The following is a 54,886-nucleotide window of genomic DNA, read 5'->3' as shown; positions in this document are numbered from 1 at the left end:
TGGCGCGGGACACGATCCAGAGGCATCTGTACGGCTGGAACGAGGACGTCGCCAGCAACGCGGTTGACGTGCACGTGCACCAGTTGCGCCGCAAGCTGGAGCCGGCGGCGATCCGCACGGTGCGCGGGATCGGCTATGCGCTCGGCGACCTGACCGGGAGCGTGTCTTGAACTCGATCCGCGGCAACCTGCTGCGTTTCCTGCTCGTTCCGCTGGGGCTGCTGATCGCGGTCGCCGGCTGGTTCAGCTACAAGGCCGGCCTGCAGGAGGCAGGCGAGATATTCGACGCTCGCCTGGTGCAGTCCACGCGGGTGCTGGTGAGCCTGGTCGACGAACCGTTGAGCGAACTCAACGCCTACCCGGGGGAGCCGCTGGTGCTGCGCGGCTGGCACGGGGAGGCGCATGGCGTGGGCGAGGCGCTGGCCTTCGATGATGGGCACGCCTACGAGAACAAGCTCGCCTTCCAGGTGTGGGACGCCGACGGCCGCCTGTTGCTGCGTTCCGACAGCGCCCCCACGACCCCATTGGCCGGCCGCGCGCCGGGCTACGCCGATGTCGCGGTCGATGGTGCGCACTGGCGCGTGTTCACGCTGCGCTCGCCGCAGGGGCGGTGGTTCCAGTCGGCGGAACTGTCCGACATACGGGAGGAACTGGCCGCGGATATCGCCGGGGGCACGCTGCTGCCGCTGCTGCTGTCGGTGCCGCTGATGATCCTGGCCATCTGGTGGAGCGTGGCGGCGGCGACGCGCTCGCTGCGGCGAATGTCGCACGAGATCGGACAGCGCGAGCCCGAACGCCTGGTGCCGCTGGACCCGGCCCAGGTGCCCCGCGAGGCGCGGGGCCTGATCGTGGCGATCAACGGCCTGCTGCAGCGGCTGGATGCGGCGCTCGCGCGCGAACGCCGGTTCGTGGCCGATGCGGCGCACGAGCTGCGCACGCCCATCAGCGCATTGAAGGTGCACGCGGACAACGCGCGCCAGGCGCATGGCGACGGCGAGCGGCTCCAGTCCGAACGGCTGCTGGCCGAAAGCATCGAGCGCGTGGAGCGGCTCGCCGCGCAGCTGCTCTCGCTGAGCCGCGCCGAGAATCCCGGCGGCATGGAGGAGCGCACCAGGCTGGACCTGGATGCCCTGGTCAGGGCGGAAGTGGAGGAGCTGCGGCTGCTGGCGGACCGGAAGGGACAAGTGCTGGCCATAACCCTGGAAGGCGCTCAGGTCAGGGGAGACGAGTTCACGTTGGGATTGCTTGTGAGGAATCTGGTCGAGAATGCGGTGCGCTACACGCCGGCGGGCGGCTCGATCGAAGTGAGCACGTCCAGGGCCGGCGCCCACGCGATGCTGTCGGTCGAGGACAGCGGTCCCGGGATTCCCGAGGAGGACCGGGAGCGGGTGTTCGACCGCTTCTACCGCCGGCTGGAGAGCGGCCACGACGGTAGCGGGCTGGGCCTGGCGATCGCCCGGGAAGCGACGGCCTCGCACGGGGGGAGCATACGCCTCGACCGGTCCGACCGCCTCGGCGGCCTGGCGGTGCACGTTCTGCTACCCGCCATGAGCTGATCCGACCCGGCTGCGCGCCGGCGCCGGGCGCGCTCCGATTCACGGCACTAGCTGCGCTTTCCGCAGTAGATCTCGTGCAGCGTCGCCACCACCCGCCGTGCCGGGCCGTCGGCCAGGGAATACAGCACCGCCTGGCCGCTGCGGCGGGTGGTGACCAGACCGTCGCGGCGCAGCACCGCCAGGTGCTGGGACAGCGCCGACTGGCTGAGTTCCAGGCCTTCGTTGAGCTCGCCCACCGAGCGCTCGCCCTCGGCCAGCATGCAGAGCACCAGCAGCCTGCTGTCGTTGGCCAGCGCGCGCAACAGCTGCGCTGCCTCGCCGGCATGGCTACGCATCGCCGCGGCGTCGATGCCCGGGGCGGGAAGTGCGGTAGGGGCGGCGGTGGCGGGGCGGCGGGGCATGGCGGTCAGCGATTGTGGACCGGCAGCCCGGCCTCGGTCCACGCGACGATCCCGCCGGCGATCGAGCGCACGTCGCTGAAGCCCATGCGCTGCAGCGCATCGGCGGCCAGGGCGGCGCGGCCGCCGGTGCGGCAGTAGACCAGCAGGGGGCGGTCCTTCCGCGCCAGCGCCGGGTCGGCGACGTTGGCGACCGCCGGGTGCGCTTCCACCTCGAACTCGAGCACCCCGCGCGGAATGTTGATCGCGCCCGGCAGGTGCCCGGTCTGGAATTCCGCCGGCTCGCGCACGTCGACCAGCACGCAGCCCTCCGCGGCGGCGGCCTGCTGCGGGGCGATCTCGCGGATCCGGCTGCGGGCTTCCTGGACCAGGTCGCTGGCGGACAGGGTCATGGCGGGTCTCCAAAATATTAGTTGACGCTAATATTAGAGCTATCTAAACTCTTGCGCAAGCGGCCGACACCCCCCGGGTTGACCGGGATCAACACCCGGTCCGCCCCGCGGCCCGAGCATGGGCGGCAACCACAGGAGCACACGCCATGGCCAACATCGTCGTCGTCGGAGCCGGACTGGGCGGCATGAGCGCCGCCTACGAACTGCGCGAGACCCTGGGCAAGGACCACGCCATCACCGTGGTCGGGCTGGGCGACCGCTTCAGCTTCACGCCGTCCAATCCCTGGCTGGCCGTGGGCTGGCGCAAGCCCGGCGACATCACCCTGCCGGCCGGCGAATGCCTGGCCCGGCGCGACATCCGCTTCCTGCCCGAGCCGGTCGCCAGCATCGCGCCGGCGGACAACGCCGTGGTCACCGCCGCCGGCGAGCGCCTCGTCTACGACTACCTGCTGATCTGTACCGGCCCGAAACTGGCCTTCGACGAAGTGCCCGGCCTCGGCCCGGATCAGGGGGGCCATACCCATTCGGTGTGCACCACCCCGCACGCCGAGCAGGCCTGGCAGGCCTACCAGGCGTTCCTGGACGATCCGGGCCCGGTGGTGGTCGGTGCGGCGCAGGGCGCCAGCTGCTTCGGCCCCGCCTACGAGTTCGCGATGATCCTCGATGCCGACCTGCGCAAGCGCAAGCTGCGCGACCGGGTGCCGATCACCTTCGTCAGCAGCGAGCCCTACGTCGGCCACATGGGCCTGGGCGGCGTGGGCGACTCCAAGGGGCTGATGGAATCGGAAATGCGCCAGCGCCACATCCGCTGGATCGTCAACGCGAAGATCTCCGCGGTCGAGCCAGGCGCGATGACGGTGGTCGAACATGACCAGGCCGGTCAGCCCGGCCAGCAGCACGAACTGGCGTTCAAGTACGCGATGGTGCTGCCGGCGTTCCGCGGCGTCGACGCGGTGGCCGCGGTGGAGGGGCTATGCAACCCGCGCGGCTTCGTGATCGTCGACAAGCACCAGCGCAGCCCGGCGTACCCCAACATCTTCGCCGCCGGCGTATGCGTGGCGATCCCGCCGGTCGAGGCCACGCCGGTGCCCACCGGCGCGCCGAAGACCGGCTTCATGATCGAGTCGATGGTGACCACCATCGTGCGCAATATCGCCGCCGAGATGAAGGGCGAGGCCGCCGACTACGAGGGCACCTGGAACGCGGTGTGCCTGGCCGACATGGGAGACACCGGCGCGGCCTTCGTGGCGCTGCCGCAGATCCCGCCGCGCAACGTCACCTGGACCCGCATCGGCCGCTGGGTGCACGCGGCCAAGGTCGGCTTCGAGAAGTACTTCCTCTACAAGATGCGCCACGGCACCTCGGAGCCGATCTACGAGAAATACATCCTCGGCGCGCTCGGCATCGAGCGGCTGAAGGAGACCCGGCGCAAGCCGGGCTGACCTTCCGACGATTTCCCCTTCTTCCCGCACAGGAGCAAACCCATGAACATCGATCGCGCCGTGATGGCCTTCGCCGGGCTGGTGATCCTCGCCAGCGCCGTGCTCGCCTGGCTGGTCTCGCCGCTGTGGCTGCTGCTCACCGGCTTCGTCGGCCTCAACCTGCTGCAGGCCAGCTTCACCGGGTTCTGCCCGGTGGCGATGCTGTTCCGCAGGCTGGGCATGACCGCCGGCAGCGCGTTCCACTGAGCCGGAGCCGCCAGGACATGACCAGGATGCGTACCGCCGCGATCGTCGCCGTGGCCTTCGGGCTGCTGGCCGGCTGCGGCGCCGATCCGCAGCGCGATTCGCTGCCGCCGCTGCCGGAGCTGCAGGCCCACGTGGTCGCCGCCGCCGATGCGGGCGGCGGCCGCGCCTGGGACGGCGTGGTCGAAGCGGTGCAGCAGGCCAGCCTGTCCGCGCAGACATCGGGCCGGGTCAGCGAGGTCGCGGTCGACATCGACGACCGGGTGGCGCGCGACCAGGTGCTGCTGCGGATCACCGCGATCGAGCAGCAGGCCGGCGCCGATACCGCGCGCGCGCAGCTGCGCGCCGCCGAGGCCGCCGCCGCCGAGGCCGAGCAGAACCACCGCCGCTACGCCGCGCTCGCGCCGAGCCAGTACGTGTCGAAGGCGCAGGTCGACCAGGCGCGGGCGGTGCGCGACTCGGCGCTGGCCGCGCGCGACGCCGCGCGTGCGCAACTGGCCCAGGCCGCCCAGCAGACCGGCTACACCGTGGTGCGCGCACCGTTCGCCGGCATCGTCAGCCGCCGCGAGGTCGAGCCCGGCGAGACCGTGGCGCCCGGGCAGCCGCTGATGACCGTGCACGCGCCCGGCGCGCTGCGCATCGAGGTCCAGGTGCCGCAGTCCGAGGCCGCGGCGCTCCGGGCCGCGGGCGCGGCACGCGTGGTGCTGGACGACGGCCGCACGGTCGAGGCCGAGGCGGTCACGGTGTACCCGTCCGCCGACCCGGCCAGCCACAGCACCACGGTGCGGATCGCGCTGCCCGCGCTGGACGATCCGCCGGTACCGGGCACCACCGCGAAGATCGTGTTCCCCGGCGTCGCCGCGCCCGGCGCGGCGGTCCCGGTGCAGGTGCCAGCGGCAGCGCTGGTGCAGCGCGGCGAGGTGAGCGCGGTCTACGTACTGCACGAGGGCCGCGCAATGCTGCGCCAGGTGCGGGTCGGCCGACGCCTGGGCGAGCGGGTGGAGATCGTCGCCGGCCTGCGCGCCGGCGAGACCATCGCCGTCGATCCGGTGGCCGCGGCGCAGGCGCTGGCCGCGCAGCGGCGGGCGGCGGCGGACGCATGAGCAGCCACGGCGACGCCGCGCGGGGGAGCCGCCTGGGGCTGTCGGGCTGGCTCGCTGCCACCTTCCAGGACAACCCGCTTACGCCGGTGCTGGCGCTGGCCGGGCTGCTGCTGGGGCTGCTGGCGGTGCTCACGACTCCGCGCGAGGAGGAGCCGCAGATCGACGTGACCATGGCGAACGTGTTCGTGCCGTTCGCCGGCGCCAGCGCGCGCGACGTCGAGCAGCTGGTCAGCACGCCGCTGGAGCAGAAGCTCGCCGAGATCGAGGGCGTCAAACACGTGTACTCGATCAGCCGCCCGGGCATGGCGGTGCTGACCGTCGAGTACACCGTCGGCGTCGAGCGCCAGCCCGCGATCGTACGCCTGTACAACCAGGTGTTCTCCAACCAGGACTGGATGCCCGAAGGGGTCGGCGTGGGCCAGCCGCTAATCAAGCCCAAGGGGATCGACGACGTGCCGGTGATGGCGCTGACGCTGTGGACCGACGATCCGGATCGCGGCGCGGCCGAGCTGGCCGAGGTCGCGCACGCGCTGGAGACCGAGCTCAAGCGCATCCGCGGCACCCGCGACATCTACACCATCGGCGCGCCGGACCGGGTGGTCTCGGTGACCCTGGATCCGGCGCGGCTGGCATCCTACGGGCTGGTCGCGGCCGACCTGGTGCAGGCGCTGCAGGCCGCCAACGCCGTGCACCAGGCCGGCGAGCGCGTCGGCCCCGAGGGCGCGGTGCCGGTCACCGCCGGGCGCTTCCTGGCCTCGCGCGACGAGGTGGCCGAGCTGGTGATCGGCGTCGATGGCGGCCGCCCGCTGCGCCTGTCCGACGTGGCCATGGTCGGGGAAGGCGGCGACCTCCCCGTGCGCTACGCCTGGCACGGCGCTCCCCCGGGCCGCCCCGGGCCGGCCGCCGGGGTGGCGCCGGCGGTGACCATCGCCATCGCCAAGCAGCCGGGCAGCAACGCCGCCGACATCACCGGCGCGGTGGCGCGTCGCATCGCCGCGCTCGAGGGCACCTTGATTCCGGAAGGGGTGGAGGTGACGATCACCCGCGACTACGGCCTCACCGCCACCGACAAGGCGCAGAAGCTGATCCAGAAGCTCGCGCTCGCCACCGGCTCGGTGGTGCTGCTGGTCCTGTTCGCGCTGGGCTGGCGCGAAGCGATCGTCGTCGGCGCCGCGGTGGTGCTGACCCTGGCGCTGACCCTGTTCGCCTCGAAGATGCTCGGCTTCACCCTCAATCGGGTCTCGCTGTTCGCGCTGATCTTCTCGATCGGCATCCTGGTCGACGATGCCATCGTGGTGGTCGAGAACATCCATCGCCACATGGCGCGCGGCGGCAGGACCCTGCGCGAGGCGATCCCGCCGGCGGTGGCCGAGGTCGGCGGCCCCACCATCCTCGCCACCTTCACCGTGATCGCGGCGCTGATGCCGATGGCGTTCGTGACCGGGCTGATGGGACCGTACATGCGGCCGATCCCGATCAACGCCTCGGTGGGCATGCTGCTGTCGCTGGCGATCGCGCTGATGGTGACCCCGTGGCTGTCGCTGAAGCTGCTGGCGCGGCACGCCCCGGCGGCGGGCGGGCACGCCGACGGCGAAGCGCGCCAGGACTGGCTGCACCGTCTATTCGCGCGGCTGCTGCGGCCGTTCCTGCACGGCGGCCGCGCGCCGCGCCGGCGTCTGCTGCTGTTCGGCGGCATGGTGGCGCTGGTCGGCCTGGCCGCCTCGCTGGCGGTGTTCCAGCTGGTGGTGCTGAAGATGCTGCCGTTCGACAACAAGTCCGAGCTGCAGGTGGTGGTGGACTTGCCGGAGGGCCGCACCCTGGAGGACACCAACGCCCTGCTCGCCGAGCTGGCCGCGGCGGTGGACGAAGTGCCGGAGGTGCTCGACTACCAGGGTTATGCCGGCACCTCGGCGCCGATGAACTTCAACGGCCTGGTCCGGCAGTACTTCCTGCGCAGCGGCAGCAACGTCGGCGACCTGCAGGTGAACCTGGTCGACAAGCACGACCGCGAGCGCCAGAGCCACGCCGTGGCGCGCGCGCTGCGGCCGCGGCTGGCGGAGATCGGCGAGCGCCACGGTGCCTCGGTCAAGGTGGTCGAGGTGCCGCCCGGCCCACCGGTGCTGGCGCCGCTGGTGGCCGAGGTGTACGGCCCGGATTACACGCGCAGCCGCGCGCTGGCGCTGGCGCTGGAGCGGCGTTTTCGAGACACCGCCGGCATCGTCGACGTCGACACCAGCGTGGAGGCCGACGCGCCGCGCGAGACCCTGGTGGTCGACCGGGTGCGCGCCGCGCGGCTGGGGGTGCCGCAGGCGGCGATCGCCGAGGCGCTCGCGCTGGCGGTGTCCGGCCACGACGCCGCGTGGATCCACGACGGCGCGTCCAAGTATCCGCGCGCGGTGCGCCTGCGCCTGTCCGCGTCGGACCAGGCCAGCACGGCCGGGCTGCTGGCGCTGCGGGTCCGCGGCGGCGCCGGCCAGCTGGTGCCGCTGTCGGAGCTGATCCGGGTCGAGCGCGAAAGCTGGGACGGCGCCATCCACCACAAGGACCTGCTGCCGGTGGTCTACGTGACCGGCGACGAGGCCGGGGCGCTGGACAGTCCGCTGTACGGCATGTTCGACCTGGTCGGGCAGCTGCGCCGCGAGCCGGTGGGCGGTGAGTGGCTGGAGCAGACCTTCATCGCCCAGCCCGCGGACACCAGCAGCGGATTCGCGGTGAAGTGGGACGGCGAGTGGCAGATCACCTACGAGACCTTCCGCGACATGGGCATCGCCTACGCCGCCGGCATGGTGCTGATCTACCTGCTGGTGGTGGCGCAGTTCCGCAGCTACCTGGTGCCGCTGGTGATCATGGCGCCGATCCCGCTCACGGTGATCGGGGTGATGCCGGGTCATGCGCTGCTCGGCGCCCAGTTCACCGCCACCAGCATGATCGGCATGATCGCGCTGGCCGGCATCATCGTGCGCAACTCGATCCTGCTGGTCGACTTCATCAACCACGAGCTCGCCCGCGGCCGCGCCCTGGCGGACGCCGTGGTCGACGCCTGTGCGGTGCGCGCCAGGCCGATCGCGCTGACCGCGGTGGCGGCGATGCTGGGCGCGATGTTCATCCTCGACGACCCGATCTTCAACGGGCTTGCGGTGTCGCTGATCTTCGGCATCCTGGTGAGCACGGTGCTCACGCTGGTGGTGATCCCGCTGCTGTATTACGTACTGCTGGCGGCGCAGGCGCGCCGCGCCGGCACCCCACCCCCCGTCGAAGGAGCACGCGCATGAGCGAAGACCAGCCGATCAAGGTGATCCTGGAACAGGAGGACGGCTACGCCTTCCGGATCCGCTTCGAGGGCGACGCGCTCGAGCCGCTGCTCGGCGACGAGCCGCCGCCGCTGGGCGAGGGCCGCGGACCCAACCCGGCGCGGCTGCTGCTGGCGGCGATCGCCAACTGCCTGTCGGCGAGCCTGGTGTTCGCCCTGCGCAAATACAAGAACCAACCGGGCGCGGTGCGCGCCGAGATCACCGCCGCGCCGGTGCGCAACGCGGAAGGGCGCTGGCGCATCCCGCAGGCCGAGGTCGAGATCCGGCTGGCCGAGGGCGAGGAAGCGCATGAACACCTGGAGCGCATCCTCGAGCAGTTCGAGCAGTTCTGCATCGTCACCCAGAGCGTGCGCGAGGGCATCGACGTCGGGGTGACCGTGCGCGATGCGCATGGCAACGTGCTGCTCGGCGACAGGAGCTTCGAAGCCGGGGCGTGAGCCCCGCCCCGGCGCTCACCGGGAGCCGGATGCGTCGGCGCGCGGTCCCGGCGGGTCGCTGCCGCTACTCCGGCGGCGACGTGTCCAGCAGATCCACGCTGTCGCGGTACTCCGGCACCCGTGCATCCCAGCCGAGCTCGCGCTCGATGCGCTTGCGCAGGGCGTCGGCCGCGTCGGGTTCGCCATGGGTCAGGAACACCGCGCGTGGCGGCCGCGGCGCGGCGCGCAGCCAGGTCACCAGCTCGGCGGCATCGGCATGAGCGGAGCCAGCCGCGAGCTGCGCCACCTCCGCCTTGACCTCGACGTCGCGGCCGTAGATGCGCACCGTCTCCGCGCCCGCGGCCAGGGCCGCGCCGCGGGTGCCACCGGCCTGGTAACCGCACAGGGCGATCGCGTTGCGCGGATCCCCGGCGAAGGCGAGCAGATGGTGCAGGACCCGGCCGCCGGTGACCATGCCCGCCGCCGAGACGATCACCATCGGCCCCTTGCGGCGGTTGAGCGCCTTGGACTCCTCGACCGAGGACACGATCCGGGTCAGCCGCTGCATGGTGTCCAGGGCGGCGTCGTCCAGCCGGTGCTGGTCGGAGAACTGGTGGTAGAGCGCGGTGACCTTCGAGGCCATCGGGCTGTTGAGGTAGAGGGGCACCTCGGGGATGTCGCCATCCGCGATCAGCTGGGCGATGGTGTGCAACAGCAGCTGCGCCCGGCCCACGGCGAAGGCCGGGATCACCACCACGCCCTGCCGCGCCAGCACCCGCCGCAGCAGTGCAAGCAGTTCCTCCCGCAGGGTCTCGTCGGGGTGCAGGCGGTCGCCATAGGTCGATTCGCAGACGATCCAGTCGCTCTCGGCCGGCGGCTGCGGCGCCGCCATCACCGCGTCGTCGCTGCGGCCGATGTCGCCGCTGAAGGTGACCCGCGTCTCCGCGTGCGCCAGGGTGACCGCCGAGGCGCCTAGGATGTGGCCCTGGCCGCGGAACATGGCCTGCACGCCGGGAACCGCTTCGAACGCGTGGTCGGCCGGCATCGCCCGCAGCTGGCGGAGGCTGCGGTTGGCGTCCTCCTCGGTGTAGAGCGGCATCGCCGGATGGTGTTTGGACGAGCCGCGGCGATTGGCGTAGCCGGCTTCTTCCTCCAGCAGCCGGCCCGAGTCCGGCAGCAGGATGCCGCACAGCGCGCGGGTGGCCTCGGTGCACCAGACCGGCCCGCGGAAGCCGGCGTAGACCAGCCGCGGCAGGTAGCCGGAATGATCCAGGTGCGCGTGCGTCAGCAGCACCGCGTCGATCGACGCCGGGTCGACCGGGAACGGCGCCCAGTTGCGCAGCCGCAGCGGCTTGTAGCCCTGGAACAGGCCGCAGTCCACCAGGATTCGCGCATCGCCGGTCTCGACCAGGTAGCGCGAACCCGTCACGGTGGCGTTGGCGCCCAGGAAGGTGAGCCGGAAGTGGGCCGGCGCGGCCGCGTCCGCGACGCTCAAGGTGTCCACCAAACAGCGGCGTGTAGTGGTGGCCGCTTCGCAGCCGGGCCGTGAGTTGCGTTTCGTGTCTCGCCCATGTTGTCCCCATCCGATGGCTCTGCGATCCATTATGCCGCCGCAGCGGTCCCGAAGCCGACCGCGCGGCCGCTGCGGTGCACGGTTTATTGATCCAGGTCAAACCCCGTCCCGGCGGCATCGGGCAGCCTCGGATGCGTCCCCCTGCCCTGGAGTCGTCATGACCGTCGCGCTGCCGTTCCACGACCGCGAAGACGCCGCCTGTCGGCTCGCTGCGGCGCTTTCGCGCTATCGCGGTGCCCGGCCGCTGGTACTGGGGATCCCGCGTGGCGGGGTGGCGATCGGGCGCATCGTCGCGGCTGCGCTGGAGGGCGAACTCGACGTCGTCCTCGTGCGCAAGCTCCGCGCGCCGGACAACTCGGAGTTTGCGATCGGCTCCGTGGACGAGAACGGCCGGGTGTTGCTGGATGAAGTCGCCGCGCGCTGGAGCGGCACCGGCCACGCCTACGTGCAGTTGGAGGCGGCGCGCCAGCTGCGGCTGATCGGCGAGCGGCGGCTGGCCTGGCGCGGCGGGCGTGCCCGCATCCCCCTCGCCGGTCGCACGGTGATCGTGATCGACGACGGGCTGACCAACGGTTCGATCATGGCCGCAGCGCTGCGCCTGGTGCGCGCGGCAGCGCCGGCGCGGCTTGTCTGCGCGGTGCCGGTGGCGGCCCACGAGAGCCTGCAGCAGGTGCGGCGCCTGGCCGACGAGGTCGTGTGCCTGGCGGCGCCGTGGCCGTGCGGCGCGTTGGGCCTTTACTACGAGGACGTCGACCAGGTCGAGGATGCCGACGTCGCCGTCGCCCTGGCTGCAGGCAGGGCGGAACCGGGCCGCTCCGCCGCCCGGAGGCTCGATCCTGGTCAATATCGCGCGCGCCAGGGCTAGATGCGCATTTTCGCGGCCGGCTCCGGCGGGCCGCTTCCCCCGAGACGCAACAGGAGCATCGCCATGAGTACGCTGACCCGCTGGAATCCCTTCCGCACCCTGTCCCGGTTCGACCCGGCGCCCGGAGGCCTCGACGATCTTTTCCGCGGCATGTCGCTGCGCCCGCTGCTGCGCGAGTTCGAGAACGCTGCCGTGGACATGCGCATGGACGTGCAGGAGGCCGACAAGGCCTACCAGGTCTCCGTCGAAGTTCCCGGAGCGAAGAAGGAGGACATCGAGATCTCGGTCGAAGGCAGCCAGGTGTCGATCCAGGCCGAGGTGCGCGGCGAGGAAATCCGCGAGGACCATCGCCAGGTCCACACCGAGCGTTACGCCGGCCGTTCGACCCGTTCCTTCACCCTCCCGCAGGAGATAGACGTGGAGGGCTGCACGGCGCAGTACGAGGACGGCATTCTTCGGTTGACCCTGCCGAAGAAGGCCAACGGCGCCGCCACCCGGATCGCTGTGGACTGACGCGCGCGACGGCAGTCGGATCAGGCCGAACAGGACGTGGGCATTTGCCGTCATGACACTGTCGGATCGAGTGGCGGCGCGCCCACGGGCAAGGGGCATGCCTGCCCCGGATACGCGGCCGGTTCACCGGGCCTTGCCGTTGAATCGGGCATGCTGTTACGCATGTGATCCAGGATCATGCGGCCGGCCGCAAGAGAGCCGGCGGCGCCATCGCCGCGTCGCCGGGCATGCCGGCCGCCTGGACCAGAACCGGGCCAACCTCTGCCCTCCGCCCTTCAATCCACGCCGCCCAGGAATGCTGCTATGTCCACCCACCCCGAAGAGACTCTCCGACACGATGCCCGCGCGCTGCTGCTGCGAGTGGATCGGATGATCGACGCCGCCGCCGACGAAGGCGGCCTGCGGGCACGTCGGTTGATGCGGCAGTTGCGCCGGCAGCGCACGGCGCTGCAGTTCCGCCTTGCCGACGCCGGCGACGCCATGCAGGTCCACGGCCGAATCGCGGGCAGGCATGCGGTGGACGCGGCGCGGCGCTACCGCTGGCAGCTGGTGGCGGTCGCCGCGCTGTTGGCCGTTGCCGCCGTCGCCCTCGGAGTCGCGCGGCGCGAGCGCTCCGACCACCGCTGAGGTAGTGCCCCCGCGTCGGACCTTCTCCTCATGGGCCGCTCCCACGGCTCATCGCCGGAGGAACCCGCCCTCGTAGGACCGTGCCATGCGCGCGAAGACCGATGCGGCTGGTAATACCCGGAAACGCCGCCACGCCGAAGTGCCGCCGCGCTGAAACGACCGGCATGCCCGGGGTCACGGCCGGTCCGGGCCGACGATCCCGCGGCTTTCGCGGCGATGGGCCGCTCCTACGGAAGAGTGCGGCCGTTGCCGGTCTCAGCCTGCGCGCGGCTCGGCGGCCGGGCCGGCTTCGCAGGCCAGGAAACGCGAGCGCTGCAGCCACGCCTGGTCGGGATAGTAGGCGAACAGCAGGTGACCGCCCTTGAGGGTGTCGATCACCTGCCGCGCGGCCACCGGGCGCAGCGCCGGGCAGCCGAGGCTGCGGCCCAGCCGGCCCTGCTTGCGTGCCTGCTCCGGATTCACGTACGGCGCGCCGTGCATGACGATGGCGCGCGCGCGCGCGGCGTCGTTCACCCCCGGCTCCAGCCCGTCCATGCGCAGCGAGTAGCCGTTGCCGCCGTGGTAGGTCTCCGAGGTCGTGAACAGGCCGATGCTCGACTGGTAGCTGCCCTCGCGGTTGGAGAACGCGCTGGGGAGGTTGTCGCCGCTGTTGCGGCCGTGGGCGACGTGCTCGACGTACAGCAGGCGCGGCTGCGCCAGGTCGAAGACCCACAGCCGCGGCTCGGTCGAGGGGCGCGAATAGTCGATCAGGGCCAGCCGCGCATCGGCCGTGGCCGCGCCGCTGCGCACCGCGCAGGAGCGCGCCCGCAGCGCCAGCTCCAGCACGTGCGGATCGGCATCAGGAGCCGCCGCCCGCAGGACGCCGAGGAGCGCGGTACCGCTTCCTTGGAGGCCCCGCCGCGGCGCGTTGTCGGGCGCGGCGGCGGCGCCCGGTGCGGCCGCAAGCGCCAGGAGTAGGAGGAGTGGGCGATACATGGGGGGAGTCTAGGGGCGCGCCGGGTCCGGCGTCGACTGCGCCGCCGGCGATTCGTTCAGCAGCACGGTGACGTCGGCGCGTACCGCCGCCAGCGGCTCTGCGGTGACCAGCACGGTCGCGCCGGGCGCGAGGGCGTCGTAGACCTGCCGCGCGAAACCGGGATCGACCCCCAGACGCGCCTCCGCTGACGGCTCCACCGGGACCGGCGCCGCCGGCGTGCCGGCTACCGGCACCTGCAGCCAGCGCAGCGCCGGCCGATCCGGCAACAGCGCGCTCGGCCCCGGCCCGGCCCCGGCCAGCAGTTGGTAGGCCCGGCTGCCGGCTTCGTGCGGAGCGGGCATCGACACCGGCGCGCGGCCGATCTCGACGCCGTTGCGCAGCACCACCAGCATGCCGTCGTGGGTGCTGACGATGATGCTGAGCGGCCCCTGGGGAGCACGTTCAGGATGCCAGGCCGGTCTTCCGGCGGAGTCGCTTGCGGCGCCCGCCTCCGCGGCGGCATCGGGCGACTGCGCCAGCCCCGGACCGGCCAGGCTTGGCGGCTGGGCGCTGTCGGCCACCACCACCACGGTGCCCCGCGCGGTGATCGAGAACAGCCGCTCGGAGAACTGAAGCGGCAGGCGGATGCAGCCGTGCGAGGCGGGGTAGCCGGGCAGGGTGCCGGCATGCAGGGCGATGCCGTCCCAGGTCAGCCGCTGCATGTACGGCATCGGCGCATCGTCGTAGAGGTTGGAGTAGTGCTCGCGCCGCTTTTCCAGGATCGAGAACACCCCGGTCGGGGTTTCGTGGCCGCTGCGACCGGTACTGACCGGCGTCGTCGCGATGCGCACGCCGTTGCGGTACACCCAGGCGCGCTGCTCGGACAGGCCGATCACCACCAGCACGGGGCCCTCCGGCGCCAATGCCGGCTCCCAGGTCGTGTCGTCGGCGGCCGGAGCCTGTGCGCCGCCAGGCGCTGCGAGCGCTGTCAACAGCAGCGCGCCGAAGCAGCGTAGCGCCCAGCGGCGGCACGCGCGCTGCGGCTCCCGGCGGTGTCCGGGGAAGGGGACGGACTGCGAGCTCGGGTCGGGCATGGTGCTCCTACCGGAAGGGTCGATGTCGTTCCATGGTGTACGCCGCAGCATGATCGTCCGTTGACCGAGATCAATCCGGGGGGGCGCCGAACGTGGCCCAATGCTCCCGAGATCACGAAAAAGGGGCCGCAGCCATGTACAGGGACATCGTCCTTCCCATCACCGGATCCCCCGGGGACCGCGACGCGATCGCCTTCGCCGTCGATTTCGCGCGCGATCTCGGAGCCCACCTGACGGTCCTGGAGATGGTGCACCTGCCGACGCCTCCGGTCGGGCCGTTCGGCGCGGTGCCCGATCTGGCGATCGGGCAACTGTATGAGCGCCTGCGCGCGCAGGGCGAACTCAACGTAGCCCGCTACGGGGCCCAGTTGGAGCGGGCCGGGGTCCGGCACGAGGTGCGATTGGTCGAGTCGCTGTTCCTGGGGCCCGAACGTTCCGCTTCGCAAGTCGCGCATCACTACGGCCTGGTGGTGCTGGCCGGACCGCACGGCGACACCGTCGAGGGCGTGCCGGCGCACCGGTATTTCGGCGAATTGCTGCTCCAGTCGGGCCGCCCGGTGCTGGTGGTGCCGCCGGGCTGCGCCACCCGCATGCCGGCCAGGCGCGTGCTGCTGGCCTGGCGCCCGCGGCGCGAGGCGGCGCGGGCGATGCACGACGCCATGCCGCTGCTGGCGCAGGCCGAACGGGTCGACGTGGTGGTCGTGGACGCGGACGAAGCCCGCGACGGCGGCCTCCAGTCGGGCGCCGATGTCGCCCATCACCTGGCACGCTACGACATCGACGCCAATGCGGTGGAGCTGCCGTCCGGCGGGCGCACGGTGAGCTCGGTGCTCCTCGAGCACGCCCGGCAGATGCCCGCGCAGCTGATCGTGGCCGGTGGCTACGGCCACTCGCGCACGCGCGAGTGGGTGATGGGCGGGGTGACCCGCGAACTGCTGATCTCGGCACCGGTGCCGGTGCTGTTTTCGCACTGATCCAGTCGCGTGTCTCGCGGCCCCGCGGGCGCGAGACGTGCGGCGCCTACAGCTCCAGCTCGTGGATCACCTGGTGCGAGTCGTCAGGGTCGGTGCGGCTGCGGAAGCCCAGGTGCACCGCGAGTTCGGCCATGGTCCGGTCCGCGGCATCGTCGATCGAGTACATGCTGCGGATGCCGCGGGCGCGCGCGATCTCGATCAGGTGGCGCATCATCAGCGTGCCCAGTCCCTTGCCGCGCCAGTCCTCGGCCACCACCACCGAACACTCGCAGCGCAGGCCCTGGGCATCGGTGCTGTAGCGGCTGGCGCCGACGATCTTCTGCTGCGAGTCCTCGGCGACCACGGCAACGAACGCCACCTCGTGGTCGTAGTCGACGTGAACCAGACGCTCCAGCGCCCGCTCGATCGGATGGCCGAGTTCTCCGAGGAAGCGCAGCCGCTGCGCCTGCGAGGAGAGCGCCTCGACGAATGCACGCTGGGCGGGGCGATCCTGGGGCGTGACGGGGCGGATCAGGACGTGGCTGCGGTCGCGAAGCGTCTCCGACCAGCGCGGGTAGTCCGGACCGAGCGAGGGCGGAGGGGGCAGGGGCGGGGTGGACAGGGACATGGGCATCGATGCGCTCCGGGATACGCATGTCGACCATGCGCCGCGCCGATCATTGCACCGTCCCGGAAGGGGACGTTGACCTGCATCAAATCGCCGCATCGTCGGATGTCGCTGTTACAAACCGTTACAGACCGTTACCGCGCGCTGGTCGGCCGGCGGTCGGCCATCGTTAGGCTCATGTCCGTTCCCCGTGAGGAGACCCAGCGATGTTGCAGGCCGCATCCCCCTCGTTCCCCCCGCCGGTTATGCCTCCCACTGCGCTGGCCGTGTCGGCGGATTGCGATCCGGCGACCAACGATGGCCTCGGCGTGATGCTGGCGCGCCTGCCGCTGCAGCGCCGCCGGGTGCACGCCAGGCAGTATGTGTTCCGGGCCGGGCAGCCGCGTCAGGCGCTGTACTTCGTCCATGCCGGCTGCTTCAAGACCAGTCTGGTCAGTGCCGACGGGCGCGAGAAGATCACCGGGTTCCGCATGTGCGGGGACCTGCTGGGGCTGGACGCGATGGGCATGCCGGTCCATGCCTGCGACGCGGTCGCGCTGGACGTGGGCGAGGTGTGGGAGCTGCCGTGCGCGCTGCTGCGAAGTGCGGGCCCGCAGTTGTGCGACGCCGTGACCGCCATGTTGTCCGGCGAGATCCGCCGCGACTGGAACTGGATGCTGGCGCTGGGCACGCTGGGCGCCGAGCAGCGGGTGGCCACCTTCCTGCTGGATCTCGCGGCGCGGCTGGCGAGTATGGGCTACAGCGCGCGCCAGCTGACCCTGCGCATGACCCGCGCGGAGCTGGGGAACTTCCTGGCGCTGAAGCTGGAAACGGTGACCCGTGCGCTGTCGCGGCTGCAGGCGCAGGGCCTGATCGCCGTGGACGGCAGGCGCATCGACATCGACGATGTCGACGCGCTGCGGGCCGTCCTGGAGGCTCGGGCCGCCTGTCACTGACGGGCGGGGTAGCCCTGTCGACAATGTTCGGAGCGGGGCCGAACGTCGAGTCGTCCGGGCCCAGATAGGCCACCCGCAGCCGATGCCGCTCGGCCTTCCGATGGTGCCGGGGCGGCGGAGCTTGCCGACCTCAATCGGTTGCGCGGCGGGCGACGCCCGCGCCGGCGGCGTCCAGCCGGCGGCGTACCGCCACCGCGAGCTGCTCCCGGCGGAACGGCTTGCGCAGCAGCTCGAAGCCGGCGCCGAGGCGGCCCGCACGCTCCTCGTTACCGGAAACCAGCAGCACCGCCAGTCCCGGGTGTTCGGCCTGGGCGGTGCGCGCGAGCATAGGGCCGTCGATGCCGGTGCCGAGGGTCACGTCGCTCAGCAGCAGCGCGACGCCCGGCTCTTCGCGCAGCCTGCGCAGCGCTCCGGCGCCGTCGGCCACCGCCTCGACCAGGTAGCCTTCGGCTCGCAGGAACGCCACCGCGATTGCCCGCACGGCCTCGTCGTCCTCGACCACCAGCACCCGCTCGCCGCGGCCGTGGCGGGTGTCGGTCCCGCCCGACGACAGCGGGGGTGCCGCGTCGCGGGCGACCGGCAGGTAAAGCCGCACTCGTGTGCCCAGGCCGAGCGCGCTCTCGATGCGCAGGTCGCCACCGCTCTGTCGCGCGAAGCCGTAGACCATGCTGAGGCCGAGGCCGTTGCCGCGGTCGCGTCCCTTGGTGGTGAAGAACGGCTCCATCGCCCGCGCCAGCGTCTCCGGTGCCATCCCGTGGCCGTCGTCCTCGACCTCGATACGCACGTAATAGCCCACCGGCAGCGTCGGCCCGGCCAGGGAGGCGTCGACCAGCGCCATCTCGGCCGAGACGTTGATCGCGCCGCCGCGTGCCATCGCGTCGCGGGCGTTGAGGGCCAAGTTGACCAGGGCGGTCTCCAGCCGGGCCGGGTCGGCGTAGGCCGCCGGTAGCGAGGGCTGGCAGCGGCAGTGCAGCCGAACTTTCTCGCCCAGGGTGCGCCCGAGCATCAGCACGACATCGCCGAGCAGCGCGCCGACGTCCACCGCCTGGGGCAGCAGTCGCTGACGCCGGGCGAAGGCGAGCAGCTTGCCGGTCAGTTCGGCTCCGCGGCCCACCGAGCGCAGGGCAGTGGCGATCAGCTCGCGGCCCTGCTCAGCGTCCGGTTCGCTCTCCAGGAGCTGCAGGCAGCCCGACATCACCGTGAGCAGATTGTTGAAATCGTGGGCGATGCCACCGGTGAGCTGGCCGATCGCGTCGAGCCGCTGGGCATGCGCCAACTGCTCCTCGGCGTGGCGCTGGTGTAGGAACGCCGCCAGCAGATCCGCGGCCAGCTGCAGCAGGTGCAGGGCATCGTGGTCGAAACGGTGCGGCGCCGTGTCCAGCGCCAGCAGTGCACCGCTCACCCCCTGGCGTCCCCGCAGCGGCATCAGTGCCAGGCTCCCCGACGTCGGCATGGCCAGCGGGAGCGCACCCGGGGACTCCCCGCCTGCGCCGCAGTCGCCGATCACCACTGCGGTATCGGCCAACGGCTGTCCGTTCGGGGGCGGCACCTCGCCGCCGTCGCGCAGCGCATGCGCACGCACGTAGGTGCGTTCGCCCTGGCCGGCGGGGAACAGGATCGCCACGGCATCGACCCCGAGCGCCTCTACCAGCAGTCGCGGAAGCGCGTCCAGCAACGCCGATCCCGACTGAGACTGCAGTGCCAGCTGGCCGATCCGGGCCGCCAGCGCATCGTAGCGGGCCCGCACCTGCGACTGGCGCACGCGTGCGGTCCCCGAGACGTCACGGATGGAGGCCAGGTAGCGACGGCCGTCTGGGGTCTCGACCGGGCTGAGCGCGATTTCGACCGGGAACACGCTGCCGTCGCCGCGCTGGCCGACCAGGCTCTGGCCGGTGGCTCCCATCGGCCGCACGTGCGGGTCGGCCATGTAGCGTGCGCGGTGCTCGCGATGCCGCGCCCCGAGGGTCCCCGGCAGCAGCATCTCCACCTCCAGCCCGATCATCGCGGCCGCGGGGAAGCCAAACAGTTCGGCCGCGTTGGCGTTGGCCTGGACGACGCGGCCGTGGCCGTCCACCACGACCAGTGCATCCGGCAGCGCCTCGAACAGGCTCCCGGCAGGCAGCGCGTTCAGCTACGCCGCACCTCGGCGGCGAACAGGTAACCCACGCCGCGTACCGATCGAATCAGCGCCGGCGCGGATGGATTCCGTTCGATCTTGCGGCGCAGCCGCGCGATCGCGACATCGATGGCGCGATCGTAGGGGCCGGCCTCGCGGCCGTGCAAGTGGTTCATCAGCGCGTCGCGGCTCAGTACCTGATTGGGGCGCCCGGCGAGCGCCCACAGCAGCTCGAACTCCCCGCTGGTGAGCGGGATTTCCTCGCCGTCTTCGCTGCCGAGGCGCCGCGCGCCGGGGTCGAGCTCAAGACCGGCGAAACGCAGCCGGGTCGGTGCCGGCGGGGCGGGGCCGTTGCTGCGGCGCAGCGCGGAGCGGATTCGGGCCAGCAGCTCGCGCAGGTCGAACGGCTTGGTGACGTAGTCGTCGGCGCCCAGCTCCAGCCCCACCACGCGCTCGACCGCCTCGCCGCGCCCGCTGACCACCAGCACCGGGCCCTGCCAGCGTTGGCGCAGGTACTGCAGCAGGCCCAGGCCGTCCTCGTCCGGCAGGCCGAGGTCGAGCAGCACCAAGTCCGGCGCCCGTGTCTCCAGGGCGCGGCGCAACTCGCCGCCGCTCGCCGCCGCCTCCACCGCGAAGCCATGGCCGGCCAGGTAGCCGCTCACCAGCCGGCCGATCTCGACGTCGTCCTCGACTAAGAGCACGCGTGGATGCCTGTCGTCCAGAGGCGGAGGGAGCGATGCCATCGGCGGAGGAGTGCCGGGTGAGAGGACGGTATGCCCGAGGATCGCTCCAATCCGGCGCCGCCGCAACAATGCCTCGCGCCCAAGGTTGACCTCGATCAAGGGCCGGCCCGCGGCGCACCCGTATCGTGCGGGCAACGCACACGGAGACGGAAGATGATTCCCAAGACGATGAAGGCCGCGGTGGTGCACGCATTCGGCCAGCCGCTGCGGATCGAGCAGGTGCCGGTCCCGGAGCCGGGCCCCGGCGAGGTGCTGGTGAAGATGCTCGCCAGCGGCGTCTGTCATACCGACCTGCACGCCGCCGACGGCGACTGGCCAGTGCGGCCGAGCCTGCCGTTCACTCCCGGCCACGAGGGCGTGGGCACCGTCGCCGCGCTGGGGCCCGGCGTGACCGGGCTGGCGCTGGGCGAGACCGTCGGCATCGCCTGGCTGCACGATGCCTGCGGCCATTGCGAGCACTGCATCACCGGCTGGGAAACCCTGTGCGAGAGCCAGCACAACAGCGGCTACAGCGTCGACGGCAGTTTCGCCGAGTACGCCATCGGCGCGGCGCAGTACCTGGCGCGGCTGCCGGCCGGCGCGGATTCGATCGCGATGGCCCCGGTGCTGTGCGCCGGCGTGACCACCTACAAGGGCATCCGCGAGACCGAGGCGCGGCCGGGCGAATGGCTGGCGATCTCCGGTGTCGGCGGGCTCGGCCACATGGCAGTGCAGTACGCGGTGGCGATGGGGCTGCGCGTGGTCGCACTCGACCTCGGCGCCGACAAGCTGGCGCTGGCGCGCGAACTCGGCGCCGAGGCGGCGGTCGATGCGTCCGACGGCGACGCGGTGGAGCAGGTGTTGCGCATCACCGGCGGTGGTGCCCACGGGGTGCTGGTGACGGCGGTCTCGCCGCCCGCCTTCGACCAGGCGCTGCGCTTCGCCCGCCGGCGCGGCACGGTCAGTCTGGTGGGCCTGCCGCCGGGCGACTTCCCGACCCCGATCTTCGATGTGGTGCTCAAGCGCATCACCGTGCGCGGCTCGATCGTCGGCACCCGCCAGGACCTGGCCGAGGCGGTCGCGTTCGCCGCCGCCGGCAAGGTCCACGCGCATGTCGCGCGCTGCCGGCTCGAGGACATCAACGAGGTGTTCGCGCGCCTGAAGGCCGGGACGGTGCAGGGGCGGATCGTGATCGATTTCGCGCCCGAGGACTGAATAAGGGCGCCGCCGCGGCGCCGCTCTTCCAGGCGGCGCGCGGCGGCGGCCGTGCATAATGCCGGGACACCCGCATCCGGCTCCGACATGCTCGAAACGCTCGAACGCGACACCGCTCCCGATCCTCGCTGGAGCGTGATCTGGCTGCACGGCCTGGGGGCCGACGGCAACGATTTCGCGCCGATCGTGCCGGAGCTGGTGCGACCCGGCTGGCCGGCGCTGCGTTTCGTGTTCCCGCATGCGCCGGTGCGCGCGGTGACCATCAACAACGGCATGCGGATGCGCGCCTGGTACGACATCCGCGAGATGGACCTGGCCAACCGCGCCGACGAGCAGGGGGTGGCCGAATCGGTGGCGCAGGTGGAGGCGCTGATCGCACGGGAGATCGAGCGCGGCATTCCGGCGCAGCGGATCTTCCTGGCCGGCTTCTCGCAGGGCGGCGCCATCACCCTGGCGGCGGGGCTGCGTCGCGAGCTGCCGCTGGCCGGACTGGTGGGGCTGTCGACCTACGTGCCCGCGGCGGAGAAGGCGGCTGCCGCACTGACGGTCGCGGCCGTGCGGCAGCCGGTGTTCATGGCCCACGGCAGCCAGGATCCGATGGTGCCGTACGCGGCAGGCGAACAGAGCGCGGCGCTGCTGCGGCGGCTCGGCTTCGCCGTCGACTGGCATGCCTACGCGATGCCGCATTCGGTCTGCGCCGAGGAGATCCGCGACCTCGGCGACTGGCTGTCGGCGAGGTTCGCGGAGGCCTGACTTGAACGGGGCCCGCGCCAGCGAACCGTGGCTGCCGGACCTGTGCCGGCTGCCGCGGATGGCGGCGCTGCTGGGCCTGGCGCAGCTGGTGGTGGTGGTGGTGGCGCTGGTGCCGGACGGTTCCGCGCCCTGGAGCGCCGGACGGCTGCTGTCGGCCAGCGGTTACGCGCTGTGGCTGGCGCTGGCGGTGTCGGTGCTGCTGTGCAGCTCGCGGCGCACGCTGTCGGCGCTGCCGGTGCGGCTCGGCGCGGCGGCGGCGGTGGCGCTGGCGACGTTGGTGGCGGCGCTGGCGGCGGCGATCGTGCACGGCCTGTTCGCCAGCGTCGGCGAGGCCGAGACGTGGCCGGGATTCTGGCGCTTCGTCGGCGGTTCCGGCGGGGTGGTGGCGCTGATCACCGCGCTGGCGCTGCGCTACTTCTACGTGATCGACGGCTGGCAGGCGCAGGTCAGCGCCAGCGCGCGTGCCGAGGCCGACGCGCTGCAGGCGCGGATTCGCCCGCATTTCCTGTTCAACAGCATGAACATGATCGCCAGCCTGCTGCGCCGCGACCCCGAGGTGGCCGAGCGCGCAGTGCTGGACCTGTCGGACCTGTTCCGCGCCGCGCTCGGCGCCGGCGAGGGCAATTCCTCGCTGCAGGAGGAAGTGCACCTGGCCGAGCGCTATCTGGCGATCGAGCAGCTGCGCCTGGGCGAGCGCCTGCAGGTGGCCTGGGAGCGCAGCGAACCGCTGCCGTGGACCTTGCCGATGCCGCGCCTGGTGCTGCAGCCGCTGCTGGAGAACGCGGTACTGCACGGCATCTCGCGGCTGCCCGCCGGCGGCCGCATCGAGATCGGCCTGGCGGCCACCGCCGACCGGCTGCTGCTGCGGGTGCGCAACCCGTCGCTGCCACCGCAGGCCGACGGCCCGCATGGCGCCGGCCACGCGCAGCGCAGCATCGGCCACCGCCTGGGTTACGCCTTCGGCCCGCGCGCGCGGATGACCTCCGGCTGGGAGGGGGGCTACTATGCCTGCGAGATCGAGCTGCCGCTGGATTGAGGGCGCAGACGGGGAGGACAGCCGGGATGAAGGTCGTGATCGCCGACGACGAGCCGCTGGCCCGCGAGCGGCTGCGGACGCTGCTGGCGGAGCAGCCCGGGATCGAGCTGGTGGCCGAGGTCGGCGACGGCCACGCCGCGCTGCACGCCTGCGCCGAGCACGACGCCGACCTGGTGCTGCTCGACATCGCCATGCCGGGCATCGACGGACTCGAGGCCGCGCGTCATCTGGCGGCCTTCGAGCCGCGCCCTGCGGTGGTCTTCTGCACCGCCTACGACGCCCATGCGCTGTCGGCGTTCGAGGCCGCGGCGGTCGACTACCTGGTCAAGCCGGTGCGCCCGGAGCGCCTGCACGCGGCGCTCGAGCGCGCCCGCACCTTCACCATCGGCCGCGCCCACGACAGCGGCGGCGGCAGCCTGCATCGCAACCGCACCCACCTGTGCGCGCGCCTGCGCGGCAGCCTGCGCCTGATCCCGATCGAGGAGGTGTACTACCTGCAGGCCGAGGAGAAGTACGTCGTGGTCCACCACGCCCGCGGCGAGGACCTGATCGAGGAATCGCTCAAATCCCTGGAACAGGAATTCGGCGAGCGCTTCATGCGCATCCACCGCAACTGCCTGGTCGCGCGCCACGAGCTGGTCGAGGTGCGGCGCGACCACGACGGCCACGTCCACGCCGTGTTGCGCCACGTGACCACGCCGCTCGAGGTCAGCCGGCGCTGCGTGGCCCAGGTGCGCGAGGTGATCCGGCAGCTCTAGACGGGCCTCGGCGATTCCGCCTTGCGCTCTTCAAGAACGCGCCCGCATCGGCTCAAGCGGCCGGGCGGGGCGCTTTCNTTTCGACCAAGCGAGTATCGGGGAGCGACTCGAAAGCGCCCCGCCCGGCCGTCCCGCGCACGCCCCCACCGCACGGCTCGCCCCCGCTTCGCCCATCGCGCTTTCGCTCCCCATCACCCGCAGCGGCGATAATGCCCGCATGAGCCTGCTGCGCATCGCCACCCGCAAGAGCCCGCTCGCCCTGTGGCAGAGCGAACACGTCGCCGCGCGACTGCGCGCGGCCCATCCCGGGCTGGAGGTCGCCCTGGTGCCGATGAGCACCCGCGGCGACGAGGTGCTGGACCGCTCGCTGGCGGCGATCGGCGGCAAGGGGCTGTTTCTGAAGGAGTTGGAGCTGGCGATGCAGCGCGGCGAGGCCGACTGCGCGGTGCATTCGCTCAAGGACGTGCCGATGGAGCTGGAGCCCGGTTTCGCGCTGCCGGCGATCCTCGAACGCGCCGATCATGCCGACGCCTTCGTCAGCAACGCCCACGCCGCGCCGGCCGAATTGCCGCAGGGCGCCCGGGTCGGCACCTCCTCGCTGCGCCGCCACGCGCAGCTGCGCGCGCTGCGGCCGGACCTGCGGGTGCTGGACCTGCGTGGCAACGTCAACACCCGCCTCGCCAAGCTCGACGCCGGCGACTACGACGCCATCGTGCTCGCCTGCGCCGGCCTGCAGCGGCTCGGCCTGGAAGCGCGGATCCGCATGCGCCTGGACGCGCCCGCCTGGCTGCCGGCGCCGGCGCAGGGCGCGATCGCGGTCGAGTGCCGCGACGACGCCGGCGCCATCCGGGTGCTGCTGGAGACGCTGGACCACGCTTCTACCCGCTTGTGCGTGGAGGCCGAGCGCGCCATGAACCGCGCCCTGCACGGCAGCTGCCACGTGCCGGTGGCGGCGCTGGCGCGCCTGCGCGGCGACGCCATCGCCCTGGAGGGGCTGGTGGGCTCGGCCGCCGACGGCGAGCTGGTGCGCGCCGCTGCCAGCGCCCCGGCTGCCGAGCGCGAGCGGCTCGGTGCCGAGCTCGCGGCGGCGCTGCTGGCCGCCGGTGCCGGCCGCCTGCTGGCGGCGGCGGGCGCTACTTGAAGGTGTAGACCAGGTTGATCGTGGTCAGGGTGTCGGTCTTCTTCACCCCGGCCTCCTGGTCGACGTCGGAGTTGTGGCGCGCCTGCAGCGCCGCCTTCAGCGCCAGCGATTCGTTCATCGACACCGACACGCCGAGATCGTTCTGGGCGAAGGTGTTGTCCTGACCGGACTCCACCAGCAGCGAGTTGGTGAACTCGCTGTTCTCGGTCAGGCGGTGGCGGAACTCGAGCAGGCCGCGGACGATGAAGTCGCTCTGGATCTCGCCGCTGCTCATGCGCCGGGCGCGGCGGTAGCCGGGGCCGATCTCGGTCAGCAGGCGGGTGTCTTCGTTGCGGATGAAATGGTGGCCGTAGCCGAACGAGAACGTGCCCTGGTAGTCGTAGAGCGAGAAGTCGTCGCGCTCGTAGCGCGCCGCGCCGAACCAGTTGTGCATCTCGTTGACCTTGATCGCGGTGGTGCCGGCGACCTGGTAGCGGTTGGCGCTGGTGGTGTAGCGGGTCTCGGCCACGCCGTCGCCATCGAAGTCGCTGGTGATATCGGCCTTGGCGCGCAGCGCCGACAGGGTGAGCTGGTGCTTGCTGCGCACGTCCTCCTGCGAGAACAGCAGCCGCGTGTTGAGGTTCTCCGAGCGCCGGTTGCCGCGACTCATGGCGAAGCCGAGCTCGCCGGTGAGGTTCCAGATCGGTTCGTCGCCCAGCGGCGGAGAGGTCTGCGCGCGCGCTGCGGCAGGCGCCGCGGACAGCGCCAGGGCGGCGGCGAGCAGGAGCGGCAGGCGGCGGGAATCGGTCATGCAGGGGTCCTGTGGATGCACGAAGCGGGGAGATGGGCCGGCGGGCGACGGCCCGGGGTCAGAACGCATAGCGCAGGCGCAGCGCGCCCGAGCGGCGGGTCAGGCCGTCGCCGCCGTCGGCGGCGGTGTCGTGCCACATCTCGATGCTCGAGTGCAGCACCAGGTGCGGGCGCAGCTGCCAGTCCAGGCCGATCGACTGGCGCAGGTAGGCGTTCTCGCGGCCGGTCTCGACCAGCAGGCGCTGCTTGAGGCGCGCATGGTGACCGAACTGCCGCGACACGGTCAGCCCGCCGCGCGCCACCGGGCCCGGCACTGCGGTGCCGTTGTCGACATAGGGCTGGATGCGGTAGCCGGTGCCGACCTCGATCCGCAGCTGGGTGTCGCGCTCGCGGATCGCGTCCAGCCGGTAGCTGGTATCGACGCGCCAGTTCCGGGCATAGGCCAGGACGCGGTCGCGAGCGCTGGCCGGCGCGTACAGTCCGATCAAGCGTCGGTTCAGCCAGCGCGCGGCGCGCGGCTGCGGCACCGGGAGATGCTGGCGCGCGCCGGGCGCAGTCGGCGGCGGCAGTGCCCGCGGCCTGCGACCGGTCCATTCGGCATCCGGGCATACCAGCGCATAGCAGGGCGCGCGCAGCGAGATCCGCCGCGCGGCCACGGCCAGGGCCGCCGACAGGTGCGGCGCCTCGATCCGGGGGACCGGCTGGGTGAATACGGGGAGCCCGGCCAGGGCGAGCCACCAGGCCGCCAGCATCGCAATGTCCTCGTGGAAACGATTCCAATAATTATGCCGCGGCCGCCCGCCATGCCCAACCGGCGGCCGCGACGGCCTCAATAATAGAGCGTCACCACGTGGCGGGCCTGGGCGAAGAACAGCCAGCGCTCGACGAAAGCCGCGCCCAGCAGCGCCGCGGCAGTGGCGCCCAGCAGCGGGGCCGCGGGGAACGCGGCGGTCGCAGCCAGCAGCCAGGCCGCGGCCGGCGCGACCAGCAGCAGCGCCGCGGCGAGCAGCCGCAGGCGCAGCGCATGCCGCCGCGCCACCGTGAAGGCCATTTCCCGGGTGACGAAACTGGCCTCGGTGTGCGGGCGCTCGAACACGTCCACCTGCCGCCCCGGCAGGCCCACCGCGTCGCCGCGGGCGGCAGGCAGCCCCTGGCGGTCGATCTCGCGCCAATACAGCCACTTGCAGGCCAGCAGCAGCGCGCCGACCGCGGTCAGGGTGGCGGGCATGGCGGCGCCCGGCCCGGCCGGTGGCAGCAGCAGCACCATCAGCCAGAACAGCAGCGCCAGGCCGGTGAGCAGCGCGAACAGCAGGTAGACCGGCACCACCAGCGGATGGCGCCAGGCCGGGATCGGCGGCAACGAGGCGTAGATCATCGCCGTGCAGGCGACGGTGGCCAGCGCCAGCGTCGTCAGCAGCAGCCCGCACGCGCCCAGGGCGATGGCGCGCTCCGGCCCGGCGGGCGCCCACAGCAGCAGCACGCCCAGCGCCAGCGCCGGCAGCGCGGTGGCCAGCGCCAGCAGCCCCTCGCGCGACAGCCACGAGGTGCGCCACTGCGAGAGCGCGCGCCATGCCCGCAGCGGACGGCCGAGATGGGCCAGCGAGCTGAGCAGCCCGGCGGTGCTGAGCGCCAGGCCCAGCAGCAGCGCCCACAGCTGCAGCGGGTACAGCACCGGCATCACGTCGGCGCGTGCGTGCAGCAGCAGCACCGACAGGCCCAGCCAGGCCAACAGCCCGTAGCCGGCGCCGGACAGCGTGGTGAAGAAGATCACCGAAAGCGCAGGATGCATCGTCGGTTCCCCCGGCGGACGATTCCGCGCGACATCGTACATGCGGGCGCTGCCAGCGGCCCGGCACTGGTCCACAGGATCGGGCCGTCGTCGATGCGCGTGGCGACGGAGCGCTGCGACGCGCAGGAGCGGCCCATGGCCGCGAAAGCCGCGGGAGGCTCCGACCGGGTTCGCGGCGATTTCGGGCGTTGCCGGCCGCGTCGGCCTTCGCCTGCATGGCACGCTCCTACGGAGGTGCGCGCGACCCCTGTCGGGGCGGCCGATGGCCGCGAAGGCCGCCTGGATGGAGACCCGGTGACCGGGCGGCGCGCCGGCTCAACGCCTGAGGATGCGGTTCAACCAGTGCAGCGGCGTCGGCGCGGTGTCGGCGCGTGCGGGCGTGCCGGCGGCCTCGGCGTCTTCGCCGGCGCGGCGCGGGCGCGGTGGCAGGTAGCGGTTGACCGGGCGATAGCCCAGTTCCGGCATCAGCGCCACGCCCTGGCGTTCCGCCACCAGCTTCGAGACGTCGGAGTCGGGATCGCCGAGGTCGCCGAAATGGCGCGCCCGCGTCGGGCAGGCCTGCACGCAGGCCGGCACCCGCTCGCTCTCGTCGAGGTGCTCGTTGTAGATCCGGTCCACGCACAGGGTGCATTTCTTCATCACCCCGTCGACCTCGGAGTACTCGCGCGCGCCGTACGGGCAGGCCCAGCTGCACAGCTTGCAGCCGATGCACTTGTCCTCGTCGACCAGCACGATGCCGTCGGCGGCGCGCTTGTAGCTCGCGCCGGTGGGGCACACCGTCACGCATGCCGGGGTCTCGCAGTGCAGGCAGCTGCGCGGGAAGTGCAGGGTGAGCGCGGGTTGGGCGGCCGAGGCGGCTTCGGCGGCGCTCCCGTCGGCGTCGTCCGCCGCCACTTCGTAGCTGTGCACGCGGTTCAGCCACACTCCCAGCGGCTCCTTGCCGTAGGGTTGCTCGTCGACCAGCGGGCCGGCGATGCCGCCGGCGTTCCACTCCTTACAGCTGGTGGCGCAGGCGTGGCAGCCGACGCAGGTGTCCAGGTCGATCACCAGGCCCAGCTTCTTCGGCGACGGCGGCGGCAGTGCGGTCATCAGGAGAACGGGAAATAGCGCGGGATCAGCAGGCCGGCCATGACCAGGAAGATCGCGTTCAGCGGCAGGCCCACCTTCACGAAGTCGGTGAAGCGGTAGCCGCCGGCGGTATAGACCATGGTGTTGGTCTGGTAGCCGATCGGGGTGAGGAAGCTGGTGGAGGCGGCGAACGCAACAGCGACCAGGAACGGCTTGCTGTCCAGCCCCAGGGTCTCGGCGGTGGCGATGGCGATCGGCACCACCAGTGCCGCCGAGGCGTTGTTGCTCATCACCTCGGTGAGGATCGTGGTCAGCAGGTAGATGGTCAACAGCGCCACCACCGGGCCGTAGCCGCCCACCAGGTCCACCGCGATACCGGCGATCCAGGCCGCCGCGCCGGAGTTCTGCAGCGCGATTCCCATCGGCAGCACGCCCGCCAGCAGCATGATCACGCGCCAGTCGATCGCGCGGTAGGCGTCCTCGGTCTTGAGCACGTTCAGCATCACCAGGGCGATGCAGCCGAAGATCGCCGCGGCGACGATCGGCAGCCAGCCCAGCGCCGCCACCGTCACCACGCCGGTCATCACCCCGATCGCCAGCAGCGCGCGCCCGAGCTTGGTGCGTTCCTGCACGCGCTCGCCCAGCACCAGCAGGCCGGGGTCGGAGCGCATCGCGGCGAGCGATTTCTCCGGGGCGTCGAGCAGCAGCACATCGCCCACCGCCAGCGGCACCCGGTCCAGCGGCTGGCGGATCGCCAGGCGGTGGCGGTGCAGGCCCTGCACGCGCACGCGGTAGGTGTGGCCGAAACGCACTTCGGCCAGGGTGTGGCCGATCAGGTGCGAGCCCGGCGCGACCATCGCCTCGGCGTGCAGGCGCTCGGCGGCGACGTCGCCGTCCAGGTCGCGCGCGACGTGGTCGTAGTCGAGCCTGAGCTTCTTGCGCGCCTGCTCGATATCGCGCCACTCGCCGCGCATCAGCAGGCGGTCGCCGGCCTGCACCTGCTCGCCGCGCGGCGAAGACACCGGCTGCTTGGCGCGGAAGATCTCCAGCATCACCACGTCGCCGGCGTCGTCGGGCAGCAGCTCGCTGCCGCGCCTGCCGATGGCGGGCGACTTCTCCCCGACCAGCAGCTCGACCACGTAGCGGCCGGCATGGCCGGTGTCGGACTGCTCCGGGATGCCCAGGTCCGGCAGCAGGAAGCGTCGCGCCACCATCATGTAGGCCACGCCGACGGCGACGAAGATCACCCCCATCGGCGCGAACTCGAACAGGGTGAAGCCGGCCTCGCCGGACTGCCGCGCCAGCGAGTCCACCAGCAGGTTGGTGGAAGTGCCGATCAGCGTGCACACGCCGCCGAACTGCCCGGCGTAGGACAGCGCGATCAGGTATTTCGACGGCGGCTGGCGGTTGGCCACGGTGGCGGCGATCACCAGCGGCAGGAAGACCGCCACCGCCGCGGTGTTGTTGATGAAGCCCGACACCAGCGCGGTCAGCAGCATCATCGCCAGCGCCAGCAGCCAGCCGCGGCGGATCTGCGCCAGTAGCTCGCCCAACCGGTACAGCGAGCCGCCGCGCTGCAGCCCGGCGCTGAGCACGAACATCGCCGCCACGGTAATGGTGGCCGGGCTGCTGAACCCCGACAGCGCCTCCTCGGTCGACACCAGCCGCAGCGCCAGCAGGCTGGCCAGCACCAGCAGCGCCACCACCTCGATCGGCAGCTTCTCGGTGACGAACAGGTACACCGCGCCGGCGATGACGGCGAAGGTCAGCCAGGCGTCGAACATCATGGTGCGCGATCCCCGTCCGGCGGCTGCCGCAGCCCGCCACCATAGCGCAGGGGGGCGTCGGTTGCGGCGGCGACCGGCAGCGGTGCGAACTGCGGGCGGCTGCGGTCGTCGGCGTCCGCGGCGGGGCGCAGGCGCACGCGCAGGTCGAACCAGGCCGCCTGGCCGGTGACCGGGTCGGCGTTGGCATAGTCCGCACGCGGGGTGAGGTCGGAGATCAGGTGGTTGAGCAGGAAGCCCCGGGTCGCTTCCGGCGCCTCGCCGGACAGTCCCCAGGCGCCGCGGCGCTTGCCGATCGCGTTCCAGGTCCACACCGTGTCCGGCTGCACGTTGGCGGCCAGGCGCGCCTGCACCGTGATCCGGCCGTGGTGCGACTCCAGCTCGACCCAGTCGCCGTCGCCGACCCCGTGGCGCGCGCCGGTCTCGGGGTGCAGGTACAGCCAGTTGCGCGACGCGATCTGCCGCAGCCAGGCATTCTGCGATCCCCAGGCGTGGTACATGAACATCGGCCGCTGGGTGATCGCGTGCAGCGGGTACGGGTGGGGGGAGTCTCCCCCGGGCGGGAGTGCGGCAGGGTCGCCCGTGCCGGGGTCGCCTCCAGTGTTGCCGCTGCGCTCGTCCGGCTGCGCGGCCGCGGTCTGGGCGGACTCGAAGGGTTCGTACCACAGCGGCAGCGGATCGAAGTAGGTTTCCACCCGCCCGCGGTGGGCCGCCGGCGGCAGGCGGTCGCCATGGCCCTGCGCGGCCAGGCGGAAGCGCTGCAGCGGCTCGGCGTACAGCTGCAGGGCGATCGCGTCCGCGGCGCCGACGAAACCCATGCCGCGCGCCCACTGCAGGTAGCCGCGGTTGGCCATCTTGAAGTAGCGCGCGTGTTCCGGGATCTCCTCGCGCCAATAGCCGCCGTGCTCGATGTAGCGCTGCAGCTGCAGCGGATTGGGCGCGCCCTTGCCGTGGGCATCGCCCTCGGCGCCGCGCCAGCCGGCCAGCAGCCCCACGCCGGGCGCGCGCTCGTGGCGGACGATGTAGTCGGCGTAATCGCGGTACGCCGGCGCGCCTGCCGCGTCGACCATCCCCGGCAGGCCCAGCCGCGCGCCCAGCTCGAGCAGCACCGACTGGAACCCGCGCACGTCGCGCGCGCGGCCGTCGGCGGCGGGCTGGGTGGCCGGATCGAACACCGGATGACGGATCGCATCGGCGGCGCCGTCGGCGTCGGAGATCGGCCGGTCCAGCAGCGAGATCGCGTCGAAGCGCTCCAGGTAGGTCGTATCCGGCAGCACCAGGTCGGCGTAGGCGACCATCTCGCTGGCGTAGGCGTCGGAATAGATGATGCGCGGGATGCGGTACTCGCCGTCGGCGTCGCGGTCGGTCAGCCACTGCATCGTCTCGCGGGTGTTCATCGCCGAGTTCCAGCTCATGTTGGCCATGAACATCATCAGCGTGTCGATCCGGTACGGGTCGCCCGCATGGGCATTGCGAATCACCGTGTGCAGCATGCCGTGCGCGGCCAACGGGTAGCTCCACGAGAACGCATGATCGATGCGCCGCGGCCGGCCCTCGGCGTCGACCAGCAGGTCCTCGGGTCCATGCACGAAGCCCAGCGGCGGGGCGTCCAGGCTGCCGTCCTCGCGCCGGCGGCTGCCGGGGCGGTTGGGCGGCGGCACCGGCTTGGGGTAGGGCGGCTGGAACCGGAACGAGCCCGGCGTGTCGACCGCGCCGAGCAGCAGCTGCAGCAGGTGCAGGGCGCGGCAGGTGTGGAACCCGTTGCTGTGCGCGCTGATGCCGCGCATCGCGTGCATCGCCACCGGCCGGCCCACCATCTCGTCGTGGCCGCGGCCCCAGGCATCGGTCCAGGCGATCGGCAGCCGCACCGGATTCTCGAACGCGGCCACGGCGAGCTCGCGGGCGATGCGGCCGATCGTCGCCGCGGGGATGCCGCAGCGTTCGGCGACCGCTTCGGGCGAATACTGCGGATCGAGGTAGCGCTCGGCGACCAGCTGGAACACCGGGACCGCGCTGCGGCCGTCGGGCAGGGTGTACTCGCCGGCCACCACCGGCGAGATGCCGGTGGCGTCGGCCGGCGCCGGTGCCCCGGCATCGCGGTCCCAGCACAGCGGACGCCCCTCGGCGTCGCGCGCGAACAGGCCGTCGCCGGCGCCGCCCGGGTCGCGCATCACCAGCCAGTGCGCGTCGGCGTAGCGCACCAGGTAGTCGAGGTCGATGCGGTCCATCCGCAGCAGCTCGTGGATCAGCGCGAACGCGAACAGCCCGTCGGTGCCCGGGCGGATGCCGATCCACTCGTCGGCGATCGCGCCGTAGCCGGTGCGCACCGGGTTGACCGCGACGATCTTCGCGCCGCGTTCCTTCAGTCGGCCCAGGCCCAGCTTGAGGGGGTTGGAGTCGTGGTCCTCCGCCACGCCCCAGAGCATCAGGTACCGGGTGTGCTCCCAGTCCGGCTCGCCGAACTCCCAGAAGCTGCCGCCCAGGGTGTACAGCCCGCCGGCCGCCATGTTGACCGAGCAGAACCCGCCGTGCGCGGCGTAGTTGACGGTGCCGAACTGCTGCGCCCACCAGCCGGTCAGCGCCTGCGACTGGTCGCGGCCGGTGAAGAACGCCAGTTCGTCGGGATTGCGCTCGCGGACGGGCTTCAGCCAGCCGGTGGCGATGCCCAGCGCCTCGTCCCACTCGATCTCGCGGAACTCGCCGCTGCCGCGCTCGCCGACCCGCAGCAGCGGCTTGGTCAGCCGCGCGGGCGAGTAGTGCTGCATGATCCCGGCCGCGCCCTTGGCGCAGATCACCCCGCGGTTGACCGGATGGGTCGGGTTGCCCTGCAGGTAGCGGATCTTGCCGTTGCGCAGCCACACCTTGATGCCACAGCGGCAGGCGCACATGTAGCAGGTGGTGGTCCTGACGTCGTCGCCCGGCGAGGGAGAGAGATCGAGGGCCGGCTCGTTGGGCGCGGACGCGGGCATGCGCCTATTGTGCCCGTGCGCCCGGGGCCCGGCGAGCGGCGCGCGCTCGCGCCCGGTGCCGCCGCGGCGATCCAGGCGGCCGCCGGGGCGCGGCGGATCAGTTCGGGCGCTCGATACGGATCGCCGGGTCGTCGAAGCGCGAATAGCGGATCGTGGTGGGGCCCTGCGCGTCGTCGCCGGCGACCTGCATCTGCAACGGATAGCCGTCGTCGCCGATCCACAGGGTGGCCGGCGGGTCGGCCGGATCCTCGTGGGTCATGCGGTACTTGCGCGCCGGCGCGCCGGCCACGCTGTCGGCCCCCAGCGATTCGAAGCTGGCGCGCTCCTGGCGGGCAGCGATCCGCCCGCGGTCGCGCATCTCCTCGAGCATGCCCTCCTGCAGCGGAAGCTCCATGGTCTGGCCCTGCATCCGCATGTACATCCGGTCGCCGACGATGGTCTGGGTGATGCCGTCGGGCAAGGTCATGCGGAAGCGGTCGGGAGCGACGTGCTCCAAGGTCATCGTGCCGGCGCCCGTCTCGATCTCCGCGACGTAGCTATCCGCCGCGAGCATCCGCTCCAGCGCGGCCATCACCTCGCCGCGCGGGTCGGACAGCGGGCTGGCCGCGGTGACCATGCCGGCCATCTTGTCGGCGAAGGTCGGTGCGGGCGCCGGCGCGGCATCGCCGGCAGCGGTCGCGCCGGCCTCGGTCGGCTGCGCGCCGCAGGCGGCGAGGAGCAGCGCGGACAGGGCGATGGTCATGGCGGATGCGCGTGCTGACATGTGGAAGGTCCCTTTTCGTCTGGATACCCGGCATACGGATTCCGAGGCGCGCGGAGGCCAGCTCACTGGCACAGCCGCCGCAGCCTGCGAATTTCCTCCTGCAGCAGTTCGCTGTCGCCACCGGGCGCCAGGCCGGCGAGGTTGCGGCGAACCCGTGGGCAGGGATCGGCCTCGTAGCCGGGCCCGTTCACCATTTGGCCGATGCTCTCGAGCACCTGCGCGGGCGACGGCGGGGGCGTCATGCGGAAGCGCTCCGGCGCCCGCGCCTGCGGTGCTGCCGGCCGCAGCGGATCGCGGCGGAAATCGTGATCGCCGGCCTGCGATCCCGCCCAGCGGCGCCCCTGCTCGAGCAGCGCGTGCGCAGACGGCATCGCCGCGTCGTCCGCATCGGGCCGCTGGGCGGGAGGCGGTTCGACGACCGTCATCGTGCGCGACGGCGGCGCGATCCGCGCCGTGTCGGCGGGTGTCGGCGGCGGCTCCGGCTCCGGCGCGGGCGCCGGCGGCGGCACGATCCAGTGGATGCGCAGCGCCGTCTCCGCGGCGCGGCGCGGCTCCGGCGGTGCCTGGGTGAGCAGCCACCAGCCCAGCGCGAGATGCACGCCGACTACCAGGATCGCGGAGAGGGAGCGGTCGTTCGCGGGGTCCTTGCGCATGGGTCGTCCCTGGAGGCGCGGGGAGTCTGCACAGGCTCCGGTTAAACCGCGGTTATCCGCTCCAGCAGTCCGCAGTCGCGCCGCGTCGGGCCCCGAGACGCGACCGGACGCTGCCCCGCGGCCCGTCTTGCCCCCATAATCGCGCCATGGACCGCTACGAACGCATTCTGTCCCTGCACCGCACCCTCAAGCACGCGCGCTATCCGGTGACGGTGGCGCGGCTGCAGGACGAGCTCGGCTGCTCGCGCGCCACCGTGTACCGCGACCTGGCCTTCCTGCGCGACGCGCTGATGGCGCCGATCGTCGGCGACGGCGAGGCCGGGTTCCGCTACGACGCCGAGGAAGGCAACCGTTTCGAGCTGCCCGGGCTGTGGTTGAACTCCGACGAGCTGCACGCGCTGCTCGCCGCCCAGCAGCTGCTGTCGCGTAGCGGCGGCGGGGTGCTGTCTAACGCGCTGGCGCCGCTGCAACAGCGCATCGAGAAGCTGCTCGACGAGCATTCGGCCGGTAAGACCTGGCCGGTCGAGCGGGTGCGGGTGATCCCGCACCACTCGCGGCGCATGGACGAGCAGGCGTTCCGCTTCGTCTGCTCGGCGGTGCTGGAGCGCAAGCAGCTCAGCTTCGAGTACCGCGCGCGCTCCACCGACGAGCGCACCCGGCGCACGGTCTCGCCGCAGCGGGTCACCCACTACCGCGGCAACTGGTACCTGGACGCCTGGGACCACGACCGCGACGGCCTGCGCAGCTTCTCGGTCGACCGCATCACCGCCGCGCGGGTGCTCGACACCGCCGCACGAGACATCGACGAGTCCGAGCTGGACCGGCACCTGGCCGGCAGCTACGGGATCTTCTCCGGTGAGCCCAAGGGCTGGGCGACGATCCTGTTCAACGCCCGCGCCGCGCGCTGGGTGGCCGACGAGCACTGGCATTCGCAGCAGCAGGGCAGGCACCTGCCCGACGGCAGCTACGAACTCAAGCTGCCCTACAGTTCGCCTCGCGAACTGCTGATGGACGTGCTGCACTACGGCGCCGACGCCACCATCGTCGAGCCGGCGTCGCTACGCGAGCAGGCACGCGCGCTGCTGGCGCTGGCGCTGTCCAACTACGAGCGCTGATGGCGGCCGCTGCGCCGGTCGTGCCCCGCCGCGAGAAGGTCGCGCTGGCGCTCGGTGCCGGCGGCGCGCGCGGGCTGGCGCAGATCGGCGTGATCGAGGTGCTGGAGGAGCGCGGGTTCGAGATCGTGGCGATCTCCGGCGCCTCCAGCGGCGCCCTGGTCGGCGGCATCCACGCCGCCGGCAGGCTGCGCGAGTTCGACGCGCGCCTGCAGCGGATGTCGCGACGCGACTTCCTGCGCCTGCTCGACCCGGTACTCGGGCGCTCGGGCATGCTGCGCGGCCGGCGCCTGGTCGAGGCCATGCGCGAGGTGGTGGGCGATCCGCTGATCGAGGAACTGCCCATCCGCTTCACCGCAGTGGCGGTGGACCTGCAGCGGCAGCGCGAGGTATGGCTGCAGACCGGGCCGCTGTGGGACGCGCTGCGGGCCTCGTTCGCGATCCCCGGACTGTTCCTGCCGCACCAGGTGCACGGCCGCGAGCTGGTCGACGGCGGCCTGCTGGCGCCGCTGCCGATCGCCGCCACGCGGCTGTCCGATGCCCACCGCCTGGTCGCGGTGGACATGCACGGCTGGCCGCGGCGGCCGCCGGGCGAGCCGGCCGCCAACGGGGCGGCCGCGCCCGACCGAACCGGGGCCGACGACGGGGCCGAGCCGGGGCCGGGCGAGGCGGGCGCGTTCGCCGGTGCCGGCGAAGCGGATCCGCCGGCGGCCGCCGGCTGGGGCTGGCGGCGTCGCCGCGACGTGCGCGACATGGGCCTGGTCGAGATCATGTCGCGTTCGCTCGACACCATGCAGGCGCAGATCTCGCGGGTGCAGCTGGCACTGGATCCGCCCGAACTGGTGATCCGGATCCCGCGCGACGCCTGCCAGTTCTACGAGTTCTGGCGGGCGAAGGAACTGATCGCCATCGGCCGCCACGAGGCCATCCGCGCGCTCGACGCCGCCGGGTACTGAGCCGCCCCGGCCATCGGGACGACGCTGGGGACTGTGGGAGCGACGGCAGTCGCGACGCCCGCACCGCCGCCGCGCCCGGATCGCAGCCCGTGCGACCGGCAACCGGCAGCCTGCGCCATCGACTCCAGGAGCGCGCCATGCAGACCGCAACGATGCCCCGATTCCCGCCCACCTCCGCCGTGCTGGCGACCCTGCTCGGCGGCGCACTGTTCCTCGGCGCGGTCGCGCTGCTGTCGCTGCCGCCGCTGCGGACCGGCGCCTTCGCCCTGGGCGCCGCGCCCCTGTGGCTGCTGGGCATGCCCCTGGCCAGCCTGGCGGCGCTGGCCATCCGTCACCTGGCGACCCTGTCGCGCCGCCGCAGCCCGGCTTCCTCCTCGTCGCCGGGCCTGCGGCGGCTGCGGCCTTCGGCCCCGCAGGCGCGCAAGCGCCCGGCCATGGCGCGCCCGCGGCTGCCCCGCGCGGCCTGAGGCGCACGCCCACAGGGGGCAAACGTGGGACACGACCATCGGCATAGCGGCGGGCGCCGGCGGCTGTGCTAGCGTTCGCGGTTTCAGCCGAAACCGTTTGCGGAGCCCTCGATGCCGAAACTGCCGTCTTTCTGCCTTGCCGCGGGTTTCGCCTTCGGCCTGGCCGCCGGCCATGCCGCCGCCCAGACCCAGGAGGCCGAGATGGCCGACCCATACCAATGGCTGGAGGACGTCGAGGGCGAGAAGGCCCTGGACTGGGTACGCGAGCAGAACGCGAAGGCCGAAGCCGAACTCGCCGACACCCCCGGCTTCAAGACGCTCGAGGCGGAGCTGCTGGCGATCTACGACTCCGACGAGCGCATCCCCGTCGTCGAGAAGATGGGCGAGTACTACTACAACTTCTGGCGCGACAAGGACCATGAGCGCGGCATCTGGCGCCGCACCACCCTGGAGGAGTACCGCAAGCCGCGCCCGCAGTGGGAAGTGCTGCTCGACCTCGACGCGCTCAACGCCGCAGAGGGCGAGAACTGGGTCTGGCACGGCGCCGACTGCCTGCGTCCGGACTACGAGCGCTGCCTGATCGCGCTCTCGCGCGGCGGCGCCGATGCCGACGTCACCCGCGAGTTCGACATGGCCGCGAAGGATTGGGTCGAGGACGGCTTCTTCCGTCCCGAGGCCAAGGGCGGCCTGCAGTGGATCGATCGCGACAACGTCTACGTCTACACCGACTTCGGCGACGGCAGCCTGACCAGCTCCGGCTATCCGCGCATCGTCAAGCAGTGGCGCCGCGGCACGCCGATGGAGCAGGCGGAGCTGGTGTACGAGGGCGAGCCCGGCGACATGTACATCGCCGCGGTCCGCGACCACACCCCGGGCTTCGAGCGCGACCTGGTCAGCCGCACCATCGCCTTCTACAACGACGAGCTGTACCTGCGCGGCGGCGACGGCGCGCTGGCGAAGATCGACGCGCCCAACTCCGCCAGCAAGAACATCCACCGCGAATGGCTCACCCTCGAGCTGCGCGAGCCGTGGACGGTCGGCGGGCGCGAGTATCCGGCCGGTTCGCTGCTGGTCGCGCGCCTGGACGACTTCATGGCCGGCGGCCGCGACTTCGAGGTGCTGTTCGAACCGACCGAGACCACCTCGCTGGCCGGCGTCACCTGGACCCGCAACCGCGCCGTGCTCAACGTGCTGGAGGACGTCAAGAACCGTCTCTCGGTGCTGACCCCCGGCGCCGACGGCTGGACCCGCGGCGAGTTCACCGGCGCCCCCGAATTCGGCACCGTCGCGGTCTCGGCCGTGGACGACGTCGAATCCGACGCGGTGTGGCTGACCGTCACCGACTACCTCACCCCCAGCACCCTGTCGCTGGTCGAGATCGGCGGGCGGCCGGAGCGGCTGAAGACCATGCCGGTCTTCTTCGATGCCTCCACCCACGCCATCGAGCAGCATTTCGCCGTCTCCGAGGACGGCACCCGGGTGCCGTACTTCCTGGTGCGGCCGAAGGATCTCGAACACGACGGCGACAACCCGACCCTGCTGTACGGCTACGGCGGTTTCGAGATCTCGCTGACCCCCGGCTACTCCGGCGGCACCGGCAAGGGCTGGCTGGAGCGGGGCGGCACCTACGCGGTGGCCAACATCCGCGGCGGCGGCGAGTACGGCCCGCGCTGGCACCAGGCCGCGCTGAAGGCCAACCGCCACAAGGCCTACGAGGACTTCGCCGCGGTGGCGCAGGACCTGATCGCGCGCGGCGTCACCTCGCCGCGGCGCCTGGGCATCCGCGGCGGCAGCAACGGCGGCCTGCTGACCGGAAACATGCTCACCCGGTACCCGGACCTGTTCGGCGCGGTGGTGATCCAGGTGCCGCTGCTGGACATGCAGCGCTATCACAAGCTGCTGGCCGGCGCCTCGTGGATGGCCGAGTACGGCAACCCGGACCTGCCCGAGGAGTGGGAATACATCCGCACCTTCTCGCCGTACCATCTGTTCGATCCGCAGGTCGACTATCCCCCGATCCTCCTGCTCACCTCCACCCGCGACGACCGCGTCCATCCCGGCCACGCCCGCAAGATGATGGCCAGGATGTCCGAGGCCGGGAAGGACGTGCGCTACTACGAGAACATCGAAGGCGGCCACGGCGGGTCCGCCAACAACCGGCAGGCCGCGCACATGGACGCGCTGTACTTCACCTTCCTGTGGCAGCAGTTGGGCGATTGACGCTGCGCTGACCTCGCCGGCGCACGCCGGCGGCCCCTCCATTGCGTTCCGTACTCCCGGACCCCATCCATGAAGCCCACTCCCTTCCTTCTCTCCTTGCTGCTGATGACCCAACAAGCGATCGCCACCGAAACGCCCGCGCCCCCCGACGCCGACAAGCGCCAGCACCAGGTCGAGGCCCCGCACGGCGCGGTGCGCGAGGACGAGTACTACTGGCTGCGCGACGACGCCCGCCAGGACAAGGATGTGATCGCCTACCTCGAGGCCGAGAACGCCTACGTCGACGCGGTGATGAAGCCCCTGGAGCCGCTGCGCGAGGCGCTGTACGAGGAGATCGTCGGCCGCGTCAAGCAGGACGACAGCTCGGTGCCGTACCGCGAGCGCGGCTGGTGGTACTACACCCGCTACGAGACCGGCAGGGACTACCCGATCCACGCCCGTCGCCGCGATGGAGAAGGCGTGGATGCCGCGTCGATCCAGCGCGCCAACGATGCCGGCGACACCGCCGGCGAAGAGGTCCTGCTCGAGGTCAACGACCTGGCCGAAGGCAAGGACTACTACAGCGTCGGCGACTGGCAGGTCAGCCAGGACAACCGCATGCTGGCCTATGCCGACGATACCAGCGGCCGCCGCCAGTACACCGTGCGCTTCAAGGATCTCGAGACCGGCCGCGTGCTGGAAGACGCGATCCCCGGCGTGTCCGCCAACCTGGTCTGGGCCGACGACAACCGCACCCTGTTCTACGTCGAGAACGACCCCGAGACCCTGCTGACCAAGCGCATCAAGAAGCACGTCCTGGGCACCCCCGTGGCCGACGACGTGCTGGTCTACGAGGAGGCCGACGACAGCTTCTACATGGGCATCGGCCGCACCCGCGACGACGCCTTCATCTGCATCCAGGTGCAGAGCACCGTGTCCTCGGAGATGCGCTGCGCCTCCGCCGCCGACCCGCGCGAGTTCGCGGTGTTCGCGCCGCGCCAGCGCGACGTCGAGTACGACGCCGACCACCACGGCGGCCGCTGGGTGGTGCGCACCAACCAGGACGCGCCCAACTTCAAGCTGATGACCGCGCCGAGCGACGCGCGCTCGCGCGAGCAGTGGCAGGAGTGGCTGGCGCACAGCGACGAGGTGTTCATCGAGGGCTTCGAGCTGTTCGACGGCTTCACCGCGGTCGAGGAGCGCTCCAACGCCCTGGAGCGGGTGCGGCTGATCAAGCCGGACGGCAGCGAGGAATACGTGCGCGCCGACGAGCCCGCCTACTCGATGGGCCTGAGCATGAACTCCGAGCCGGACACCGAATGGGTGCGCTACGGCTATACCTCGTTGACCACGCCCGCCACCACCTACGAGCTCAACGTCGCCACGGGCGAGCGCCGCGAGCTCAAGCGCCAGCCGGTGCCCGGCTACGACCCCGCCCGCTACGTCACCGAGCGGGTCTGGGCCGAGGCCCGGGACGGCACCCGCATCCCGGTGTCGCTGGTCTACCGCAAGGGCTACGAGAAGGACGGCAGCGCCGCGTTGCTGCAGTACGCCTACGGCAGCTACGGCGCCTCGATGGATCCGGGCTTCAACCAGGCCGTGGTCAGCCTGCTCGACCGCGGCATGGTCTATGCCATCGCCCACATCCGCGGCGGCCAGGAGATGGGCCGCAAGTGGTACGACGACGGCAAGCTGTTCAACAAGATCAATACCTTCACCGACTTCATCGACGTCACCGATTTCCTGGTGGGCGAGGGTTACGCGGCGAACGACCGCGTCGCCGCCTACGGCGGCAGCGCCGGCGGCCTGCTGATGGGCGCGGTGGCGAACATGGCGCCGGAGAAGTACGCGGCGATCCTGTCGCAGGTGCCGTTCGTCGACGTGGTCACCACCATGCTCGACCCGAGCATCCCGCTGACCACCAACGAGTACGACGAGTGGGGCAATCCGGAGCAGGCCGACTACTACGCGTACATGCTCTCGTACTCGCCGTACGACAACCTCAGCGCCCAGGCCTACCCGGCGATGTTCATCGGCACCGGCCTGTGGGATTCGCAGGTGCAGTACTGGGAGCCGGCCAAGTACGTCGCCCGCCTGCGCGACCTCAACACCGGCGAGGGCACCGTGGTGTTCCGCACCAACATGGATGCCGGCCACGGCGGCAAGTCCGGGCGGTTCCGCCGTTATCGCGAGCTGTCGGAGATGTACGCGTTCCTGGTCGACCGCCTCGGCGCGCACTGACGCCGGTTGCGGCACCCCACAGGAGCGCCGCCCCCGCACCGCAGGAGCGCCGCCCCCGTAGGAGCGGCCCATGGCCGCGAAAGCCGCGGGAACCTCCGGTCGGGTCGGCGGCGATCCCCGCCATGGCCAGCCGCGCCGGCCTTCGCGTGCATGGCACGCTCCTACGGATCCACGCCGTGTCGGGGATGACGGCCGATGCGCGGCGTCCCGTAGGAGCGGCCCATGGCCGCGAAAGCCGCGGGAGTCTCCGCCGGGGTTTGCGGTGATTCCCGGCATGGCCGGCCGCGCCGGCCTTTTCGCGTGCATGGCACGCGCTACGGATCCACGCCATGTCGGGATGAGCGTGTCGGTTGCGGCCGCGCGCGGCGGTCGCGGATATCATGCCCGGCATGGCCGAGCGCATCCGATTCCGCTGGGCGTGGTGGCTGCTCGCCTATGTCAGCCTGGGGTTGGGCGTGCTGGGCGTGATCCTGCCCGGGCTGCCGACCACCCCGTTCATCCTGCTCGCCGCCTGGGCGGCGGCCCGCGGCTCGCGGCGGCTGCAGCGCCGTCTGTTGTCGCACCCGCATTTCGGGCCGATGATCCGCAACTGGCGCCGCCATGGCGCGGTCGAACGCCGCAGCAAGCGCCTCGCCCTGGCCACCATGGCTGTCTGCGCCGTGCTCCTGGCGGTGCTCATGCCGCTCAATCCCGCGCACCGCTGGTGGATGACCGCCCTGCCGATCGCTTGCATGGCCATCGTCGGCACCTGGCTGTGGCTGCGTCCGGAGCCGCCAGCGCCGTCGTCGTCTTCGCGCCCATCGCGCGCTAGACTGCGGCCATGAACGCACGCACCTCGCTCGCCCTGCTGTTGTCTGCGCTGCTGCTCGCCGCCTGCGGTAACAAGGCCGACCTGTTCCGTCCGCCGCCGCCCGAAATCGATGCCGGAGAAGACGCGGCCAGCCCGGCCGACGAGGACGGCGCCGGGGAGGATCCCGATGCGGACGATGCCGCCACGCCTGCCGATGGCGCCGATGCGGCGCCGCCATCGAGCCCCCTGCCGCTGCCGCCACCCGGTATCGAAGCCGGCGAGGGCGCCCCGACCGATGCCGGGACCGGCGCCGGTGCCGCGGCCACGCCGTCGGCGCCGGCGGACGCCGCCGACGCTGGCAGCGTCCCGGACGACGACGGCAATCCAGACGACGATGCCGGCGATGGTGACGGCGGCTGAAACGATGGCCGACGGCAAGCCGCGGACCGGTGCGGGGCTGCGTTTCTCCAAGATGCACGGTGCCGGCAACGACTTCGTGGTGCTCGACCTGCGCGATGGAACCCCGCCGCCCGGGCCCGCGCTGTGCCGTGCCCTGGCCGACCGCCACGCCGGGGTCGGCTGCGACCAGATCCTGACCATCGAGCCCGCGCGCAGCGCCGGGGCGGCCGCCGCCTACCGCATCTGGAACGCCGACGGCAGCGCCTCGCAGCAGTGCGGCAACGGCGCGCGCTGCGTGGCCGCCTGGCTGCTGCGCGACGGCGCCGCCACCGGCGCCGGCTTCGCGCTCGACAGCCCCGCCGGCACCCACGCCGTCTCGCGCCTGGACGACGGGCGCCTGCGCATCGCCATGGGTGTGCCCGAGTTTTCCCCGCAGGCGCTGCCGTTGGCCGGGTTCGGCCAGGCCGCCGACGACTACGTCCTCGATGTCGACGGCGCCGCCGTGCGCTTCGGCGCGGTGTCGATGGGCAACCCGCATGCGGTGATCGAGGTCGACGACGTCGACGCCGCCCCGGTCGCCACGCTCGGCCCGGCCCTGCAGGCAAGCGGCGCGTTCCCGGAGTCGGTGAACGTCGGCTTCGCCCAGGTCGTCGACCGGAGCCGCATCCGCCTGCGCGTGTACGAGCGCGGCGTCGGCGAGACCCGCGCCTGCGGCAGCGGCGCCTGCGCCGCCGCCGCGGTGCTGGTGCGGCGCGGCCGCGTCGACCGCGACGTCGCCGTCGAGCTGCCCGGCGGCACCCTGCGCATCGCCTGGCCCGCAGCCGACGCCCAGGTCACCATGGCCGGACCGGCCGCATTCGTCTTCGAGGGGGTATGGAACGCATGAGCAGCACCGTGGAAAAAATCGGCGCGCACGAGATCGCCGCCTGGCTGCGGCGCCACCCGAAGTTCCTGCAGCAGTTCCCCGACCTGGCGCTGAGCCTGGTGGTGCCGCGCGAGGACGGCCCGGCCGCCTCGCTGGCCAGCTACCAGCTGGAGGTGCTGCGCGATAAGAACCGCGAACTGTCGCGGCGGCTGCAGGACCTCTACGCCGTCTCGCAGGAGAACGAGCGCCTCGCGGTGCGCACCCACCAGCTCACCCTGGCGCTGATGAAGCAGGCCAACGCCGCCGCCACCGTGCGCGCGATGGCCGCGTCGCTGGCCGAGGACTTCAACGGCGACCTGGTGCGCATCGTGCTGTTCGCGCCGGTGCCGGGCCTGGACGATGCCGAATGGCTGCAGGTGGTGCCGCGCGAGGATCGCCTGCTGCAGCCGTTCGGCGACTGCCTGAAGAGCGGCGAGCCCCTGTGCGGCCGCCTGCATCCCGACAAGCAGGCGCTGCTGTACGGCCCGCGCGTCGACGAGGTGCAGTCCAGCGCGCTGCTGCCGATCGAGGGCGTCGGCCTGGTGACGGTGGGCAGCCGCGAGCCGAACCGCTTCTATCCCGGCATGGGCACCCTGTTCCTGCGGATGATGGGCGAGGCCTTCGCGGTCGCCCTGCGCCGATTCGATGGCTGACGTCGTGGCACCTGCGCCGGCCGCCGCCCGACACCGCCTGGATGGCCGGCGACGGGCGGCGTACCGCCCCGTGGTTCCGGCGTGGATCGTCGTGGCGTTCAGCGGTACGAAACGCCGGTCGAGCCATCGGCCCGCCGAACGATGAAAACGCAGCCGGCCCCGGCTGCCGCGGACCAGGCCCCCGGGGTGGCCACCGCCCCCGAGGTCGTCGAGTTCCTGCGCCATCTCGAGGTCGAGAAGCGCACGTCTCCGCACACTCTCGATGCGTATCGCCGCGACCTGCACGCGCTCGCCGCCTGGGCGCAGGGGCAGGGCATCGTCGATCTGGTGCGCGTCGACAATCCCGGCGTGCGCGCCTTCATCGCCGCCGAACACCGCCGCGGGCTGGCGCCCAAGAGCCTGCAGCGGCGCCTGTCCGCCTGCCGCAGCTTCTACCGCTGGCTGCTCCGGCACGGCCGCATCCAGGCCGACCCGAGCGCCGGCATCCGCGCCCCCAAGGCCGCGCGCAAGCTGCCGCAGGTGCTGGACCCGGACGAGGCCAAGGCGCTGGTGGAAGTGCCCACCGACGTCCCGCTGGGCCTGCGCGACCGCGCCATCCTCGAACTGTTCTATTCCTCCGGCCTGCGCCTGTCCGAGCTGTGCGCGCTGCGCTGGCGCGACCTGCAGCTCGACGACGGCCTGGTCACCGTGCTCGGTAAGGGCAGCAAGCAGCGCAGCGTGCCGGTGGGCTCGCATGCGCGCCGCGCGCTGGCGGCATGGCGCGCCGAAACCGGCGCCGCGGCGGACGCGCCGGTGTTTCCCGGCCGCGGCGGCGCGCCCATCACCCCGCGCGCGGTGCAGCTGCGCCTGCGCCTGCTGGCGCAGCGCCAGGGCCTGTTCAAGCGCGTGCACCCGCATCTGTTGCGGCACAGCTTCGCCAGCCACGTGCTCGAATCCTCCGGCGACCTGCGCGGCGTGCAGGAACTGCTCGGCCACGCCGACATCGCCACCACCCAGATCTACACCCACCTAGATTTCCAGCACCTGGCCAAGGTCTACGACGCCGCGCACCCGCGCGCCAGGCGCAAGCCCGAAGGCTCCTGAGTTACCAGGCGACGGCCCCCCGTAGGAGCGTGCCATGCACGCGAAAGCTGGCGCCGCCGGCAATCCCGCGAACGCCGCACCACCTGATGTCACCATCGATCGGCCGACGCGCCCGCGGCCTTCGCGGCCATGGGCCGCTCCTACAGGACCTCGCCGCAACCGAACGTTCGCCCCCGTAGGAGCGTGCCATGCACGCGAAAGCCGGCGCGGCTTGCACCCAGGGAAAGCCGCGCCCCTGGTATCACCTTCGCCCGGCCGGATGGTCACGCGGCTTTCGCGGCCATGGGCCGCTCCTACGGGCTTGCGGTCTGCGGCACGCCGCTTTCGCGCCGGCGCCAGCCGACACCCTTGCCCCGGCCCGGTTTGGCCCCCACACAGGGAATTCGACCCCCGGAGCGCCCATGGACCCAAGCCGCCACCCCGACGTCTTTCACGCCACCACCATCGTCTCGGTGCGCCGCGGCGAGCGCGTCGCCATCGCCGGCGACGGCCAGGTCACCCTCGGCAACACCGTGATGAAGGCCAACGCCCGCAAGGTGCGCCGCCTCGGCAAGGACGGCCAGATCCTGGCCGGCTTCGCCGGCGCCGCCGCCGACGCCTTCACCCTGTTCGAACTGTTCGAGACCAAGCTGGAGAAGCACGGCCAGCTGCTGCGCGCCGCGGTGGAGTTCGCCAAGGACTGGCGCACCGAGCGCCGCTTCGGCAAGCTCGAAGCCCTGCTGGCCGTGGCCGACCGCGAGACTTCGCTGATCATCAGCGGCACCGGCGACCTGATCGAACCCGAGGACGGCCTGGTCGCGATCGGCTCCGGCGGCCCCTACGCGCTGTCCGCCGCGCGCGCGCTGCACACCCACACCAACATGGACGCGAAGGACATCGCCATCGAGGCGCTGAAGATCGCCGGCGACGTGTGCATCTACACCAACCGCAACGTGGTGGTCGAAGAGCTGTGAATCTGGAGTCGGGAATGGGGAATCGAAAGAGCCCTCCGTCCCGCCCGCGACAGCCTTCGCGCTTCTACCCATTCCCCATTCCCGACTCCCGATTCCCATGAGCGAAGCGAACACAACCATGACCCCCCGCGAGATCGTGCAGGAGCTCGATCGCCACATCGTCGGCCAGCAGCAGGCCAAGCGCGCGGTGGCGATCGCGCTGCGCAACCGTTGGCGGCGGATGCAGCTCGACGACGAGCTGCGCAACGAGGTCATGCCCAAGAACATCCTGATGATCGGCCCCACCGGCGTGGGCAAGACCGAGATCGCGCGGCGCCTGGCCACCCTGGCCAATGCGCCGTTCGTGAAGGTGGAAGCGACCCGTTTCACCGAGGTCGGCTACGTGGGCAAGGACGTCGAGCAGATCATCCGCGACCTGGCCGACACCGCGGTCAAGATGTTCCGCGCCCAGGCCAAGCAGCGGGTGCGCACCCAGGCCGAGGAGCGCGCCGAGGACCGCATCCTCGACGCGCTGCTGCCGCGCCGCGAATCCGCGCCGCAGACCTTCGGTTTCAGCGCCCAGACCGCCACCGTCGACATCGGCGCCGAGCCCTCGCGGCAGGAGTCCGACACCCGCCAGAAGCTGCGCCGCCAGTTGCGCAGCGGCGAGCTGGACGAGCGCGAGATCGAGCTCGAACTATCCGCCAGCAGCGGCGTCGACATCATGACCCCGCCGGGCATGGAGGAGATGGGACAGCAGCTGCGGCAGATGTTCTCCAACCTGTCCGGCAGTCGGACCCAGAAGCGCAGGCTGACCATCCGCGCTGCGCGGCCGCAGCTGATCGAGGAGGAGGCCGGCAAGCTGGTCAACGAGGACGAGGTGCGCGAGGCCGCCATCGAAGCCTGCGAACAGCACGGCATCGTCTTCATCGACGAGATCGACAAGGTCGCCAAGCGTGGTGAGAACATCGGCGGCGGCGACGTCAGCCGCGAGGGCGTGCAGCGCGACCTGCTGCCGCTGGTGGAAGGCAGCACCGTCAGCACCAAGTACGGCTCGATCAAGACCGACCACATCCTGTTCATCGCCTCCGGCGCCTTCCACGTCGCCAAGCCCAGCGACCTGATCCCGGAACTGCAGGGCCGCTTCCCGATCCGGGTGGAGCTGGCGGCGCTGACCAAGGACGACTTCGTGCGCATCCTCACCGAGCCGCGCGCCGCGCTCACCCTGCAGTACGTCGAGCTGATGAAGACCGAGGGCGTGCAGCTGCGCTTCGAGCCCGAGGCCGTGGAGCGCCTGGCCGAGATCGCCGCGCAGGTGAACGAGCGTCAGGAGAACATCGGCGCGCGCCGCCTGCACACCGTGCTCGAACGCCTGCTCGACACTCTGAGTTACGAGGCCCCCGACCGCAGCGACAGCGTGGTCATCGACCGCGCCTACGTCGATGAGCAACTAGGCGGGCTGGTGGAGGATCCGGACCTGAGCCGGTACATTCTCTAGGTGCGGCCGCACGCCGGACGCAAGCACGGGCGCCCAGGCTCAGCGGCGCCATCCACCCGGTCCGAACCCGGTTCGCAGGTCGGCTGGGTTCAGGCGCCAATGGCAGCAATGCGCAAATTCCCGTCCACAAGCTCACTCATCCTGGCCGCTGTCGGCATTTCTGCGGCGGCCGGTGCTGTCCTTTGCACCTTTCCCGCGAATCCGCTCATCTGGCAGGCGGCCGCGTGGACACTCGTCGCGGCGCTGACGGGGCTGCTGGCACTGGTCCTCGTCTCCGGTTACGTTCTCGCGGTGGACCGGGCGGCACGGACCTGGCAGCGCACCGCCACGTTCCTGCTGGGCCTTGCGTGCCTGGTGCCGGTTGCGCTTGGCTTCTTCTAGGGCGTTGTCGTGCACGCCGACGTCGTGCCGTGGCGCCATCCTGCCAGACGGGAATTTCAGTTCGGGGAATGGCAGCGCAACGCCATTCTTGCACGCGCCTTCGAGCCTGCCTCGATCGATGCCGATCTGGCGATTCTGCTGACGAAGGCAAGACAACACAGCATTGCCCTGGTGGACTCGCGCCACGCCGGTGATCCCCGGCAACCCCAGACCTTTGGTCGCCGTCAGGTCGCCTCTTCCAGTAGTAGCATCCATCCTGAGCCATGGGCCCGGGGGAAGTGGAGATGCCGCCTAGCAACGACATGAGAGCCCTGGTCGCGCTTCTCGCAGCCTTGTTCGTTACCGCGGCGTTCCCAGCGAACGCGTGCTCGGTGACGCGTCCTCTTGCGAAGTTCGTCCCGGACCAGGAGGCTTTCGAAAGTGCGCACGACTTCTATGTCGCGCTGGATGTCCCCGCGCCGGTCGTGAAGGTCCGGGAGCTCGTTCGCGCATCGGCGATGGTGGCTGGTAGTTGCCGCAGTCTGACTTGGGTCACGCTGGAGGTGAGCGTCCCGCCGGGTTCGCCTTTCAGCCTCGAAGAACTCGGTTTCCTGTTCCGAGCCCCGAACGGACCCGAGCAGGACCGCTTCATGGCGTTCCCCAACTTTCCCATCGTGTCGTCGGAGTTCACGCATGACGGCGAAGCTTCCGTGTTCGCCTTCGCACTGACTGATCCTCCAGAAACCCGCGACAGCCCGTTCTCCCTTCAGCTCGAGGTACTGGCCATCAACGGCGGCCTCCAGATCGGCCCGCCGTCACTAGTCCATATTGGCAAGTTCTGACCAACACGTGCATTGCGGTACGCGACCATGTCGACTTTTACCATCACAGGCGTCTACACCCGGCCCCGGGGTACCGCTTCAGGTCGAGTGCAGCCGCTGCGCGGTTTGTCTTGCTACCCATGCCGGCATTCGCGTCGTGTCGCATCTGCCGCCCCCGCGCAAGCGCTGGCTAGCGCGCAATCGCGGGAGTGGCGTTCGTCCTCCGAAGCCTCCAGCATCCTCGCTCAGGCATCCGTCTTGTCGAACACTTCCTCGACACTGAGGCCGAAGGCGTCGGCGATGCGGAAGGCGAGCGGCAGCGATGGATCGAACCGGCCGTTCTCGATGGCGTTGATGGAGTTGCGCGAGACGCGCACGCGCTCGGCCAGTTCTGCCTGGCTCCACGCCTTCTCGGCACGCAGCACGCGGATTCGGTTTTTCATGTCGACGTCCGCCCGCCCGTCATGACGGTTCCCCCGGTCCTTCCATGCGGCGCTGCCAGATCGCGGATGCGACGATGACGGCAACCAGCTGCATGAGGACGACCAGGATGAGGCCGAGGAAAAGCGCCAGATGCACGGCGCCGCGATCTGGCGTGTCCGGCGACCCGGTGCTCAAAGTGTTCACCAGGTCGATCAGCCAGTTGGTCACCGGCGGTAGCAGCAGCAGCACGACCGTGGCGTTCGCGCCCCAGACCCAACCACGGGAGCTGGCGAATCCTGCGCTAGCGATCTGCACTTCATCCAATTGCCGCTGCAGCCGGTGAGAAATGAAAAGGGCGTAGCCCATCACGAAGATTGATGCCGCGGCGGTTAGCGCCAGGACGAGCGCATCGTCCTGCTGCTTCAGCCACGGGATCGCGGCAACGAAGCCGACGACCACGATGACGACCGGCGAAAGCCAAAGCGTGTACCGGCCGATCTTTCCGGGAGGGTGGATGGTCATGAGAGTGTTCCTTGGCAAGAGGGAGCGCGGACGAGCGTTGCGGACAGACAGCGCGACGGCGCCCCGACGGGGTGAGCGGAGGCAGCGGCCCGAACGGGCGAATCAGGAAGCGCTCGGCAGGTGCACCGCAAACTTCCCTAAACGCAAAGCTAGCTTGTCATATCCAAGTGCCAATGACAAGTGTTGTTTGCAACAGGACTGGAGCAGCGCCTAGTCGCGGCCACCCGCTGCGGTTTTCGGCCCCGAACGACCAGCTTCTCCGGTCCGCCAGCTCACCGCTGCACGGCAGCGTTCGCGGCACGGTGGTCAGGCCCTGGGTGCGTCACCAGTCTTCCGTTCGCTCGCCGCGCGGTGGATGAAGTCGAGCATCAGCGGCACGGCCGTGGCCGCATGCGTCTCGAGCAGCAGGTGGCCGGCGTCGAGGATGTGCGCCTCCATTCTCGGCAGCGCGCGCATCCACGACAGCACCTCGGCCAGATCGAAATAGATGTCGTGCCTTCCCCACACCATCAAGGCGGGCGGCTGCCAGCGCTCGAGGTACCTGGCGACGTCGTCGAAGCGTGCGGCGTAGTTCGCGTAGTCGTCGATCAGCGCGCGCTGGGTGTCCAGGTGGCCCGGCAGGTTCATCACCCGCCAGTCCTCTTCCCAGCGTTCGGCAGGGATCCGCTCGGCCACCTCCGGCGGGACGCCGGAAACGTAGGTGTCGCGGGTGCCTTCGAGGGTCAGGTGCGCGGTGACCGCCGCCGTGTTCTCCGCGTTCGGCTGCGACCAGTACTCCAACTGCGAAGCCCACCCCGGTCCCCATCCCGACCGGTGCGCGTTGGCGTTCTGGACGATGAGCCCCAGCACCTGCTCCGGCGCCTGCATCGCGATGTGCAGGCCCACCGGCGCGCCCCAATCGTGCAGGTAGATGAAGCGCGGCCCGACCCCGAGCCGCTCCAGCAGCTCGGCGATCGCCTGGCCCATGGCGGAGAACGAGACCGACGGAAGCACGTCGGACTGGCCGTGCCCGGGCAGATCCGGCGCGATCACATAGGCGGCCTGCGCCAGCGCTGGCACGACTGACCGGAACATTCGCGCCGAGTTCGGGGTCCCGTGGAGCAGCAGCAGGGCGGGCCTGGAGGCATCGCCCACCGTGGCGTACGCCAGCTCGGTGCCGCCCGACAGGCGAAGTCGCTTCATTTTCATACGCCCATCCCAGCCTGGATTTGAGACCATGGAAAGGGCGAAGGGGTTATCGATGGGTGAGAATCCCGGCAACGGCGTCTAACGAATCCAAGGTTGGCGAAGAGATCGACTCCATGAGCACTCGATCGAGTGATCCAGCGCGCCGTACCGACGACCAGCGCCAGCACTGGGACGGCGTCGCCGCCGGCTGGAAGCAGTGGTGGCCGACCATCGAGCAGGGCGCGCAGGCAGTGAGTGCGCGGATGCTCGAGTTGGCGGCGGTCGCGCCCGGCCAACGTGTGCTGGACATCGCCACCGGCATCGGCGAGCCCGCATTGCTGGCGGCAGCCCGTGTCGGCCCCCGGGGGCGGGTGCTGGCGACCGACTGCTCGCCCCGGATGCTCGCTATCGCCCGGGAGCGGGCCGCCGGGCTGGGCTTGGCGAACGTGGATTTCCTGGAAATGGATGCACGGGAACTGGAGTTTCCGGACGACAGCTTCGACGCCGCTCTCTGCCGCTGGGGCATCAGCTACCTGCCCGATCCGCCGACCACCGCGGCCGCGATCCGGCGCCTTCTGGTTCCCGGGGGATCGTTCGCCACGTCGGTGTGGCAGGCGGGGCCGAGGGGCCGCCCCATGGTGGGCCTTGCGATGGCTGCCGCCATCGAGACGTTCGACCTGCCGCCGCCGTCGGAGCCCGCCGTACCTGCTTCCGGCTCGGCAGAAGCCGCCCTGGCGCAGCAGCTGGTGCTTGCCGGGTTCACGGATGTACGCGTCGAGGAAGTCGCGCTGACATTGGAATTTCGGTCCGCCGACGACTGCACGCAATACCTGATGGACGTCTCGCCGCAGTTTTCCGCGCTGCTCCTCGGCAGAACGTCGACGGAGCTGGCGGAATACCGACAGAGACTCGGCGACCGGCTCCGGCAGTACACCACGGCCGATGGCAGCGTCAGGGTGCCGAACGTCGCGGTCTGTGCCGCCGGGCGCGCATAAGGCTGTGGCCGCAGGTTCGTCGCCGCGCATCCCACCTAAGCGCGAACCGCCTGGCACTGCTCGACACCCCGGATGGCACCGGCCTACGCTCGCACCTGAGGGGCCCAGCCAGCGCCCGCCATCGGGAGGCACCATGATCGTCACCATCGCCAACGTCACGGACTTCGACCAGTTCCTGCGGACCTTCTCGAACGAGGGCGTCGCGAAGCGGCGCGAGCACGGCTGCAAGGGTGCCCACCTCATCCGCGACCCCGACGACCCTCAGCGGGTGTGGGCGTTCTTCGACTGGGCACAGGAGGATTACGAAGGCTTCCTCGCCGATCCGGAAGTGCCCGCGATCGCGCGGAAGCTCGCGCTCCGGGAGCCGCCGGTGAAGGTCGGACCCGTTGCGGAATACGACGCTTGAGGCTGCTTCCTGGCAAGCCGCGGAGAAGCTCATTTGGCCAGTGATCTCGGCAATCGCATCATCAAGATTAACCACGCCGGCGAGCATGGCGCCATCTGTATCTATACAGGCCAGATTCTCATGGCTCGCCTCACTGCACGAGGAATGATCGGCGAGCTCACCGAGTTCCGGTCGCACGAACGCCGGCATCGGGACATCTTCCGCGCCGAGCTGCAGCGCCGGAGGCAGCGGCGCTGCCGTAGCTATTGGCTTTGCGGTCTCGGCGGTTTCGTGCTCGGCGCCACCACCGGCCTGCTCGGACCCAGCGCCATCGCGGCCACGACCGCCGCAGTAGAGAGCGTCGTACTCCGGCATCTCCAGCAGCAGCTTGTCGCTTTGCGTGACAGCGACTCGGCAGCCGCTTCCGCCATCTCCTCGATCGTCGCGGAAGAACAGCAACACCACGACCGCTCCGCAAGCCAGGTCCAAGCTGGTAGATTCTGGCCCAAGGTCCTCGTCCCCATGGTCTCCGCCGCCACTGAATCGGTCATCTGGCTGGGGATGCGGGCGTGAGGAATTGCCGTTAATCCGGGCAGACGCCGTGCCACGGTGCGGCCGCTCAATCCGTTCCGCTTCGCGGCCGGCCCGACCTCACCCGCTGGCTCCCAATGGAATCACGCATGACTCGACTCTTGCTATTACTCCTTCTGGGAGCGTCCTCGGCCGCCCACGCCATCGTCATTCGCGACGACGTCGACGATGCGGAGTATCGGATTCCCGCCGCCGAGTTTCCCGCGCTCGTGGACATGCCTGGCGACGGCCACGGCACGTTGATCGCACCCCGGTGGGCCGTGACCGCCGCCCACACCATCCCGCTGCATTTCGAACTCAAGCAGGTCGTGATCAACGGCATCCCCAGGAGGGTCGAACGCGTCGTCATCCATCCGGGATACAAGGCGCTGCCGCAATCGCTGATCGACCAAGCCATGGCCAGCGGAGAGGCCGTGCTGATCGTGACCTTTCTCGCCTCCTCCGACGACATCGCGCTGATCGAGTTGACCGATCGCGTGACGGATGTCGCTCCTGTCGCGCTCTACGGCGCCAGCGACGAGCATGGCCAGGTCGTCAAGATCGTGGGGAAGGGCAGGACGTCCCGGCCCGGGCGCTACGGTCATGCCGCCTGCAACGCCCGCGTGAGCCATTACATCGAGTGGATCGACCGCGTAGTCTCCGAGCAGCCGTAGAAGGTGGCTGACCAGCAAGGTGAGGATCTATGCCCCATCGGGATTCGCGACTCGCGGCACCGGGCCCTGACGAGCCCGGTCCGGCGCAGGCGCTAGGTGCGATGCCAAAGATCAGGGTAGCCCTCGGCTTGCTTCTCTACCTCGCAAGCTGCCTGGGCCTGTTGATCGCGCCTGCATACATCACATTGCCGCTAACCGCGTACTCCGCGGATTTCGTCGCGTCTCATGGTCCGCGCATTCCCGCCTTCAGTAGTCTTGCGCTCCTTGTCATGCCCCGCGCCTGGCTCATCTGCTTTTCTGTTCTGGCCGCTTCTGTTGTGCTCGCTTTTCTAGCATTTCGGAAAGTCGAAGATCGAGACACCAGGCTCTACTGGATCGGGGTGTTGGCCAACATCAACTTCTATACGGTGCTGCTTATGTTCGGCATGGTCTTGATCGGCTTCTTCTTGCTTCCAAGACTCGCAAATGGCGTCTGAAAAATCATTCAAGATAAGAGACTTTTCGGGTCAGCTCGTTGTCTTGGTGATTGACAGTCCCGCTACACCGAAAAACGCGCTAATGGCCCTATATGAAAGCTTTCCTCGTCGTCGCTCTAGCCTTGTTGACAAGTTGCAGCATCGCGAACGTATTCCGGAGTGGCAACGACGACATGTGCCGGTACCTGCTTGTGGAGCTGGACCCTCACATGGAGGGTGCAATTGCCCGCGAGTCGAGGCAAGAGCCGCCTCAAGGCGCGCTGACCCAGGGCTACTCGCGCGGGGCTTGGGACGCCTACTGGAATCACCGCATCTACCATTTGTGGGACGTGGGGCCGAGCAGCTGCAATGGCACCTACGAAGGGCCTTCCGGCCCCGAGATCATCCGGCGCGCTGTTCTGCGCCGCCAGGAGGTCGGATTGCCATCAATCAATCTCGAGGAACGTAACCGTGACAAGTCGCTGTAGGGACGGCAAGTCGTGCAAACCGAAACCGCTCCGCGCTTCGGCTTGATTCAGGGACGGCGCGGGGCGTCCATGTTGGTCGCACATGCTCTCTGCACCGCCGCACTGATGATGGCGTTCGCTGCGGCCGGCGCGCGCGCCTAGCGAGGCTCCGTCCAACCCGGCGTCGTGGGATCCGGAGCTCCTGGGGCTGCCTTCCGGAACGGAGGGCTCCCTGCCGGCGAAATGGCGGAGCA

At 71.1% G+C, this 54,886-nt stretch carries 56 protein-coding genes (1 of these 56 running past the window's edge); 37 read left to right on the top strand and 19 right to left on the bottom strand.

The features are described from left to right. Both H0E84_RS15870 and H0E84_RS15865 read left to right on the top strand, forming a co-directional pair. Positions 1 to 170, top strand: the 3' end of a protein-coding gene (locus H0E84_RS15870; RefSeq protein WP_180679615.1) for a response regulator transcription factor. 505 nt of this gene lie to the left of the window's left edge; the window shows 170 of its 675 coding nt (coding positions 506-675); its start codon lies beyond the left edge, outside the window; its stop codon occupies positions 168 to 170. 17 nt (positions 171 to 187) lie between these two features. Then, the gene (locus H0E84_RS15865; protein ID WP_180679644.1) at positions 188 to 1,555 is read left to right on the top strand and encodes an ATP-binding protein; all 1,368 of its coding nucleotides are present in this window, start codon (positions 188 to 190) and stop codon (positions 1,553 to 1,555) included. A 47-nt stretch (positions 1,556 to 1,602) separates the two neighbouring features. Here the strand turns inward: H0E84_RS15865 and H0E84_RS15860 are convergent, their stop codons facing one another. Both H0E84_RS15860 and H0E84_RS15855 read right to left on the bottom strand, forming a co-directional pair. Continuing rightward, complete coding sequence (locus tag H0E84_RS15860; protein WP_180679614.1) at positions 1,603 to 1,956, bottom strand: ArsR/SmtB family transcription factor; 354 nt, start codon at positions 1,954 to 1,956, stop codon at positions 1,603 to 1,605. A gap of 5 nt (positions 1,957 to 1,961) precedes the next feature. Beyond that, positions 1,962 to 2,345 (bottom strand): rhodanese-like domain-containing protein, encoded by a 384-nt coding sequence (locus H0E84_RS15855; protein ID WP_180679613.1) that lies wholly within the window; start codon positions 2,343 to 2,345, stop codon positions 1,962 to 1,964. 146 nt (positions 2,346 to 2,491) lie between these two features. Here H0E84_RS15855 and H0E84_RS15850 point away from each other — a divergent pair, with 146 nt between their 5' ends. From H0E84_RS15850 to H0E84_RS15830, 5 genes are read left to right on the top strand one after another with little or no spacing between them, the layout of a single operon-like run. Beyond that, entirely contained in the window at positions 2,492 to 3,787 is a 1,296-nt protein-coding gene (locus tag H0E84_RS15850; RefSeq protein ID WP_180679612.1) for an NAD(P)/FAD-dependent oxidoreductase, read from the top strand. Positions 3,788 to 3,829: 42 nt separating this feature from the next. Beyond that, a complete protein-coding gene (locus H0E84_RS15845; protein WP_180679611.1) occupies positions 3,830 to 4,033 on the top strand; it encodes a YgaP family membrane protein in 204 nt (67 codons plus the stop codon). 17 nt (positions 4,034 to 4,050) lie between these two features. Further along, positions 4,051 to 5,133 (top strand): efflux RND transporter periplasmic adaptor subunit, encoded by a 1,083-nt coding sequence (locus H0E84_RS15840; RefSeq protein WP_180679610.1) that lies wholly within the window; start codon positions 4,051 to 4,053, stop codon positions 5,131 to 5,133. Beyond that, positions 5,130 to 8,405: an efflux RND transporter permease subunit gene (locus tag H0E84_RS15835; protein ID WP_180679609.1), complete on the top strand. Its 3,276-nt coding sequence runs from the start codon at positions 5,130 to 5,132 to the stop codon at positions 8,403 to 8,405. Before H0E84_RS15840 ends, H0E84_RS15835 begins: the two co-directional genes overlap by 4 nt. Further along, positions 8,402 to 8,881 carry an OsmC family protein gene (locus tag H0E84_RS15830; RefSeq protein ID WP_180679608.1) on the top strand — a complete coding sequence of 160 codons (480 nt, stop codon included), beginning with the start codon at positions 8,402 to 8,404 and terminating at the stop codon, positions 8,879 to 8,881. Before H0E84_RS15835 ends, H0E84_RS15830 begins: the two co-directional genes overlap by 4 nt. A gap of 64 nt (positions 8,882 to 8,945) precedes the next feature. Here the strand turns inward: H0E84_RS15830 and H0E84_RS15825 are convergent, their stop codons facing one another. After that, entirely contained in the window at positions 8,946 to 10,355 is a 1,410-nt protein-coding gene (locus H0E84_RS15825; RefSeq protein WP_257644250.1) for an MBL fold metallo-hydrolase RNA specificity domain-containing protein, read from the bottom strand. A gap of 235 nt (positions 10,356 to 10,590) precedes the next feature. On the opposite strand from H0E84_RS15825, the gene H0E84_RS15820 reads away from it, so the two are divergent. From H0E84_RS15820 to H0E84_RS15810, 3 genes are all read left to right on the top strand, one after another. After that, positions 10,591 to 11,298, top strand: coding sequence for a phosphoribosyltransferase (locus H0E84_RS15820; RefSeq protein WP_219339779.1), 708 nt, complete (start codon positions 10,591 to 10,593; stop codon positions 11,296 to 11,298). Between the two features lie 63 nt (positions 11,299 to 11,361). Beyond that, entirely contained in the window at positions 11,362 to 11,811 is a 450-nt protein-coding gene (locus tag H0E84_RS15815) for an Hsp20/alpha crystallin family protein (RefSeq protein WP_180679606.1), read from the top strand. Positions 11,812 to 12,114: 303 nt separating this feature from the next. Beyond that, on the top strand, positions 12,115 to 12,438 hold the full coding sequence (locus H0E84_RS15810) for a hypothetical protein (RefSeq protein WP_180679605.1): 324 nt from the start codon (positions 12,115 to 12,117) through the stop codon (positions 12,436 to 12,438). 255 nt (positions 12,439 to 12,693) lie between these two features. Here H0E84_RS15810 and H0E84_RS15805 read toward each other — a convergent pair whose 3' ends face one another. Continuing rightward, a complete protein-coding gene (locus H0E84_RS15805) occupies positions 12,694 to 13,413 on the bottom strand; it encodes a murein L,D-transpeptidase catalytic domain family protein (RefSeq protein ID WP_180679604.1) in 720 nt (239 codons plus the stop codon). Positions 13,414 to 13,422: 9 nt separating this feature from the next. After that, positions 13,423 to 14,487 carry a L,D-transpeptidase family protein gene (locus tag H0E84_RS15800; RefSeq protein ID WP_180679603.1) on the bottom strand — a complete coding sequence of 355 codons (1,065 nt, stop codon included), beginning with the start codon at positions 14,485 to 14,487 and terminating at the stop codon, positions 13,423 to 13,425. A gap of 134 nt (positions 14,488 to 14,621) precedes the next feature. Between H0E84_RS15800 and H0E84_RS15795 the strand changes: the two genes are divergently transcribed. Continuing rightward, positions 14,622 to 15,461, top strand: a complete 840-nt coding sequence (locus H0E84_RS15795) for a universal stress protein (protein WP_180679602.1) — start codon at positions 14,622 to 14,624, stop codon at positions 15,459 to 15,461. A gap of 46 nt (positions 15,462 to 15,507) precedes the next feature. Here the strand turns inward: H0E84_RS15795 and H0E84_RS15790 are convergent, their stop codons facing one another. After that, the gene (locus H0E84_RS15790; protein ID WP_257644249.1) at positions 15,508 to 16,074 is read right to left on the bottom strand and encodes a GNAT family N-acetyltransferase; all 567 of its coding nucleotides are present in this window, start codon (positions 16,072 to 16,074) and stop codon (positions 15,508 to 15,510) included. 260 nt (positions 16,075 to 16,334) lie between these two features. Here H0E84_RS15790 and H0E84_RS15785 point away from each other — a divergent pair, with 260 nt between their 5' ends. Continuing rightward, positions 16,335 to 17,003: a helix-turn-helix domain-containing protein gene (locus tag H0E84_RS15785; protein ID WP_180679601.1), complete on the top strand. Its 669-nt coding sequence runs from the start codon at positions 16,335 to 16,337 to the stop codon at positions 17,001 to 17,003. Between the two features lie 130 nt (positions 17,004 to 17,133). Here H0E84_RS15785 and H0E84_RS15780 read toward each other — a convergent pair whose 3' ends face one another. After that, positions 17,134 to 19,110, bottom strand: coding sequence for an ATP-binding protein (locus H0E84_RS15780; RefSeq protein ID WP_257644257.1), 1,977 nt, complete (start codon positions 19,108 to 19,110; stop codon positions 17,134 to 17,136). A 20-nt stretch (positions 19,111 to 19,130) separates the two neighbouring features. Further along, complete coding sequence (locus H0E84_RS15775; protein ID WP_345776332.1) at positions 19,131 to 19,820, bottom strand: response regulator; 690 nt, start codon at positions 19,818 to 19,820, stop codon at positions 19,131 to 19,133. Between the two features lie 198 nt (positions 19,821 to 20,018). On the opposite strand from H0E84_RS15775, the gene adhP reads away from it, so the two are divergent. The 5 genes from adhP (at position 20,019) to hemC (ending at position 24,744) form a co-directional block, all read left to right on the top strand. Continuing rightward, the gene (gene adhP, locus H0E84_RS15770; protein WP_345776333.1) at positions 20,019 to 21,056 is read left to right on the top strand and encodes an alcohol dehydrogenase AdhP; all 1,038 of its coding nucleotides are present in this window, start codon (positions 20,019 to 20,021) and stop codon (positions 21,054 to 21,056) included. A gap of 87 nt (positions 21,057 to 21,143) precedes the next feature. Beyond that, positions 21,144 to 21,809, top strand: coding sequence for an alpha/beta hydrolase (locus H0E84_RS15765; protein ID WP_180679597.1), 666 nt, complete (start codon positions 21,144 to 21,146; stop codon positions 21,807 to 21,809). Between the two features lie 58 nt (positions 21,810 to 21,867). Then, positions 21,868 to 22,845 (top strand): sensor histidine kinase, encoded by a 978-nt coding sequence (locus tag H0E84_RS15760; RefSeq protein ID WP_257644256.1) that lies wholly within the window; start codon positions 21,868 to 21,870, stop codon positions 22,843 to 22,845. Positions 22,846 to 22,871: 26 nt separating this feature from the next. Further along, a complete protein-coding gene (locus H0E84_RS15755; protein WP_180679595.1) occupies positions 22,872 to 23,603 on the top strand; it encodes a LytR/AlgR family response regulator transcription factor in 732 nt (243 codons plus the stop codon). Between the two features lie 217 nt (positions 23,604 to 23,820). After that, positions 23,821 to 24,744: a hydroxymethylbilane synthase gene (gene hemC, locus H0E84_RS15750; protein WP_180679594.1), complete on the top strand. Its 924-nt coding sequence runs from the start codon at positions 23,821 to 23,823 to the stop codon at positions 24,742 to 24,744. On the opposite strand, the gene H0E84_RS15745 is transcribed toward hemC, so the two are convergent. The 8 genes from H0E84_RS15745 to H0E84_RS15710 all read right to left on the bottom strand — a co-directional run bounded on the left by H0E84_RS15745 (position 24,737) and on the right by H0E84_RS15710 (position 34,559). Continuing rightward, positions 24,737 to 25,534 (bottom strand): DUF481 domain-containing protein, encoded by a 798-nt coding sequence (locus H0E84_RS15745; protein ID WP_180679593.1) that lies wholly within the window; start codon positions 25,532 to 25,534, stop codon positions 24,737 to 24,739. The two genes, hemC and H0E84_RS15745, sit on opposite strands and share 8 nt — an antisense overlap. Positions 25,535 to 25,592: 58 nt before the next feature. Further along, positions 25,593 to 26,285, bottom strand: a complete 693-nt coding sequence (locus tag H0E84_RS15740) for a DUF481 domain-containing protein (protein WP_180679592.1) — start codon at positions 26,283 to 26,285, stop codon at positions 25,593 to 25,595. 77 nt (positions 26,286 to 26,362) lie between these two features. Beyond that, positions 26,363 to 27,322 carry a dimethyl sulfoxide reductase anchor subunit family protein gene (locus H0E84_RS15735; protein WP_180679591.1) on the bottom strand — a complete coding sequence of 320 codons (960 nt, stop codon included), beginning with the start codon at positions 27,320 to 27,322 and terminating at the stop codon, positions 26,363 to 26,365. A gap of 315 nt (positions 27,323 to 27,637) precedes the next feature. Further along, positions 27,638 to 28,411 carry a 4Fe-4S dicluster domain-containing protein gene (locus H0E84_RS15730; RefSeq protein WP_180679590.1) on the bottom strand — a complete coding sequence of 258 codons (774 nt, stop codon included), beginning with the start codon at positions 28,409 to 28,411 and terminating at the stop codon, positions 27,638 to 27,640. Continuing rightward, positions 28,411 to 30,177 carry an SLC13 family permease gene (locus tag H0E84_RS15725; RefSeq protein WP_180679589.1) on the bottom strand — a complete coding sequence of 589 codons (1,767 nt, stop codon included), beginning with the start codon at positions 30,175 to 30,177 and terminating at the stop codon, positions 28,411 to 28,413. The genes H0E84_RS15730 and H0E84_RS15725 overlap by 1 nt, the downstream gene beginning before the upstream one ends. Then, positions 30,174 to 33,143 (bottom strand): molybdopterin oxidoreductase family protein, encoded by a 2,970-nt coding sequence (locus tag H0E84_RS15720; protein ID WP_180679588.1) that lies wholly within the window; start codon positions 33,141 to 33,143, stop codon positions 30,174 to 30,176. Before H0E84_RS15720 ends, H0E84_RS15725 begins: the two co-directional genes overlap by 4 nt. A 97-nt stretch (positions 33,144 to 33,240) precedes the next feature. Continuing rightward, entirely contained in the window at positions 33,241 to 33,885 is a 645-nt protein-coding gene (locus H0E84_RS15715; protein ID WP_180679587.1) for a hypothetical protein, read from the bottom strand. An 83-nt stretch (positions 33,886 to 33,968) separates the two neighbouring features. Beyond that, positions 33,969 to 34,559 carry a hypothetical protein gene (locus tag H0E84_RS15710; protein WP_180679586.1) on the bottom strand — a complete coding sequence of 197 codons (591 nt, stop codon included), beginning with the start codon at positions 34,557 to 34,559 and terminating at the stop codon, positions 33,969 to 33,971. A 146-nt stretch (positions 34,560 to 34,705) separates the two neighbouring features. Here H0E84_RS15710 and H0E84_RS15705 point away from each other — a divergent pair, with 146 nt between their 5' ends. The 14 genes from H0E84_RS15705 to H0E84_RS15635 all read left to right on the top strand — a co-directional run bounded on the left by H0E84_RS15705 (position 34,706) and on the right by H0E84_RS15635 (position 48,995). Beyond that, positions 34,706 to 35,674, top strand: a complete 969-nt coding sequence (locus H0E84_RS15705; protein ID WP_180679585.1) for a helix-turn-helix transcriptional regulator — start codon at positions 34,706 to 34,708, stop codon at positions 35,672 to 35,674. Further along, positions 35,674 to 36,627 (top strand): patatin-like phospholipase family protein, encoded by a 954-nt coding sequence (locus tag H0E84_RS15700; RefSeq protein ID WP_180679584.1) that lies wholly within the window; start codon positions 35,674 to 35,676, stop codon positions 36,625 to 36,627. Before H0E84_RS15705 ends, H0E84_RS15700 begins: the two co-directional genes overlap by 1 nt. A gap of 137 nt (positions 36,628 to 36,764) precedes the next feature. After that, positions 36,765 to 37,094 (top strand): hypothetical protein, encoded by a 330-nt coding sequence (locus tag H0E84_RS15695; RefSeq protein WP_180679583.1) that lies wholly within the window; start codon positions 36,765 to 36,767, stop codon positions 37,092 to 37,094. A gap of 111 nt (positions 37,095 to 37,205) precedes the next feature. Then, positions 37,206 to 39,314, top strand: a complete 2,109-nt coding sequence (locus tag H0E84_RS15690; RefSeq protein WP_180679582.1) for a prolyl oligopeptidase family serine peptidase — start codon at positions 37,206 to 37,208, stop codon at positions 39,312 to 39,314. Positions 39,315 to 39,383: 69 nt separating this feature from the next. Then, positions 39,384 to 41,534 carry a S9 family peptidase gene (locus tag H0E84_RS15685; protein WP_180679581.1) on the top strand — a complete coding sequence of 717 codons (2,151 nt, stop codon included), beginning with the start codon at positions 39,384 to 39,386 and terminating at the stop codon, positions 41,532 to 41,534. Positions 41,535 to 41,923: 389 nt separating this feature from the next. After that, the gene (locus H0E84_RS15680; protein ID WP_180679580.1) at positions 41,924 to 42,358 is read left to right on the top strand and encodes a YbaN family protein; all 435 of its coding nucleotides are present in this window, start codon (positions 41,924 to 41,926) and stop codon (positions 42,356 to 42,358) included. Beyond that, entirely contained in the window at positions 42,355 to 42,744 is a 390-nt protein-coding gene (gene lptM, locus H0E84_RS15675) for an LPS translocon maturation chaperone LptM (RefSeq protein ID WP_180679579.1), read from the top strand. The genes H0E84_RS15680 and lptM overlap by 4 nt, the downstream gene beginning before the upstream one ends. A 4-nt stretch (positions 42,745 to 42,748) precedes the next feature. Beyond that, positions 42,749 to 43,609: a diaminopimelate epimerase gene (gene dapF / locus H0E84_RS15670; RefSeq protein WP_257644248.1), complete on the top strand. Its 861-nt coding sequence runs from the start codon at positions 42,749 to 42,751 to the stop codon at positions 43,607 to 43,609. After that, the gene (locus tag H0E84_RS15665) at positions 43,606 to 44,280 is read left to right on the top strand and encodes a DUF484 family protein (protein WP_180679578.1); all 675 of its coding nucleotides are present in this window, start codon (positions 43,606 to 43,608) and stop codon (positions 44,278 to 44,280) included. Before dapF ends, H0E84_RS15665 begins: the two co-directional genes overlap by 4 nt. Positions 44,281 to 44,421: 141 nt before the next feature. Then, entirely contained in the window at positions 44,422 to 45,363 is a 942-nt protein-coding gene (xerC, locus tag H0E84_RS15660; RefSeq protein WP_180679577.1) for a tyrosine recombinase XerC, read from the top strand. Positions 45,364 to 45,764: 401 nt separating this feature from the next. Further along, complete coding sequence (gene hslV, locus H0E84_RS15655; protein ID WP_180679576.1) at positions 45,765 to 46,316, top strand: ATP-dependent protease subunit HslV; 552 nt, start codon at positions 45,765 to 45,767, stop codon at positions 46,314 to 46,316. A 97-nt stretch (positions 46,317 to 46,413) separates the two neighbouring features. Continuing rightward, entirely contained in the window at positions 46,414 to 47,793 is a 1,380-nt protein-coding gene (gene hslU, locus H0E84_RS15650) for an ATP-dependent protease ATPase subunit HslU (RefSeq protein ID WP_180679575.1), read from the top strand. Positions 47,794 to 47,901: 108 nt separating this feature from the next. Next, on the top strand, positions 47,902 to 48,174 hold the full coding sequence (locus H0E84_RS15645) for a hypothetical protein (RefSeq protein ID WP_180679574.1): 273 nt from the start codon (positions 47,902 to 47,904) through the stop codon (positions 48,172 to 48,174). Between the two features lie 302 nt (positions 48,175 to 48,476). Beyond that, on the top strand, positions 48,477 to 48,995 hold the full coding sequence (locus tag H0E84_RS15635) for a hypothetical protein (RefSeq protein ID WP_180679573.1): 519 nt from the start codon (positions 48,477 to 48,479) through the stop codon (positions 48,993 to 48,995). A gap of 224 nt (positions 48,996 to 49,219) precedes the next feature. On the opposite strand, the gene H0E84_RS15630 is transcribed toward H0E84_RS15635, so the two are convergent. From H0E84_RS15630 to H0E84_RS15620, 3 genes are all read right to left on the bottom strand, one after another. After that, positions 49,220 to 49,417, bottom strand: a complete 198-nt coding sequence (locus H0E84_RS15630; RefSeq protein WP_180679572.1) for a helix-turn-helix transcriptional regulator — start codon at positions 49,415 to 49,417, stop codon at positions 49,220 to 49,222. Positions 49,418 to 49,436: 19 nt separating this feature from the next. Next, on the bottom strand, positions 49,437 to 49,919 hold the full coding sequence (locus H0E84_RS15625; RefSeq protein ID WP_180679571.1) for a hypothetical protein: 483 nt from the start codon (positions 49,917 to 49,919) through the stop codon (positions 49,437 to 49,439). 306 nt (positions 49,920 to 50,225) lie between these two features. Continuing rightward, complete coding sequence (locus H0E84_RS15620) at positions 50,226 to 51,101, bottom strand: alpha/beta fold hydrolase (RefSeq protein WP_219339778.1); 876 nt, start codon at positions 51,099 to 51,101, stop codon at positions 50,226 to 50,228. Positions 51,102 to 51,220: 119 nt separating this feature from the next. On the opposite strand from H0E84_RS15620, the gene H0E84_RS15615 reads away from it, so the two are divergent. From H0E84_RS15615 to H0E84_RS15590, 6 genes are all read left to right on the top strand, one after another. Continuing rightward, a complete protein-coding gene (locus tag H0E84_RS15615; protein ID WP_180679569.1) occupies positions 51,221 to 52,081 on the top strand; it encodes a class I SAM-dependent methyltransferase in 861 nt (286 codons plus the stop codon). Positions 52,082 to 52,214: 133 nt separating this feature from the next. Further along, complete coding sequence (locus H0E84_RS15610) at positions 52,215 to 52,487, top strand: antibiotic biosynthesis monooxygenase family protein (protein WP_180679568.1); 273 nt, start codon at positions 52,215 to 52,217, stop codon at positions 52,485 to 52,487. A gap of 33 nt (positions 52,488 to 52,520) precedes the next feature. Beyond that, positions 52,521 to 53,039, top strand: coding sequence for a demethoxyubiquinone hydroxylase family protein (locus H0E84_RS15605; RefSeq protein WP_219339777.1), 519 nt, complete (start codon positions 52,521 to 52,523; stop codon positions 53,037 to 53,039). A 107-nt stretch (positions 53,040 to 53,146) separates the two neighbouring features. Beyond that, positions 53,147 to 53,710, top strand: coding sequence for a trypsin-like serine protease (locus tag H0E84_RS15600; protein ID WP_180679567.1), 564 nt, complete (start codon positions 53,147 to 53,149; stop codon positions 53,708 to 53,710). Positions 53,711 to 53,739: 29 nt separating this feature from the next. Continuing rightward, positions 53,740 to 54,186 carry a hypothetical protein gene (locus tag H0E84_RS15595; RefSeq protein ID WP_180679566.1) on the top strand — a complete coding sequence of 149 codons (447 nt, stop codon included), beginning with the start codon at positions 53,740 to 53,742 and terminating at the stop codon, positions 54,184 to 54,186. A gap of 92 nt (positions 54,187 to 54,278) precedes the next feature. Then, complete coding sequence (locus tag H0E84_RS15590; RefSeq protein ID WP_180679565.1) at positions 54,279 to 54,653, top strand: hypothetical protein; 375 nt, start codon at positions 54,279 to 54,281, stop codon at positions 54,651 to 54,653. Positions 54,654 to 54,886: the final 233 nt, after the last annotated feature.

The organism is Luteimonas salinisoli (genome assembly GCF_013425525.1).
Taxonomy (GTDB): domain Bacteria; phylum Pseudomonadota; class Gammaproteobacteria; order Xanthomonadales; family Xanthomonadaceae; genus Luteimonas; species Luteimonas salinisoli.
Note: the sequence above shows the minus strand (reverse complement) of the source record. Positions and strands in the feature narration are given on the sequence as shown.

Coding starts and splice junctions, on each gene's coding strand:
- H0E84_RS15860 (WP_180679614.1), bottom strand. CDS start 1,956: ATGCCCCGCCGCCCCGCCACCGCCGCCCCTACCGCACTTCCCGCCCCG.
- H0E84_RS15855 (WP_180679613.1), bottom strand. CDS start 2,345: ATGACCCTGTCCGCCAGCGACCTGGTCCAGGAAGCCCGCAGCCGGATC.
- H0E84_RS15850 (WP_180679612.1), top strand. CDS start 2,492: ATGGCCAACATCGTCGTCGTCGGAGCCGGACTGGGCGGCATGAGCGCC.
- H0E84_RS15845 (WP_180679611.1), top strand. CDS start 3,830: ATGAACATCGATCGCGCCGTGATGGCCTTCGCCGGGCTGGTGATCCTC.
- H0E84_RS15840 (WP_180679610.1), top strand. CDS start 4,051: ATGACCAGGATGCGTACCGCCGCGATCGTCGCCGTGGCCTTCGGGCTG.
- H0E84_RS15835 (WP_180679609.1), top strand. CDS start 5,130: ATGAGCAGCCACGGCGACGCCGCGCGGGGGAGCCGCCTGGGGCTGTCG.
- H0E84_RS15830 (WP_180679608.1), top strand. CDS start 8,402: ATGAGCGAAGACCAGCCGATCAAGGTGATCCTGGAACAGGAGGACGGC.
- H0E84_RS15820 (WP_219339779.1), top strand. CDS start 10,591: ATGACCGTCGCGCTGCCGTTCCACGACCGCGAAGACGCCGCCTGTCGG.
- H0E84_RS15815 (WP_180679606.1), top strand. CDS start 11,362: ATGAGTACGCTGACCCGCTGGAATCCCTTCCGCACCCTGTCCCGGTTC.
- H0E84_RS15810 (WP_180679605.1), top strand. CDS start 12,115: ATGTCCACCCACCCCGAAGAGACTCTCCGACACGATGCCCGCGCGCTG.
- H0E84_RS15805 (WP_180679604.1), bottom strand. CDS start 13,413: ATGTATCGCCCACTCCTCCTACTCCTGGCGCTTGCGGCCGCACCGGGC.
- H0E84_RS15800 (WP_180679603.1), bottom strand. CDS start 14,487: ATGCCCGACCCGAGCTCGCAGTCCGTCCCCTTCCCCGGACACCGCCGG.
- H0E84_RS15795 (WP_180679602.1), top strand. CDS start 14,622: ATGTACAGGGACATCGTCCTTCCCATCACCGGATCCCCCGGGGACCGC.
- H0E84_RS15790 (WP_257644249.1), bottom strand. CDS start 16,074: ATGCCCATGTCCCTGTCCACCCCGCCCCTGCCCCCTCCGCCCTCGCTC.
- H0E84_RS15765 (WP_180679597.1), top strand. CDS start 21,144: ATGCTCGAAACGCTCGAACGCGACACCGCTCCCGATCCTCGCTGGAGC.
- H0E84_RS15760 (WP_257644256.1), top strand. CDS start 21,868: ATGGCGGCGCTGCTGGGCCTGGCGCAGCTGGTGGTGGTGGTGGTGGCG.
- H0E84_RS15755 (WP_180679595.1), top strand. CDS start 22,872: ATGAAGGTCGTGATCGCCGACGACGAGCCGCTGGCCCGCGAGCGGCTG.
- hemC (WP_180679594.1), top strand. CDS start 23,821: ATGAGCCTGCTGCGCATCGCCACCCGCAAGAGCCCGCTCGCCCTGTGG.
- H0E84_RS15745 (WP_180679593.1), bottom strand. CDS start 25,534: ATGACCGATTCCCGCCGCCTGCCGCTCCTGCTCGCCGCCGCCCTGGCG.
- H0E84_RS15740 (WP_180679592.1), bottom strand. CDS start 26,285: ATGCTGGCGGCCTGGTGGCTCGCCCTGGCCGGGCTCCCCGTATTCACC.
- H0E84_RS15735 (WP_180679591.1), bottom strand. CDS start 27,322: ATGCATCCTGCGCTTTCGGTGATCTTCTTCACCACGCTGTCCGGCGCC.
- H0E84_RS15730 (WP_180679590.1), bottom strand. CDS start 28,411: ATGACCGCACTGCCGCCGCCGTCGCCGAAGAAGCTGGGCCTGGTGATC.
- H0E84_RS15725 (WP_180679589.1), bottom strand. CDS start 30,177: ATGATGTTCGACGCCTGGCTGACCTTCGCCGTCATCGCCGGCGCGGTG.
- H0E84_RS15720 (WP_180679588.1), bottom strand. CDS start 33,143: ATGCCCGCGTCCGCGCCCAACGAGCCGGCCCTCGATCTCTCTCCCTCG.
- H0E84_RS15715 (WP_180679587.1), bottom strand. CDS start 33,885: ATGACCATCGCCCTGTCCGCGCTGCTCCTCGCCGCCTGCGGCGCGCAG.
- H0E84_RS15710 (WP_180679586.1), bottom strand. CDS start 34,559: ATGCGCAAGGACCCCGCGAACGACCGCTCCCTCTCCGCGATCCTGGTA.
- H0E84_RS15705 (WP_180679585.1), top strand. CDS start 34,706: ATGGACCGCTACGAACGCATTCTGTCCCTGCACCGCACCCTCAAGCAC.
- H0E84_RS15700 (WP_180679584.1), top strand. CDS start 35,674: ATGGCGGCCGCTGCGCCGGTCGTGCCCCGCCGCGAGAAGGTCGCGCTG.
- H0E84_RS15695 (WP_180679583.1), top strand. CDS start 36,765: ATGCAGACCGCAACGATGCCCCGATTCCCGCCCACCTCCGCCGTGCTG.
- H0E84_RS15690 (WP_180679582.1), top strand. CDS start 37,206: ATGCCGAAACTGCCGTCTTTCTGCCTTGCCGCGGGTTTCGCCTTCGGC.
- H0E84_RS15685 (WP_180679581.1), top strand. CDS start 39,384: ATGAAGCCCACTCCCTTCCTTCTCTCCTTGCTGCTGATGACCCAACAA.
- H0E84_RS15680 (WP_180679580.1), top strand. CDS start 41,924: ATGGCCGAGCGCATCCGATTCCGCTGGGCGTGGTGGCTGCTCGCCTAT.
- lptM (WP_180679579.1), top strand. CDS start 42,355: ATGAACGCACGCACCTCGCTCGCCCTGCTGTTGTCTGCGCTGCTGCTC.
- dapF (WP_257644248.1), top strand. CDS start 42,749: ATGGCCGACGGCAAGCCGCGGACCGGTGCGGGGCTGCGTTTCTCCAAG.
- H0E84_RS15665 (WP_180679578.1), top strand. CDS start 43,606: ATGAGCAGCACCGTGGAAAAAATCGGCGCGCACGAGATCGCCGCCTGG.
- xerC (WP_180679577.1), top strand. CDS start 44,422: ATGAAAACGCAGCCGGCCCCGGCTGCCGCGGACCAGGCCCCCGGGGTG.
- hslV (WP_180679576.1), top strand. CDS start 45,765: ATGGACCCAAGCCGCCACCCCGACGTCTTTCACGCCACCACCATCGTC.
- hslU (WP_180679575.1), top strand. CDS start 46,414: ATGAGCGAAGCGAACACAACCATGACCCCCCGCGAGATCGTGCAGGAG.
- H0E84_RS15645 (WP_180679574.1), top strand. CDS start 47,902: ATGCGCAAATTCCCGTCCACAAGCTCACTCATCCTGGCCGCTGTCGGC.
- H0E84_RS15635 (WP_180679573.1), top strand. CDS start 48,477: ATGAGAGCCCTGGTCGCGCTTCTCGCAGCCTTGTTCGTTACCGCGGCG.
- H0E84_RS15630 (WP_180679572.1), bottom strand. CDS start 49,417: ATGAAAAACCGAATCCGCGTGCTGCGTGCCGAGAAGGCGTGGAGCCAG.
- H0E84_RS15625 (WP_180679571.1), bottom strand. CDS start 49,919: ATGACCATCCACCCTCCCGGAAAGATCGGCCGGTACACGCTTTGGCTT.
- H0E84_RS15620 (WP_219339778.1), bottom strand. CDS start 51,101: ATGAAGCGACTTCGCCTGTCGGGCGGCACCGAGCTGGCGTACGCCACG.
- H0E84_RS15615 (WP_180679569.1), top strand. CDS start 51,221: ATGAGCACTCGATCGAGTGATCCAGCGCGCCGTACCGACGACCAGCGC.
- H0E84_RS15610 (WP_180679568.1), top strand. CDS start 52,215: ATGATCGTCACCATCGCCAACGTCACGGACTTCGACCAGTTCCTGCGG.
- H0E84_RS15600 (WP_180679567.1), top strand. CDS start 53,147: ATGACTCGACTCTTGCTATTACTCCTTCTGGGAGCGTCCTCGGCCGCC.
- H0E84_RS15595 (WP_180679566.1), top strand. CDS start 53,740: ATGCCCCATCGGGATTCGCGACTCGCGGCACCGGGCCCTGACGAGCCC.
- H0E84_RS15590 (WP_180679565.1), top strand. CDS start 54,279: ATGAAAGCTTTCCTCGTCGTCGCTCTAGCCTTGTTGACAAGTTGCAGC.